This window comes from Nonomuraea sp. NPDC048826 (assembly GCF_043198225.1).
Taxonomy (GTDB): domain Bacteria; phylum Actinomycetota; class Actinomycetes; order Streptosporangiales; family Streptosporangiaceae; genus Nonomuraea.
Map to the genome: position 1 here is coordinate 95249 of NZ_JBICUQ010000001.1, position 53993 is coordinate 149241.

At 71.8% G+C, this 53993-nt stretch carries 59 protein-coding genes and 2 tRNA genes (2 of these 61 running past the window's edge); 35 read left to right on the forward strand and 26 right to left on the reverse strand.

The window, feature by feature from the left end; translation table 11 throughout:
* The 3 genes in view from ACGFI7_RS00510 to ACGFI7_RS00520 are tightly spaced (at most 13 nt apart) and all read right to left on the reverse strand, a layout consistent with a single transcriptional unit that may run on beyond the window.
* Positions 1-150 carry the beginning of an NUDIX hydrolase gene (locus ACGFI7_RS00510; protein WP_393397513.1) on the reverse strand. Its footprint begins 363 nt before the window's first position, so only the first 150 of its 513 coding nucleotides appear in the window; it begins with the start codon at positions 148-150; its stop codon lies beyond the left edge, outside the window.
* A 13-nt stretch (positions 151-163) separates the two neighbouring features.
* Positions 164-907, reverse strand: coding sequence for an ABC transporter permease (locus ACGFI7_RS00515; RefSeq protein ID WP_393397515.1), 744 nt, complete (start codon positions 905-907; stop codon positions 164-166).
* Entirely contained in the window at positions 888-1832 is a 945-nt protein-coding gene (locus tag ACGFI7_RS00520) for an ATP-binding cassette domain-containing protein (protein WP_393397517.1), read from the reverse strand. The genes ACGFI7_RS00515 and ACGFI7_RS00520 overlap by 20 nt, the downstream gene beginning before the upstream one ends.
* A 227-nt stretch (positions 1833-2059) precedes the next feature.
* Here ACGFI7_RS00520 and ACGFI7_RS00525 point away from each other — a divergent pair, with 227 nt between their 5' ends.
* The 11 genes from ACGFI7_RS00525 (at position 2060) to ACGFI7_RS00575 (ending at position 8522) form a co-directional block, all read left to right on the forward strand.
* Positions 2060-3073 (forward strand): GH25 family lysozyme, encoded by a 1014-nt coding sequence (locus ACGFI7_RS00525; RefSeq protein WP_393397519.1) that lies wholly within the window; start codon positions 2060-2062, stop codon positions 3071-3073.
* A 45-nt stretch (positions 3074-3118) separates the two neighbouring features.
* Complete coding sequence (locus ACGFI7_RS00530) at positions 3119-3646, forward strand: C40 family peptidase (RefSeq protein WP_393397521.1); 528 nt, start codon at positions 3119-3121, stop codon at positions 3644-3646.
* Between the two features lie 58 nt (positions 3647-3704).
* Positions 3705-3935 (forward strand): transposase, encoded by a 231-nt coding sequence (locus ACGFI7_RS00535; RefSeq protein ID WP_393397523.1) that lies wholly within the window; start codon positions 3705-3707, stop codon positions 3933-3935.
* 39 nt (positions 3936-3974) lie between these two features.
* Positions 3975-4050, forward strand: a tRNA-Thr gene (locus tag ACGFI7_RS00540).
* A 151-nt stretch (positions 4051-4201) separates the two neighbouring features.
* Positions 4202-4275 (forward strand) — tRNA-Met (locus ACGFI7_RS00545).
* Positions 4276-4345: 70 nt separating this feature from the next.
* Entirely contained in the window at positions 4346-4510 is a 165-nt protein-coding gene (gene rpmG / locus ACGFI7_RS00550) for a 50S ribosomal protein L33 (RefSeq protein WP_019632658.1), read from the forward strand.
* A 177-nt stretch (positions 4511-4687) separates the two neighbouring features.
* On the forward strand, positions 4688-5137 hold the full coding sequence (locus ACGFI7_RS00555; protein ID WP_270156964.1) for a MaoC family dehydratase N-terminal domain-containing protein: 450 nt from the start codon (positions 4688-4690) through the stop codon (positions 5135-5137).
* A gap of 1 nt (position 5138) precedes the next feature.
* Positions 5139-5567 carry a MaoC family dehydratase gene (locus ACGFI7_RS00560; protein ID WP_393397525.1) on the forward strand — a complete coding sequence of 143 codons (429 nt, stop codon included), beginning with the start codon at positions 5139-5141 and terminating at the stop codon, positions 5565-5567.
* Positions 5568-5611: 44 nt separating this feature from the next.
* A complete protein-coding gene (locus ACGFI7_RS00565; RefSeq protein ID WP_393397527.1) occupies positions 5612-6670 on the forward strand; it encodes a hypothetical protein in 1059 nt (352 codons plus the stop codon).
* 17 nt (positions 6671-6687) lie between these two features.
* Positions 6688-7713, forward strand: a complete 1026-nt coding sequence (locus tag ACGFI7_RS00570) for a UDP-N-acetylmuramate dehydrogenase (RefSeq protein WP_393399559.1) — start codon at positions 6688-6690, stop codon at positions 7711-7713.
* Positions 7714-7946: 233 nt separating this feature from the next.
* Positions 7947-8522 (forward strand): TMEM165/GDT1 family protein, encoded by a 576-nt coding sequence (locus ACGFI7_RS00575; RefSeq protein WP_393397529.1) that lies wholly within the window; start codon positions 7947-7949, stop codon positions 8520-8522.
* Positions 8523-8526: 4 nt separating this feature from the next.
* On the opposite strand, the gene ACGFI7_RS00580 is transcribed toward ACGFI7_RS00575, so the two are convergent.
* Together ACGFI7_RS00580 and ACGFI7_RS00585 are read right to left on the reverse strand one after the other, a co-directional pair.
* Entirely contained in the window at positions 8527-11382 is a 2856-nt protein-coding gene (locus tag ACGFI7_RS00580; RefSeq protein ID WP_393397531.1) for an AAA family ATPase, read from the reverse strand.
* A gap of 101 nt (positions 11383-11483) precedes the next feature.
* Complete coding sequence (locus ACGFI7_RS00585) at positions 11484-11630, reverse strand: hypothetical protein (protein ID WP_393397533.1); 147 nt, start codon at positions 11628-11630, stop codon at positions 11484-11486.
* 175 nt (positions 11631-11805) lie between these two features.
* Between ACGFI7_RS00585 and deoC the strand changes: the two genes are divergently transcribed.
* The 5 genes from deoC to ACGFI7_RS00610 are packed head-to-tail and all read left to right on the forward strand — an operon-like array spanning position 11806 to position 16553.
* On the forward strand, positions 11806-12735 hold the full coding sequence (gene deoC / locus ACGFI7_RS00590) for a deoxyribose-phosphate aldolase (RefSeq protein WP_393397535.1): 930 nt from the start codon (positions 11806-11808) through the stop codon (positions 12733-12735).
* Complete coding sequence (locus ACGFI7_RS00595) at positions 12735-14171, forward strand: aldehyde dehydrogenase family protein (protein WP_393397537.1); 1437 nt, start codon at positions 12735-12737, stop codon at positions 14169-14171. Before deoC ends, ACGFI7_RS00595 begins: the two co-directional genes overlap by 1 nt.
* Positions 14161-14358, forward strand: coding sequence for a hypothetical protein (locus ACGFI7_RS00600; RefSeq protein WP_393397539.1), 198 nt, complete (start codon positions 14161-14163; stop codon positions 14356-14358). Before ACGFI7_RS00595 ends, ACGFI7_RS00600 begins: the two co-directional genes overlap by 11 nt.
* Entirely contained in the window at positions 14351-15202 is an 852-nt protein-coding gene (locus tag ACGFI7_RS00605) for an aldehyde dehydrogenase family protein (protein WP_393397541.1), read from the forward strand. Before ACGFI7_RS00600 ends, ACGFI7_RS00605 begins: the two co-directional genes overlap by 8 nt.
* Positions 15203-15221: 19 nt before the next feature.
* Complete coding sequence (locus ACGFI7_RS00610) at positions 15222-16553, forward strand: FG-GAP and VCBS repeat-containing protein (RefSeq protein WP_393397543.1); 1332 nt, start codon at positions 15222-15224, stop codon at positions 16551-16553.
* A gap of 12 nt (positions 16554-16565) precedes the next feature.
* Here ACGFI7_RS00610 and ACGFI7_RS00615 read toward each other — a convergent pair whose 3' ends face one another.
* From ACGFI7_RS00615 to ACGFI7_RS00625, 3 genes are read right to left on the reverse strand one after another with little or no spacing between them, the layout of a single operon-like run.
* Complete coding sequence (locus ACGFI7_RS00615) at positions 16566-18008, reverse strand: amidase (RefSeq protein WP_393397545.1); 1443 nt, start codon at positions 18006-18008, stop codon at positions 16566-16568.
* A gap of 19 nt (positions 18009-18027) precedes the next feature.
* Positions 18028-18207, reverse strand: coding sequence for a hypothetical protein (locus ACGFI7_RS00620; RefSeq protein WP_393397547.1), 180 nt, complete (start codon positions 18205-18207; stop codon positions 18028-18030).
* Complete coding sequence (locus ACGFI7_RS00625) at positions 18200-19048, reverse strand: SPFH domain-containing protein (protein WP_393397549.1); 849 nt, start codon at positions 19046-19048, stop codon at positions 18200-18202. The genes ACGFI7_RS00620 and ACGFI7_RS00625 overlap by 8 nt, the downstream gene beginning before the upstream one ends.
* Positions 19049-19105: 57 nt before the next feature.
* Between ACGFI7_RS00625 and ACGFI7_RS00630 the strand changes: the two genes are divergently transcribed.
* Positions 19106-20290: a pyridoxal-phosphate dependent enzyme gene (locus ACGFI7_RS00630; RefSeq protein WP_393397551.1), complete on the forward strand. Its 1185-nt coding sequence runs from the start codon at positions 19106-19108 to the stop codon at positions 20288-20290.
* Here the strand turns inward: ACGFI7_RS00630 and ACGFI7_RS00635 are convergent.
* From ACGFI7_RS00635 to ACGFI7_RS00645, 3 genes are read right to left on the reverse strand one after another with little or no spacing between them, the layout of a single operon-like run.
* Positions 20280-20915, reverse strand: a complete 636-nt coding sequence (locus tag ACGFI7_RS00635; RefSeq protein ID WP_393397553.1) for a hypothetical protein — start codon at positions 20913-20915, stop codon at positions 20280-20282. The two genes, ACGFI7_RS00630 and ACGFI7_RS00635, sit on opposite strands and share 11 nt — an antisense overlap.
* Positions 20912-23404, reverse strand: a complete 2493-nt coding sequence (gene hrpB, locus ACGFI7_RS00640; RefSeq protein WP_393397555.1) for an ATP-dependent helicase HrpB — start codon at positions 23402-23404, stop codon at positions 20912-20914. Before hrpB ends, ACGFI7_RS00635 begins: the two co-directional genes overlap by 4 nt.
* Positions 23391-23708 (reverse strand): ArsR/SmtB family transcription factor, encoded by a 318-nt coding sequence (locus ACGFI7_RS00645; RefSeq protein WP_393397557.1) that lies wholly within the window; start codon positions 23706-23708, stop codon positions 23391-23393. Before ACGFI7_RS00645 ends, hrpB begins: the two co-directional genes overlap by 14 nt.
* 87 nt (positions 23709-23795) lie before the next feature.
* Here ACGFI7_RS00645 and ACGFI7_RS00650 point away from each other — a divergent pair, with 87 nt between their 5' ends.
* From ACGFI7_RS00650 to ACGFI7_RS00660, 3 genes are all read left to right on the forward strand, one after another.
* The gene (locus ACGFI7_RS00650; RefSeq protein WP_393397558.1) at positions 23796-24938 is read left to right on the forward strand and encodes an MFS transporter; all 1143 of its coding nucleotides are present in this window, start codon (positions 23796-23798) and stop codon (positions 24936-24938) included.
* 152 nt (positions 24939-25090) lie between these two features.
* On the forward strand, positions 25091-25672 hold the full coding sequence (locus ACGFI7_RS00655; RefSeq protein ID WP_393397560.1) for an RNA polymerase sigma factor: 582 nt from the start codon (positions 25091-25093) through the stop codon (positions 25670-25672).
* The gene (locus ACGFI7_RS00660; RefSeq protein WP_393397562.1) at positions 25665-26405 is read left to right on the forward strand and encodes a hypothetical protein; all 741 of its coding nucleotides are present in this window, start codon (positions 25665-25667) and stop codon (positions 26403-26405) included. The genes ACGFI7_RS00655 and ACGFI7_RS00660 overlap by 8 nt, the downstream gene beginning before the upstream one ends.
* Here ACGFI7_RS00660 and ACGFI7_RS00665 read toward each other — a convergent pair.
* A complete protein-coding gene (locus ACGFI7_RS00665; protein WP_393397564.1) occupies positions 26362-27192 on the reverse strand; it encodes an undecaprenyl-diphosphate phosphatase in 831 nt (276 codons plus the stop codon). The genes ACGFI7_RS00660 and ACGFI7_RS00665 overlap by 44 nt on opposite strands.
* A gap of 100 nt (positions 27193-27292) precedes the next feature.
* Positions 27293-28108, reverse strand: a complete 816-nt coding sequence (locus ACGFI7_RS00670; protein ID WP_393397566.1) for an NAD(P)H-binding protein — start codon at positions 28106-28108, stop codon at positions 27293-27295.
* Positions 28109-28182: 74 nt separating this feature from the next.
* Between ACGFI7_RS00670 and ACGFI7_RS00675 the strand changes: the two genes are divergently transcribed.
* From ACGFI7_RS00675 to lipB, 4 genes are read left to right on the forward strand one after another with little or no spacing between them, the layout of a single operon-like run.
* The gene (locus ACGFI7_RS00675; RefSeq protein WP_393397568.1) at positions 28183-29121 is read left to right on the forward strand and encodes an AraC family transcriptional regulator; all 939 of its coding nucleotides are present in this window, start codon (positions 28183-28185) and stop codon (positions 29119-29121) included.
* Positions 29118-29642, forward strand: coding sequence for an HAD domain-containing protein (locus tag ACGFI7_RS00680; protein WP_393397570.1), 525 nt, complete (start codon positions 29118-29120; stop codon positions 29640-29642). Before ACGFI7_RS00675 ends, ACGFI7_RS00680 begins: the two co-directional genes overlap by 4 nt.
* Positions 29643-29693: 51 nt before the next feature.
* Complete coding sequence (locus ACGFI7_RS00685; RefSeq protein ID WP_393397572.1) at positions 29694-29876, forward strand: PspC domain-containing protein; 183 nt, start codon at positions 29694-29696, stop codon at positions 29874-29876.
* Between the two features lie 17 nt (positions 29877-29893).
* On the forward strand, positions 29894-30529 hold the full coding sequence (gene lipB / locus ACGFI7_RS00690) for a lipoyl(octanoyl) transferase LipB (RefSeq protein WP_393397574.1): 636 nt from the start codon (positions 29894-29896) through the stop codon (positions 30527-30529).
* Positions 30530-30584: 55 nt separating this feature from the next.
* Here lipB and ACGFI7_RS00695 read toward each other — a convergent pair whose 3' ends face one another.
* From ACGFI7_RS00695 to ACGFI7_RS00705, 3 genes are all read right to left on the reverse strand, one after another.
* The gene (locus ACGFI7_RS00695; protein WP_393397576.1) at positions 30585-32117 is read right to left on the reverse strand and encodes an amino acid permease; all 1533 of its coding nucleotides are present in this window, start codon (positions 32115-32117) and stop codon (positions 30585-30587) included.
* Between the two features lie 162 nt (positions 32118-32279).
* Positions 32280-32825 (reverse strand): type 1 glutamine amidotransferase domain-containing protein, encoded by a 546-nt coding sequence (locus ACGFI7_RS00700; protein WP_393397578.1) that lies wholly within the window; start codon positions 32823-32825, stop codon positions 32280-32282.
* Positions 32826-32858: 33 nt separating this feature from the next.
* On the reverse strand, positions 32859-33215 hold the full coding sequence (locus ACGFI7_RS00705) for a DUF2809 domain-containing protein (protein ID WP_393397580.1): 357 nt from the start codon (positions 33213-33215) through the stop codon (positions 32859-32861).
* A gap of 28 nt (positions 33216-33243) precedes the next feature.
* Here ACGFI7_RS00705 and ACGFI7_RS00710 point away from each other — a divergent pair, with 28 nt between their 5' ends.
* The 6 genes from ACGFI7_RS00710 to ACGFI7_RS00735 all read left to right on the forward strand — a co-directional run bounded on the left by ACGFI7_RS00710 (position 33244) and on the right by ACGFI7_RS00735 (position 40706).
* Positions 33244-34869, forward strand: a complete 1626-nt coding sequence (locus ACGFI7_RS00710) for an ABC-F family ATP-binding cassette domain-containing protein (RefSeq protein ID WP_393397582.1) — start codon at positions 33244-33246, stop codon at positions 34867-34869.
* 120 nt (positions 34870-34989) lie between these two features.
* Positions 34990-36795 (forward strand): ABC transporter substrate-binding protein, encoded by a 1806-nt coding sequence (locus ACGFI7_RS00715; RefSeq protein WP_393397584.1) that lies wholly within the window; start codon positions 34990-34992, stop codon positions 36793-36795.
* Complete coding sequence (locus tag ACGFI7_RS00720) at positions 36792-37838, forward strand: ABC transporter permease (protein ID WP_393397586.1); 1047 nt, start codon at positions 36792-36794, stop codon at positions 37836-37838. The genes ACGFI7_RS00715 and ACGFI7_RS00720 overlap by 4 nt, the downstream gene beginning before the upstream one ends.
* A complete protein-coding gene (locus ACGFI7_RS00725; RefSeq protein WP_393397588.1) occupies positions 37835-38719 on the forward strand; it encodes an ABC transporter permease in 885 nt (294 codons plus the stop codon). The genes ACGFI7_RS00720 and ACGFI7_RS00725 overlap by 4 nt, the downstream gene beginning before the upstream one ends.
* Entirely contained in the window at positions 38716-39705 is a 990-nt protein-coding gene (locus tag ACGFI7_RS00730; RefSeq protein WP_393397590.1) for an ABC transporter ATP-binding protein, read from the forward strand. The genes ACGFI7_RS00725 and ACGFI7_RS00730 overlap by 4 nt, the downstream gene beginning before the upstream one ends.
* Positions 39702-40706, forward strand: coding sequence for an ABC transporter ATP-binding protein (locus tag ACGFI7_RS00735; protein ID WP_393397592.1), 1005 nt, complete (start codon positions 39702-39704; stop codon positions 40704-40706). Before ACGFI7_RS00730 ends, ACGFI7_RS00735 begins: the two co-directional genes overlap by 4 nt.
* Before the next feature lie 2 nt (positions 40707-40708).
* Here ACGFI7_RS00735 and ACGFI7_RS00740 read toward each other — a convergent pair whose 3' ends face one another.
* Positions 40709-41350 (reverse strand): maleylpyruvate isomerase N-terminal domain-containing protein, encoded by a 642-nt coding sequence (locus tag ACGFI7_RS00740; protein WP_393397594.1) that lies wholly within the window; start codon positions 41348-41350, stop codon positions 40709-40711.
* 157 nt (positions 41351-41507) lie between these two features.
* Here ACGFI7_RS00740 and ACGFI7_RS00745 point away from each other — a divergent pair, with 157 nt between their 5' ends.
* Positions 41508-42278 carry an SDR family oxidoreductase gene (locus tag ACGFI7_RS00745; protein ID WP_393397596.1) on the forward strand — a complete coding sequence of 257 codons (771 nt, stop codon included), beginning with the start codon at positions 41508-41510 and terminating at the stop codon, positions 42276-42278.
* Here ACGFI7_RS00745 and ACGFI7_RS00750 read toward each other — a convergent pair whose 3' ends face one another.
* Together ACGFI7_RS00750 and ACGFI7_RS00755 are read right to left on the reverse strand one after the other, a co-directional pair.
* A complete protein-coding gene (locus ACGFI7_RS00750) occupies positions 42279-42821 on the reverse strand; it encodes a GNAT family N-acetyltransferase (RefSeq protein ID WP_393397598.1) in 543 nt (180 codons plus the stop codon).
* Positions 42818-43447, reverse strand: a complete 630-nt coding sequence (locus tag ACGFI7_RS00755) for an HAD family hydrolase (protein ID WP_393397600.1) — start codon at positions 43445-43447, stop codon at positions 42818-42820. The genes ACGFI7_RS00750 and ACGFI7_RS00755 overlap by 4 nt, the downstream gene beginning before the upstream one ends.
* 91 nt (positions 43448-43538) lie before the next feature.
* On the opposite strand from ACGFI7_RS00755, the gene ACGFI7_RS00760 reads away from it, so the two are divergent.
* Positions 43539-44396, forward strand: coding sequence for a hypothetical protein (locus ACGFI7_RS00760; protein WP_393397602.1), 858 nt, complete (start codon positions 43539-43541; stop codon positions 44394-44396).
* Positions 44397-44414: 18 nt separating this feature from the next.
* Here ACGFI7_RS00760 and ACGFI7_RS00765 read toward each other — a convergent pair whose 3' ends face one another.
* Positions 44415-45143, reverse strand: a complete 729-nt coding sequence (locus tag ACGFI7_RS00765) for a nucleotidyltransferase domain-containing protein (protein ID WP_393397604.1) — start codon at positions 45141-45143, stop codon at positions 44415-44417.
* Between the two features lie 40 nt (positions 45144-45183).
* A complete protein-coding gene (locus ACGFI7_RS00770; protein WP_393397606.1) occupies positions 45184-46122 on the reverse strand; it encodes a ribose-phosphate diphosphokinase in 939 nt (312 codons plus the stop codon).
* A gap of 177 nt (positions 46123-46299) precedes the next feature.
* Between ACGFI7_RS00770 and ACGFI7_RS00775 the strand changes: the two genes are divergently transcribed.
* Entirely contained in the window at positions 46300-48018 is a 1719-nt protein-coding gene (locus ACGFI7_RS00775; protein WP_393397608.1) for an alkyl/aryl-sulfatase, read from the forward strand.
* On the opposite strand, the gene ACGFI7_RS00780 is transcribed toward ACGFI7_RS00775, so the two are convergent.
* The 3 genes from ACGFI7_RS00780 to ACGFI7_RS00790 all read right to left on the reverse strand — a co-directional run bounded on the left by ACGFI7_RS00780 (position 47957) and on the right by ACGFI7_RS00790 (position 50183).
* Positions 47957-48295, reverse strand: coding sequence for a hypothetical protein (locus ACGFI7_RS00780; protein WP_393397610.1), 339 nt, complete (start codon positions 48293-48295; stop codon positions 47957-47959). The genes ACGFI7_RS00775 and ACGFI7_RS00780 overlap by 62 nt on opposite strands.
* A 25-nt stretch (positions 48296-48320) precedes the next feature.
* On the reverse strand, positions 48321-49724 hold the full coding sequence (locus ACGFI7_RS00785; protein WP_393397612.1) for a purine-cytosine permease family protein: 1404 nt from the start codon (positions 49722-49724) through the stop codon (positions 48321-48323).
* A 72-nt stretch (positions 49725-49796) separates the two neighbouring features.
* Positions 49797-50183, reverse strand: coding sequence for a VOC family protein (locus ACGFI7_RS00790; protein WP_393397614.1), 387 nt, complete (start codon positions 50181-50183; stop codon positions 49797-49799).
* 61 nt (positions 50184-50244) lie between these two features.
* On the opposite strand from ACGFI7_RS00790, the gene ACGFI7_RS00795 reads away from it, so the two are divergent.
* A complete protein-coding gene (locus ACGFI7_RS00795; RefSeq protein WP_393397616.1) occupies positions 50245-50874 on the forward strand; it encodes a TetR/AcrR family transcriptional regulator in 630 nt (209 codons plus the stop codon).
* An 18-nt stretch (positions 50875-50892) separates the two neighbouring features.
* Complete coding sequence (locus ACGFI7_RS00800) at positions 50893-52287, forward strand: MFS transporter (RefSeq protein ID WP_393397618.1); 1395 nt, start codon at positions 50893-50895, stop codon at positions 52285-52287.
* A 45-nt stretch (positions 52288-52332) separates the two neighbouring features.
* Here ACGFI7_RS00800 and ACGFI7_RS00805 read toward each other — a convergent pair whose 3' ends face one another.
* Together ACGFI7_RS00805 and ACGFI7_RS00810 are read right to left on the reverse strand one after the other, a co-directional pair.
* Complete coding sequence (locus tag ACGFI7_RS00805; RefSeq protein WP_393397620.1) at positions 52333-53310, reverse strand: NAD-dependent epimerase/dehydratase family protein; 978 nt, start codon at positions 53308-53310, stop codon at positions 52333-52335.
* Positions 53311-53556: 246 nt separating this feature from the next.
* Positions 53557-53993 carry the 3' portion of a bifunctional metallophosphatase/5'-nucleotidase gene (locus ACGFI7_RS00810; protein WP_393397622.1) on the reverse strand. The gene runs 1351 nt beyond the window's last position, so the window shows 437 of its 1788 coding nt (coding positions 1352-1788); its start codon lies beyond the right edge, outside the window; the stop codon is at positions 53557-53559.

Sequence of the window (53993 nt, forward strand, 5' to 3'; positions counted from 1 at the left end):
GGTGAGCAGCGTGCGGTCGTCCGCGTCGAGGACGAACGCGAAGGCCGAGGTGACCGCGCCCCCGGCCGGCAGGCGGTCGCCGAGCACGACGTCGAAGCGGTGCGGGACCGGGACCCACGGCACCTGCCGGCTTTCCAGGAGGCGTTCCACGACGGACAGGGTCTCAGACTCCCCGGCGCATGGCACGGGTGCCGAGGAACAACCCGATCGCGGCCACCGCCGCCGCGGCGACGCTTCCGTACAGGACCGGAAGGGACAGCACCTGGCCGGAGAAGAGCGCGCGCTCGGCGTGCACGATGTGGGTGACCGGGTTGAGGCCGCCGGCCACCCGCAGCCAGCCGGGGCCGGTGTCGAGCGGGAGCAGCACCCCCGACAGCAGCAGCAGCGGGAACAGCAGCATCTGCGAGACCGTGTAGAACAGGGTGCCGTCGGGAGCCGACCTCAGTGCGAGGACGAACGAGAACGCGCCCAGCCCCACCCCGAACACCATCAGCAGGAGCAGCCCGGCGACCACGCCCGCCAGGTGGAGCTCGAACCCGAGCGGCACGGCCAGCACGATGATCAGAACCGACTGGGCGAACAGCACGGCCATCGCCTTCATCGCCATGCCGACCAGCATCGCGGTCCGGTTGAGCGGCGTGACCATCATCCGCTCCGTCGAGCCGCCGATCAGCTCCACCAGCAGGTAGTAACCGGCGGACATCGGCCCGGTCAGGCACATCATCACCAGGATGCCCGGCACGAACCACTGCCAGGAGGAGCCCACGGCCCCGTCCAGCAGCGTCCCGAACAGGAACAGGAACAACAGCGGCTGCCCCATCTCGAAGAGCAGTCCCACCGGCTCACGCAGCGAGGGGGTGATCTCGCGGCGGAAGACGGTCACGGTGTCACGCAGGAAGGTCGTCATCGCTGAGGCTTCTCCCGGTCAGGCTGAGGAACACGTCGTCGAGGGTGGGGCGGTGGGTCTCGGCGGCGGCGACCTTGACGCCGGCCGCCTCCAGCGTGCGCAGGTGCTCGGGCAGGGCCGCGGTGGCGGAGGCCGCGCGCAGCCGCACGGTCACGCCCTCGGCGGTGCCGCCGAGGAGCGCGGCGGCCCGCCCGGCGTCCTCGGCGGTGTGGGCGGTGAGCGTGATGCGGTCGCCGGCCAGGTCGTTCTTGAGCTGGTCGGCCGTGCCGTCGGCGATGATCCGGCCGTCGTCGATGATGATCACCCGTTCGGCCATGGTGTCGGCCTCTTCGAGGTAGTGGGTGGTGAGGAAGAGCGTGGTGCCGTACGTCTCGCGCAGGCGCAGGATGTGCGTCCAGATGTCGGCGCGGCTCTTGGGGTCGAGCCCGGTCGAGGGCTCGTCCAGGAAGAGCAGGCTCGGCCGGTGCACGAGGCCGAGCGCGATGTCGAGGCGGCGACGCTGGCCGCCGGAGAGCGTGCCGGGCTTGCGGGTGGCGAGCGGCGTCAGGTCGAGCAGCTCCAGCATCTCGCCGGCGCGCCGGCGGGCCTCGGCGGTGGTCAGGCCGTAGCAGCGGCCCTGGGTGACGAGTTCGTCGGCGACGCGGAAGCTCTCGCCGGCGCTGTTCTTCTGGCCGACGTAGCCGATCCTGGCGCGCACCGCGCCGGGGGCGCGCGCGACGTCGTGGCCGGCGACGACGGCGGTGCCGGCGGTCGGCGGAAGCAGCGTGGTGAGCATCCGCAGCGTGGTGGACTTGCCGGCGCCGTTCGGGCCGAGGAAGGCGACGAGCTGTCCGGGCTCGACGTCCAGGTCGATGCCGCGTACGGCGTCGACGGTCTGTTTCTTCTTGAGGGAGAACGTTCGGGTCAGACCCCGGGCGTGGATCATCTGGCTGCCTCCGGGCATGGCGAAGAAACCCCTGGTCGGGGGGCGGTCGGGAGCGGGTCAAGTGTCAGCCCGGGGGCGCGACCTTGGCAAACGCGAATGTCACGTTTACATACGGCTCTGACCTGCGAAAACGCCATGTTGCGAAGAAGGTCATGATGAATAACTTTTCGGCCTCTGACGTGCGGTTTTCTCCTGTTGTGTAAAGAAATTCTGCGACTATCACCTCCGTGAAGCGTCGACTGTTACTCATCGCGGTGGTGGCGGCCGTCGGGCTGGGCGCGCAGAGCGCTCAGGCCGCTGACGGGGTGGCGGGGGTGGACGTCAGCAACTGGACCGGAGACGTCGACTGGGCCGCGGCGGCGTCGGGCGGCGCCAGGTTCGCCTTCGTGCACGCCACCGAGGGCCACGACTACGTCAACCCGCGCTTCGCCGCGCAGTTCGACGGGGCGGCGGCGGCCGGGCTGGTCCGCGGGGCCTACCACTTCGCGCAGCCGCACGAGTCGGGCGGGGCCGTCCAGGCCGAGCACTTCCTGCGGAACGGCGGCGCCTGGCGCACCGACGGGCGGACGCTGCCCGGGGTGCTCGACCTCGAGGACAACCCGTACCAGGACAGGAACGGCAAGAACGCCTGCTACGGCCTCTCCACCGAGGACATGGTCGCCTGGATCAAGGACTTCACCGGGACCTACCGCGCCAGGACCGGGCTGCGGGCGATCATCTACACGACCACGAGCTGGTGGAAGACGTGCACCGGCGACAGCACCGCGGCCGGGTCCAGCCCGCTTTGGCTCGCCCGCTGGGGCGCTGACCCGGGCGAGCTGCCGAAGGCGTGGCAGCGCCACACGTTCTGGCAGTCGGCCGACAAGGGCACGCTGCCCGGCGGGCAGAACGCCTTTAACGGCTCGGAGGACGAGCTGAAGGCGATGGCCAACCCGCCGGCCGAGGTGACCGTCTCCGGCAAGGCGCGCAGCCGCACGACCTACCGGCTGACCGTGGCCAACACCGGGCCGCATCCGCTCACGGACATCAAGGTCTCCGGGCGGGCGTTCGGCGGGCAGCGGGTGGTCAAGGCATCCTCGGGCTGCAAATTCAGCGGCACGGCGGTCCGCTGCTCGATCAAGAGGCTGGGGATCGGGCAGAAGAAGACCTTCGGCTTCGTCACCAAGCCCCGCAAGAAGAAGGGCACCGTCGGCATCCGGTTCACCGTCGGGAGCGCGGTGGTCAAGCTAAGCGCCAAATAACCCCATAAGGCAGGATGGAACCCGCATCGCGAGGGAGGTGCGGGGGTGTCGGGGAGGCGTGGAGCTCTGCTCGCCATGGCCCTCGTCCTGCTCGTCGTCACGGCCTCCGCGCCGATCAAGCGGTACGTCTTACCCCGGATCGTCGCGATCGCGTACGAGATCGAGCAGCGCGGCATCGTCTACTCGTGGGGCGGCGGCCACGCCGAGCGGCCCGGCCCGTCCACGGGGACGTGCGTGGGGTACACGGGCCGGATCAAGCCCTGTCCCGCCACCAGGACGCGGGGGCTCGACTGCTCCGGGTTCACCCGGTGGGTGTACGCGCTCGCCCACGGCGCCGACGTGCTCGGCCCGGGGAACACCGACGACCACGTGCGGCTGATGCGGAAGGTCCGGTCTCCGATACCCGGCGATCTCGTCTATTTCGGCAAACGCACCAAGAAGCGCCTCAAGACACGGCATGTCGGCATCTATCTGGGCAACGGGCGGATGATGAACGCCCCCGAGACCGGCGCGATCGTCCGGGTGGACGACATCGCGCGGGTACGCGGCTTCCTGGGGTTCTACCGCTACTGACCAGTGACGCCTGTGGTCTCACGGAAATTGAGAGACCCGAAGGCTAATGTGTGCCGCTATGGACAGGCGATGGGTCGGGAGCGACGGGTACGAGATCGTGCTCGGCATGCGGGCCGGGCGTCAGGTGCTGAGGGTGCGTCGCCACGGCCTTCTGGTCGCCGACTGCGCCTCGGTCGCCGAGGTCGCGCGGCACGTCGATCTGGCCGACCTGTGCGAGGTCGTCACCCTGCCCGCGAGGTCCCGCGGGACCGCGCGACCGGCCGCCCGAACCAGTTCGCATCATCGCTGAGCGCCGTGTATGGTTACACCTGTCCGCAGCGCCGGACAGGCCCCTATAGCTCAGTCGGCAGAGCGTCTCCATGGTAAGGAGAAGGTCAACGGTTCGATTCCGTTTGGGGGCTCCACCAGCGACAGACCCCACCACGGTGGGGTTTTGTTTTGTGTCGCCGGGGGTGCCTTTGGCATACTGGTAACACCCAGCCCGATCAGGCGAATGACGTAGACGCTCCCCGGGTCGGGTATCCTCTACGGGGCCGGATCCTTTCCGGCTTGCAAGGCGGAGTAGCTCAGTCAGGCAGAGCAAACGGCTCATAATCGTTGTGTCGCCGGTTCAAGTCCGGCCTCCGCTACTGCCCTCACCCAGGTCACCCGACCTGGGTCGGGCGTGTCCATGTCCCGAACGTAGAAAGGCACTCCCAAGTGGCTGCCACCGACGTTAGGCCGAAGATCACGCTGGCCTGCCAGGAGTGCAAGCACCGCAACTACATCACGCGGAAGAACCGGCGCAACGACCCGGATCGGCTTGAGCTGAAGAAGTACTGCCCCAACTGCCGCTGCCACCGCGCGCACCGCGAGACCCGCTAGTTCTCGCCAGGGCGGTCACTCCGGCCTTCACAGCGCACAACCGGCGTCCCGTCACGGGCGCCGGTTCGTCATGTCCGGGGCCGGTAAAAAGCAGGCCATGACGGCGACAGCCGAACCTTGTTCTGTTACCTTCAGCTCAACGACGCGGCGCCGGTTGAGACATGCGAGGGAGCAGTGATGGCCTTGAACCGTGACTTCGTGGGACGCAGCTACGCGTCCAGCACCCCTTACGAGGTCAGCCGGGTGAAGATCCGCGAGTTCGCGGCGGCGATCGGCGACGACAACCCGATCTACCACGACAAGGCCGCCGCCCAGGCGGCCGGCCACCCCGACGTGGTGGCCCCGCCCACCTTCCCCATCGTGTTCAGCCTGCGGAGCGGCGGCGAGGCGCTCGCCGACCCCGACCTGGGGCTCAACTTCGCCATGGTGGTCCACGGCGAGCAGCGCTTCGAGTACGCCCGCCCCGTCTACGCCGGTGACGAGCTGGTCACCACGGCGACCATCACCGACATCCGCACCGCCGGGCGCAACGAGCTGCTGACGGTCAGGAGCGACGTCACCACGGTGGCCGGCGAGCCGGTCTGCACCACGTACAACACGATCGTCGAGCGCGGAGGGGCGGCCTGACATGGCGGCGACGCTGAAGTACGACGAGATCGAGGTCGGCCAGGAGATCCCGCCGGTCGACTATCCCGTGCGCCGGGTCAACCTGGTCATGTACGCCGGGGCCTCCGGCGACTTCAACCAGATCCACTGGAACGAGCGGTTCGCCAAGATGGTGGGCCTGCCGGACGTCATCGCGCACGGCATGTTCACGATGGCGCAGGCGGGCCGGTTCGTCACCGACTGGGCCGGCGACCCGGGCGCGGTCGTCGACTACGGGGTGCGCTTCTCGTCGATGGTGGTCGTGCCCGACGACGACCAGGGCGCCACGATCACCGTGAGCGGCGTGGTGGAGGAGAAGCTCGACGACGGCAAGGTCGTGGTGGGGCTGACCGCCAGGTCCGGCGACGCGCGGGTGCTGTCGAAGGCCAGGGCCGTGGTGCGGCTCGCCTAGCCGCCGATGATAGGGCGGGCGGCTCCCGGGTACCCGTGACGGTCATGAGTGAGAACGCATGGCCCACCGTGGAGTCGATCCCCGTCTCGGCCGTCACCGACGACCGCCCGCCCGGCCGGCTGCGGCCACCCAAGCCCCAGGAGATCGCCGGCACGGTCGGCACCGGCCGTGACACCGCGGGCGGCGCCGCGTCCGAGGCGGCGCGCGCCACCGGCGTGGGCACGGCCGGCACCAAGCGCCGCTCGGGCGCCCGCGGCAACCCGGCCGGCGAGCTGGGCTTCTCCGGCGACCCCGGTCAGCACGGCGACCCGGGCGACGACATGTTGCACGCCCAGCGGGTGTGGGACGGCACGCTGGCCACCAACCGGATGGACGACCTGGGCGTCAACGCCGAGCGGCAGCGCATGGAGACCAAGGACGTGACGGCGTCGGTCGGCCTGCTGGTGGACGGCTGGCCGGACGACGTGCGCACGTGCGTGACGTCGGTGCTGGCCCACACGGGCTGCACGGTGCTGGCGCTGGACCTGGGCGACGTGGAGGGCGCCGGGAGCGTCCTGGACGAGCTGGCCGCGCGCGAGCCGGACCGGGTGCGGGTGTGGCACGTCGCCGAGACGCCGCACTGGCTGGGCGGCACGGCGACCTGGGGCGCGGCCAGGGCCAAGCTGCTCCAGCTGGACACGGCCGAGGTGCACGTGTTCATGGACACCTCGCTGGTCCTCGAAGGCGACGCGCTGACGCCGCTGATCGCCGCCGTGCAGGAAGGCGCGGTGGCCGCCGGTTGGAAGGGCCGCAAGCCGCCGGGGGCCGAGAGGCCGGGCAGCGGCGCCGAATGGCTGGAGGCCGGGCCCGGCAAGGTGCCCGCGCTGACCGGCGACCTGATGGCGGTGCGCCGCTCGGCCGCCGTCGCCGCCCTGCCCGACCAGGCACGCTACGGCGTCGACGCCGACCTGGAGCTGTCTCTGCGCCTGCGCGGCGAGCTGGTGGTGCCGCGCACGCGGCTGCCGGTGCGACAGGTGCGCGAACACGCCGTGGCCGACGACTACAGGCTCGAAGAGTCACGCCGGAACCACGGCAGGGTGCTCGGCATGCTGGAACCCTCCTAAGCTAGACCCCTATGGAGATGCTCGCGCCGTACACCACGCTGGGGCTGGGCGGTCCCGCCCTCGACTTCGTCCGAGCCGACACGGCCGAGCAACTGGTCTCTTCGGTGGCCGAGGCCGACCACGCCGCGCGGCCGACGCTGCTGCTCGGCGGCGGCAGCAACCTGGTGGTGTCCGACGCCGGGTTCGACGGGCTGGTCGTCCAGGTGGCCACCAGGGGCGTCGCCGTGTCCCGCGACGGCGAGCAGGTGCTCGTGACGGTCGAGGCGGGCGAAGACTGGGACCCGCTGGTGGCCCGTGCGGTCGCCGAGGGCTGGTCCGGCGTCGAGTGCATGTCCGGCATCCCCGGCCTGGTGGGCTCCACGCCGATCCAGAACGTCGGCGCCTACGGCCAGGAGGTCGCGCAGACCGTCCGGTGCGTGCGCGCCTACGACCGCCGCACCCGCCACGTGGTCGACCTGGAGGCCCGCCAGTGCGGGTTCGCCTACCGCACGAGCATGTTCAAGCGCGACCTGTCCCGCTACGTCGTGCTGTCGGTGACGTACGCGCTGGAGCTCGCCGAGCTGTCCGGGCCGGTGGCCTACCAGGAGCTGGCCGGCCGGCTGGGCGTCGGGCCCGGCGACCGCGTGCCGCTGGCCGACGCCCGCGAGGCGGTGCTGGAGCTGCGCCGGGGCAAGGGCATGGTGCTCGACCCCGACGACCCCGACACCCGCAGCGCCGGCTCGTTCTTCACCAACCCTGTCCTCACCGCGGAGCAGGCGGCGGAGCTGGCCGCCCGCGCGCCCGGCCACCCGCACTGGGAGCTTCCCGACGGCCTGATCAAGGTGCCGGCGGCGTGGCTGATCGAGCAGGCGGGCTTCCCCAAGGGCTACGGTCGCGGCCCGGTCCGCATCTCCACCAAGCACACCCTCGCGCTGACCAACCCCGAGGGCGCGGGCACCACCGCCGACCTGCTGGCCCTGGCCAGGGAGGTGCGCGACGGGGTGCGCGAGAAGTTCGGCGTCACGCTGGTCAACGAGCCGGTGATGGTCGGCTGCGCGCTCTGACCGGGGGAATACCTCCGGCGGGGGTTGCTGTTAAGGTTGGTTGAAACACCGAAGGGGAGTAGTCCCAATCGTGTGATCGACACACTGGCGCGTTCACGCGCCCGGTCACACGGGCCTCATGGGCGGACGAGACCTTCGGCCTGGCAGTCGTGTACGAAGACGCTGCCGGGCCGAAGCCGTGCCCGAAATCCCCTGGGTGCGACGCCTACGGTCCGGTCGCGCGGGAGAGGACCGTGGAAGCTTTCTGGATCAGCCTGGGCGCCATTTTCCTGGCCGAGCTGGGCGACAAGAGTCAGCTCATGGCGATGACCTTCGCCGCCCGTTACAAAGCCTGGGTGGTGCTGACCGGCATCACCGTCGCCACCACCGTCGTCCACCTGTTGAGCGTGGCCATCGGCGGGCTCATCGGGGACGCGCTGCCGACCACCGCCATCACCGTCGTCGCCGGTCTGGCCTTCATCGGCTTCGCCCTCTGGACGTTGCGCGGCGACGAGCTCACCGAGGAGGAGTCGCGCAAGGCCCAGCGCGCCACCCGCAGCGCGCTGATCGCCGTGACGGTGGCGTTCTTCCTCAGCGAGCTGGGCGACAAGACCATGCTGGCCACCATCACGCTCGCGACCTCGTACGGCTGGGTCGGCACCTGGATCGGCTCCACCGTCGGCATGGTCGCCGCGGATGCCCTGGCCATCCTGGTGGGCCGTCTGCTGGGCAGGAACCTCCCGGAGAAGGCCGTCCGCTACGGCGCCGCAGCGGCGTTCGCCGTCTTCGGCGTCGTGATGCTGGTGGACGCGCTCGTCCTGGCGCGGTGACGGGTCAGCGGGACAGGAGCGAGAGGCGGTGCGCGGCCGCGGCCGCCTCGCCCCGGGTGGTGACGCCGAGCTTGGCCAGGATGTTGGAGACGTGCACGCTGACCGTCTTGGCGGAGATGAACAGCTGCTGGGCGATGTCCCGGTTCGTCCGGCCCAGCGCGACCAGGCGGAGCACCTCCAGCTCGCGCGGGGTGAGCAGCTCCGAAGGCTCCTGCTGACGCTGCGCGCCGACGCGCCGGGAGAGCGCCTCGATCTCGGCCACGAGCGGGGCCGCGCGCAACGCGGTGGCGTGCGGCAGCGCGGTCGCCAGCCGGGTAGCCGCGCCGTCCCTGTCGCCCGCCCTGGCCGCCACGGTGGCGGCCCGGACCAGGGCCTTGGCCTGGTTGTGCGGCCGGTTGAGCCGCTCCCACGCGACGGCCGAGGCGTCGAAGTCGCCCGAGTACGTCAGCCGGTAGGCCTCGGCGACCGGGCCCGTCACCGACAGATGGGCGGCCACGTCCGCGGCCTGCTCGCGCAGCGCCCGGGTGCGCTCCGGCTCGATGTCGGCGGCGGCGTCGCAGACGGTGCGCAGCAGGGCGAGCAGCCGCCAGCCGAGCATGGCCTTGCTGGACTGCGCCTGCCCGGCCAGCATCCGCTCGGCCACGGTCAGCGCGTGGCCCGGCTCGCCGCGCAGGACGTGCCAGCCGATGCGCAGCCGGGTGCTGTTGGTGGCGTCCTGGACGAAGTCCTCCGGGCGATCCTTGAGCACGCCGATCTCCGACAGGATGCTCTCCACCAGCTCCACCTCGCCCCGCGCGAGAGCGATGTCGGCGCGTACTCGCATGAGGTGGTGGCGGGTGCGCAGGGACGGCCCGAAGCTGAGCGCGCGCTCGACCGTCTCGACGGCCTCGTCCCAGCGCCCGATGCTCTCCAGCGCCTCGGCCTTGTTGTTGAGGATGAACAGGCCGCCGGCGCGCAGCCTGCCGTACTTCTTGGCCTCACGCCAGCCCTCGTCGGACAGCTTCAGCGCCTGCTCCCAGCCGCCGGTGTCCTGCAGCGAGTCGACCATGTTGGCGATCGCCCGGGTGATGATGCGGCCGGACTTCGCCTGCCTGCCGAGGTCGAGCGCCCGCTGGATGGTGGCGATCGTGGCCTCGATGTCTCCCGCGATCGAGTGGCCGAGCGCCCGGTTGAGCAGCAGGTCGGCCTCCAGGCACCGGTCGCCCAGCTCCCCGGCCAGCCGCAGCCCCTCCTCCACGTACCCGACGCCCTCGGCGTCCTCGCCGCGCAGCATGAGGTGCTGGCTCATCCGTACCAGTACCTCGGCCCTGGCCTCGCCGGGCTCGGGCACCAGCTTGAGCGCGTGCCGCAGGTCGTCCACCACGCCCATCTGGCCTTTGGAGACCTTCAGGTGGGATCTGCGGACGATGAGCCCGGCCACCCGGCCCGGCTCCTGTGACTCGTCCAGCTCCGCCAGGGCGGCTTTGACGAACTTCACGGCCCGGTCCACGTCGCCGCCCTCCTGCGCGGCCGCGGCCGCCTTCTCCAGCACGGCGGTGTGGTCGGCGCCGATCCGCTCGGCGGCGTCGGGCACCCGGTCCCAGAGCATGAGGACGCGTTCGAGCAGCGGCACGGCCTCGGTGTAGGCGAAGGCCTTGAACGACTTCTTGGCGGCCCACCAGGCGGCCGTCAGCGCGTGCACGTCGTCGCGCGCCCCGTACCAGTGGTGGGCCAGCTCCACGTAGGCGCGGCCGGGCGGGACCAGCTGGTGGTCCTTGGAGATCTCCTCGGCGTAGCGGGCGTGCAGGCGCTGGTGCTCGCCGGGCAGCAGCTCCTCGTGGACGGCCTCGCGGATCAGCGAGTGGCGGAAGACGTAGGCGCGGTTGTCGGCGATCTGCAGCACGTTGCGGGCGATGGCGGGCCGCAGCGCGGCCTCCAGCTCCGGCTCGGCCAGGCCGCTCACGGCCGACAGCAGGGCGTGGCCGACGCGGGTGCCGCCCGCGGCGGCGACCCGCAGCACCCGCTGGGTCTCCTCGGGCAGCCGCTCGACCGCGTTCAGGATGAGGTCCTGCATCGACTCGGGGAAGGCCGTGCAGACGTCGCCGCCCTCCAGCATGGCCTCGACGAAGAGCGGGATGCCCTCGCTGCGCTGGTAGACCTTCTCCACCTTGGGGTAGTCGGGGGCGCTGCCGAGGATGCCGGCCATCTGCTCGGCGACCTCGCCCTGCGACAGCCGGGGGAGGTCGAGCCTGAGCACGCCGTTGACCCGGCCCAGCTCGGCCAGCACCGGCCGGAGCGGGTGCTGGCGGTGCAGGTCGTCGGAGCGGTACGTCATGACGAGCAGCGCCTGCGGGACGCGCAGGTTGCGGCTGAGGAAGGCGATCAGGTCGCGGCTGGACCGGTCGGCCCAGTGGATGTCCTCGATGACCAGAAGGGTGGGCGCGGTGTCGGCGAGCCGTTCCACCAGCGTGAGTATCTGCTCGAACAGCCTGGCCCGGCCGGCCTCGGTCTCGCCGTCGCCGCTCGGCTCGCCGAACTCGGGCAGGAGGCGCGCCAGGTCGCGCTCGGCGCCGTCGGGCAGCAGCCCGGCGACCCCTTCTGTGCCCTGCTCCCGGACGAGCTGCCTGAGCACGGCGGTGAAGGGCGCGTACGCCAGGCCCTCGGTGGACAGCTCCACGCAGCCGCCGGCCAGCACCCGGGCGCCGTCGAGTGCGGCGTGCTCGGCGAAGCACTGGACCATCCGGGTCTTCCCGACCCCGGCCTCACCGCCCAGCAGCACGGCCGTGGCGTTGCCCGCGCGGGCCTCGGCGAAGGCGTCGGTCAGCGCGGCCATCTCGTCCCGCCGCCCTACGAAGACGGGGCTCACCGAGCGTCCCAGCATGTCGTTCAGCATGTCACGCCTTATCCGATGCAATCGACGCATTTAGGGGGGATGCGAGGCCCGGCCGCGAGTGAGCGCGCGGCCGGGCTGTCGTGCGGGGGTCATGACGAGCGGCGCTTGCCGAAGACCGAGCGGCGCTCGGACTTGTTGACCTGCTGGGCCTCGCGTACCCGGCGGTGCCTGTCGGCGGCCGCGCGCAGCTCGTTCGTGTGGCTCTTCATCAGCTCGTACTCGATCTCGGCGTTCATCACGCGATCTCCTTGAAAGTGCTTCTTCCTGACACCTTCAAGAATCCGCCTAAGGCCCACCCCCGCACATCGGGTGGATGCCTTATCTCCGCCTCGAACCCCATGCCTAGACCGGGTCACGGGCTCCGGTTTGGACGTAGGGACACCGGTCGGCGATGCTGTGAGGGTGTCAATTGTGACGACCTCGCTCGCGGACGTCGCCTCCTCCGGGGCCACCCTGCGAGCATTCCTGCACGGCTTGCCCGGTGTCGACCGGGTCGGCGCCGACCAGCGGGCGGCGATGCTCGGCACCCGTTCCATCAAGACCACGGCCAAGGCCCAGGCCATCGACCTGGCGATCTCCATGGTGGACCTCACCACCCTGGAGGGCGCCGACACCCCGGGCAAGGTGCGCGCGCTCTGCACCAAGGCGCTGCACCCCGGTGAGGGAGCGCCCCGGGTGGCCGCCGTCTGCGTCTACCCCGACCTGGTGCCCGTCGCCGCCGAGACGCTGGCCGGCTCGGGGGTGAAGGTGGCCTCGGTGGCCACCGCGTTCCCCAGCGGCCGGTCCTCGCTGGAGGTGAAGGTGAGCGAGACGAAGCTCGCCGTCGCCGCCGGCGCCGACGAGATCGACATGGTGATCGACCGCGGCGCGTTCCTCGCCGGCGACTACCTCAAGGTCCACGAGGAGATCGTCGCGGTGAAGGCCGCCTGCGGCGACGCCCACCTGAAGGTCATCCTGGAGACCGGCGAGCTCGCCACCTACGACAACGTACGCCGCGCGTCCTGGCTGGCCATGCTGGCCGGCGGCGACTTCATCAAGACGTCCACCGGCAAGGTGTCCCCGGCGGCCACGCTCCCCGTGACGCTGATCATGCTGGAGGCCGTGCGCGACTTCCGCGACGCGACCGGGCGGCAGGTGGGCGTCAAGCCCGCCGGCGGCATCCGCACCACCAAGGACGCGATCAAGAACCTCGTCCTGGTCAACGAGACCGCGGGCGACGACTGGCTGAGCCCCGACTGGTTCAGGCTCGGCGCGTCCTCCCTGCTGAACGACCTGCTCATGCAGCGTCAGAAGCTCGCCACCGGCCGCTACGCGGGCCCCGACTACTTCACCCTGGACTGATGGCGATGTCGATATTCGAGTACGCCCCTGCGCCCGAGTCGCGCGACGTCGTCGACATCAAGCCGTCCTACGGCCTGTTCATCGGCGGCGAGTTCGTCGACGGCTCCGGCCCGTCCTTCAAGACCGTCAACCCCGCCACCGAGGAGACCCTCGCCGAGGTCGCCACCGCGTCCTCCGACGACGTCGACCGCGCCGTCCAGGCCGCGCGCAAGGCGTTCGACACCTGGAGCGGGATGCCCGGCAGCGAGCGGGCCAAGTATCTGTTCCGGATCGCCCGCATCGTCCAGGAGCGCGCCAGGGAGCTGGCCGTGCTGGAGTCGCTCGACAACGGCAAGCCGATCCGCGAGTCGCGCGACGTGGACGTGCCGCTGGTCGCCGCCCACTTCTTCTACTACGCGGGCTGGGCCGACAAGCTCTCCTACGCCGGTCTCGGGACCGACCCTCGGCCGCTGGGCGTGGCCGGCCAGGTCATCCCGTGGAACTTCCCGCTCCTCATGCTCGCCTGGAAGGTCGCGCCCGCGCTGGCGTGCGGCAACACGGTGGTGCTCAAGCCCGCCGAGACGACGCCGCTGACCGCGCTGCTGTTCGCGGAGATCTGCCGGCAGGCCGAGCTGCCGCCCGGCGTGGTCAACATCGTCACCGGCGCGGGCGAGACCGGCGCGGCGGTGGTCGCCCACCCCGACGTCGACAAGGTGGCCTTCACCGGATCCACCGAGGTCGGGCGGATCATCGCCCGCACGGTCGCCGGCTCCGGCAAGAAGCTCACCCTGGAGCTGGGCGGCAAGGCCGCCAACATCGTGTTCGAGGACGCCGCGCTCGACCAGGCGGTCGAGGGCATCGTCAACGGCATCTTCTTCAACCAGGGCCACGTGTGCTGCGCGGGCTCGCGGCTGCTGGTGCAGGAGTCGATCGCCGACGAGCTGCTGACGGCGCTCAAGCGCAGGCTCGCCACGCTGCGGCTGGGCGACCCGCTCGACAAGAACACCGACATCGGCGCGATCAACTCGGCCGAGCAGCTCGCCAAGATCCGGCAGCTCTCCGACGCCGGCGAGTCGGAGGGCGCCGCCCGCTGGTCGCCCGCCTGCGAGCTGCCCGAGCGCGGCTACTGGTTCCCGCCCACCCTGTTCACCGGGGTGGCGCAGTCCCACCGCATCGCCCGGGAGGAGATCTTCGGGCCGGTGCTGTCGGTCCTCACCTTCCGGACCCCCGCCGAGGCCGTCGAGAAGGCCAACAACACCCCCTACGGCCTGTCGGCGGGCATCTGGACCGAGAAGGGCTCGCGCATCCTCTGGATGGCAGACAAGCTCAGGGCCGGCGTCGTGTGGGCCAACACGTTCAACCGGTTCGACCCGGCCTCGCCGTTCGGCGGCTACAAGGAGTCCGGGTACGGGCGCGAGGGCGGTCTCCGCGGGCTGGAGGCCTACCTTGACGTGTGACCACCGCCGCGGGCGCCGGCGCAGGACCCGCGCCCTGGCCACCCGCGGCCACGCCTTCGCCCGCGCCGGCCGGCCCGTCCGCACCGGCTGGTACGCCCACCGCTGCGGCGTGAGCCGGTGCGGCCAGGTGTTCGTGCCGGTCGAGACCGCTCAGGAGATCACGTGGAGGGGACGCGGCGATGAGTAGGCTGGCCGTCCGCAAGACCTACAAGCTGTTCATCGGCGGGGCGTTCCCGCGCTCGGAGAGTGGGAGGTCCTATCCCGTGACCTCACCTAAGGGCGACTTCCTCGCCAACGCCTCCCGGGCCTCGCGCAAGGACGCGCGAGACGCGGTGTCCGCCGCACGCAAGGCGTTCCCCGGCTGGTCCGGCGCCACCGCCTACAACCGCGGCCAGATCCTCTACCGGATCGCCGAGATGCTGGAGGGCCGCCGCGCCCAGTTCGCCGACGAGCTCGGGCCGGGCAAGAAGGCCGCGCTGGAGTCGGTGGACGCGGCGGTCGACCGGCTGGTCTGGTACGCCGGCTGGTCCGACAAGATCGCGTCCGTGCGCGGCACCGCCAACCCGGTGGCGGGCCCGTACTTCAACCTGTCCACGCCCGAGCCGACGGGCGTGGTCGCCGTGGCGGCGCCCGCCGACCCGCTGCTCGGGCTGGTCTCGGTGGTGGCCCCGGTGATCGTCACGGGCAACACGTGCGTGGTGATCGCCGCCGAGCGGACCCCGCTCCCGGCGATCACGCTGGCCGAGGTGCTGGCCACGTCCGACCTGCCGGGCGGCGTGGTCAACATCCTCACCGGCCACCAGGCGGAGCTGGCGCCCTGGCTGGCGGCGCACATGGACGTCAACGCGCTCGACCTGACCGGCGTGACGGACGCCGACCTGGCGCTGCGTTGCGAGCAGGACGCGGCGGAGAACCTCAAGCGGGTGCTCCGCCCGTCCGGCTCCGGTGACGACTGGACGGCCGACCCCGGCACCGGACGCCTGACCGCCTTTTTGGAGACGAAGACGGTCTGGCACCCGATGGGGGTCTGAGAGGGCTAAGGTCTGTCCTGTGCCGCGACGGGTGACGATCTGGCTGGCGACGTGTCTCCTGGTCGCGGGGTGCGGCGGCGGTCCCCGCCCCGCCCCCCGCGCCGACACCCCGTCCCCGTCACCCGCGTCCTCGTCACCCGCGTCCTCGTCACCCGCGTCCGCCACGCCCGCGTCCCCGGTCGGCTCGCCCACCGCGCTCCCGAGCGTCGAGCCGCGGCGCGGCCAGGGAGGCCGCCGCGCCGACGACGTCGACGGCGACGGGCGGGCGGACCTGGCGGTCGAGGTCCGCACCCGCGACGGTCAGCTGGCCCGCACGGTCTTCCTCGGCTCGCCCGGCGGCCTCGGCCAGGGCAAGCGGCTGAGCGTCACGTCGTCGGCGTCGTGCGACACGCGGTTGCTGCACGACAACTGGGTGGCCGACTTCGACGGCGACGGCCACGGCGACATCCTCGGCAGTTCAGGCGGCCCCGGCGGTCGCCCGTGCGTCTTCTGGGGGCCGCGCCCCCTCACGGCCCGGCAGGCCCCCGTCCGGGTGGCGGTGCCGGAGGGGAAGGACATCAACGCCTATTCCGTGGTCGCCGGTGACTTCGACGGCGACGGCGCCGCCGACCTGGCCATGCCGAGCTCGACCCCGGGCGAGTTCCTCGAGACGGATCTGGTGGTCCTCTACGGTCCGTTCAGCCGTGACGGGAAACCGGCCCGGCGGACCGTCCGGCCGGCGCCGTCCCGCGGGGAGTTCCGGCGGCTGGGCGTCGACCTGATCGACGGCCGTCGCGCGACGGGGCTGGTCGTGTACGAGCCGGACGACGGCGAGCAGACCGCCGTCTGGCTGTTCCGGGGCGGGCCCGGCGGGCTGGAGAAGTCCGGGCACAAGCTCAACGACGGCGGGTCGGTCGCGTTCGGCGACTTCGACGGCGACGGCACCCGTGACGTCGCCGTCGGTGACAGCGGCAGCCGCAACAACGAGCCCGGCTACGAGACCGAACCGCCCTCCGTCCACAGGGTGCTGACCGTTTACTACGGTGACGGCCGGACCGCCACGTTCACCGGCACCGCGGGCCCGATCGCCGCCGGTGACTTCGACGGCGACGGGCGCGACGACCTGGCCTTCGGCGGCGGGCACGAGTACGAGGAGGCTCAGCCGGTCCTGGTCTTCCGCGGCGGCCCCGACGGGCTCGGCCAGGGCGTTCCGCTCGACGGCGTGAGCCCCGCCCGGCCGTGGGCGGCGGGCGACTTCGACGGCGACGGGGATGACGAGCTCGTCCTCGCCGAAGCCCGCGCGGAGATCTCGGCGATCGTCGTGACGGACGGGGCGAAGGTGCTCACCCGCTTCGACGTGCCGGCCGGCTGAGGCCCCCGCGGGTCAGGTGGAGAAGCCCGGCGGGCGGAGCGGCGGGTGGGCGTTCTGGAGCTGGGCGGCCAGGCCGAGCAGGTGGGGTTCGCCGCCCGGCGGCGCGATGAGCTGCACGGCGATCGGCAGGCCGCTGGAGTGGGTGGCGACCGGCACCGCCATGGCCGGCCAGCCGCACATGTTCCAGGCGCCGGTCGCGGACGCGTACCGGATGTTGACCAGGGCGTTGCGGGTGAGGCCGCGCTCGCCCCAGCGCTCGGCCTTCGGCGGGATCGCGGCCAGCGCGGGCGTGATGAGCACGTCTGCGTCGCCGAACCACTGGTCGGCGCCGTAGTCGCGCCACCGGTCGCGGCCGCGGTCGCCGTTCGCGCGCGTCCGGTTGAGCACCCGTCCGGCCCTGGCCAGCGCGCGGCTGCGGCGCTCCAGCGCCTGCGCGTCGTGCGGGGCGGCCGACTCGGCGGCCCTGGCCAGCCAGGCGGCGACCGTGGCGGCGGCGAGCCAGGCGGGGAACCGGTCCGTCCTCTCGACCACCGTGTGCCCGGCCCGCCGGAGCGTCTCCGCGGCCCCGCGCACGGCCGACCGGAACTCGCCGTCCATCGGCGCGCCCACGGGCAACGGCTGCGGCGCGTACGCCACCCGCAGGTCGAACGGCTCGGGCCCGTTCCTCGGGGGAGGCGGCTCCCACACGGCCTCGTCGTCCGCCCACACCGACCGGAGCGGCGGCCGGCTGGGCTCGGTGCGCCGGCCGGACCGCCACGCCTCGGCCAGCGACGGGTCGGCGGCCAGCACGGACAGCATCAGCGCCAGGTCGGGGACGTTCGCGGCGATCGGCCCGTTCTCTGACAACCCCCGCCAGTCGTCCGTCGGGGCGGGCACCAGGCCGGCGCCCGGCTTGAGCGCCAGCACCCCGCAGCACGCCCCGGGGATGCGCAATGAGCCCATGCCGTCGTTGCCGAGCGCGAGCGGCACCATGCCCGCCGACACGGCGGCGGCGCTGCCGGACGACGACCCGCCCGCCGTGCGCGCGGTGTCCCAGGGGTTGCGCACGGTGCCGTACACGCTGTCGCCGAACCCGACCAGGGTCAGCTCCGGCACGTTCGTCAGCCCGATCACCACCGCGCCGGCCGCCCGCAGCCGCGCCACCGTCTCATGATCGGCGCTCTGGGGGGCGTCGGAGGTGGCCGCCGAGCCGAGCCGCATGGACTCGCCGGCGACCTCCACGTTGTCCTTGACCGCGACGGGGACCCCGGCCAGCGGCAGCTCCGACAGGTCGCGCCGGTGCTGCACGTCCTCCGCTTCCTTGAGCGCGCGCTCGCGCACGACGCGGAACGCGCCGACGCGCGGATCCCGTTCCGCGACCGCGCGCATATGATCTTCGGCCACCGCCGCGGCAGCCACCTTGCCCTGACGTACGGCCGCCGCGATCTCCGTGGCGGACCTGCCTGCCCACGACATGCCTAGAGTGTGCAGGTTTCTACTCTTCCGCGCGAGGTTCTTTCCGCGGCTTCTGCTCCCTGCCCGCGTGTTTGAGCGCGAGCCGCAACGCGTACTCGATCTGTGCGTTGACGCTGCGCAGGTCGTCGGCCGCCCACTTCGCGATCGCGTCGTAGACGGCCGGGTCCAGGCGTAGCAGGAGCTTCTTCCGCTCAGGCATACAAACTGCCGGCGTTCACCACCGGCTGGGTCGCCCGGTCGCCGCACAGGACGACCAGGAGGTTGGACACCATCTGCGCCCGCCGCTCCTCGTCGAGGTCGACCACGCCTTCGGCGGCGAGCCTGTTGAGCGCGAGCTGGACCATGCCGACCGCGCCCTCGACGATCCGCGCGCGGGCCGCGACCACCTGGCCGGCCTGCTGGCGGACCAGCATGGCCTGGGCGATCTCGGGGGCGTAGGCGAGGTGGGTGATGCGCGCCTCGAGGACCTCGATGCCGGCCAGCTCGGTGCGGTCGCGCAGCTCGGCGGTCAGCTCGGTGGCCACCTCGGCGCCGTCGCGCAGGCTGGTGCGCTCCGGGTCGTGGGAGTCGTACGGGTGAGTGGTGGCGAGATGACGGACGGCCGCCTCGGACTGGATCGCGACATACTCCTCGTAGTCGTCGACCGAGAACACGGCCTTGGCGCTGTCGACCACCTTGTAGACCACGACCGCGGCGATCTCGACCGGGCTGCCGTCGGCGTCGTTGACCTTGAGCTTGGCCGTCTCGAAGTTGCGCACCCGCAGCGTGACCTTGAGCTTGGTGGTGAACGGCAGCACCCACTGGAACCCCGCGTCGGACACCGAGCCCACGTAGCGGCCGAGGAACTGCACGACCTTGGCCTCGTTCGGGTTGACGATCGTGAAGCCGCTGGCGACCAGCAGCACCAGCACGCCCCAGACCGAGCCGAGCGCGACCAGCAGCATCGGTGAGCCCAGGCCACCGAGCAGTGCCGCGCCTCCCAGCACGAGCAGGACGAGCAGCACCACGAACCCGTTGACCCTGTACGCACGTCGTTCCATCGCGCCTCCCTGCTATCGAAGTGATATCACCATGATATCTCATCTAGGCTCGTGCGCGTGCTTCAGGAACTCGTCTCGCTCGCCACCGGCCAGCGTTCGCTCGGAGACCCCGACCTCACGTATCCCCTCCGGCCGCCGCTCACCCGCGGCTGCCCGCGCACCAGCACCGCCGCGATCGCCTATCCCGTCGGCGTCGACTACGCCTACGACCGGGTGCCCGCCGGCCTGTTCGACCAGCCCGCCGGCCCCGACATCGCGCGCTGGGCGCCGCTGCTGCCACCCCTGCCCGCGCCCACCCTCGGCGAGGGCGGCACACCCCTGCTGGAGGCGTGCGGCGTGTACGTCAAGGACGAATCACGCAACCCGACCTGGTCGCACAAGGACCGGCTCAACCGGGTCACGGTCAGCGCCGCGGTCACCGAGGGCGCGCCGGGCGTCGTCGTCGCCTCGTCCGGCAACCACGGCGCCTCGGCCGCCGCCTACGCCGCCCGCGCCGGGCTGCCCGCGATCGTGCTCGCCTCCGCCGGATCGCCGCCCGCCGCGCAGTCCTTCGTCCGGGCGTACGGGGCCGCCGTGTTCAGCGTGCCGACCGAACGGCGCTGGCCGCTGCTGCGGGAGATCGTGGACCGGCTCGGCTACCACCCGGTCAGCAACCAGACGGTCACCCACACCGGCCATCCGTACGGGCCCGAGGGCTACAAGACGATCGCGTACGAGATCTTCGTCCAGCTCGGCCGGCCGCCCGCCGCCGTGTTCGCCCCGACCGGATACGCGGAGCTGCTGTACGGGATGTGGAAGGGCTTCGCCGAGCTGCGGCGGCTCGGGGTCGCCGAGACCGCGCCCCGGATGTTCTCCTGCGAGCCGGCCACCGGCGGGCCGCACGCGCGGGCCGTCAACGCGGGCGTCCCGGCCGCGATCGTCGACCTCGCGCCGACGGACGCGTACGGGATTGCCTGCACGGTCGGCGGTCACCGGGGCGTGCGCGCGGTCCGCGAGAGCGGCGGCGACGCGATCCTGGTCACCGACGAGGAGATGCGCGCGGCCCAGCGCGACCTCGGGCGCGCGGGGCTCTGGCAGGAGCTGTCCGGCGCGGCCGGGCTCGCGGGCCGCCGGAAGCTGGGGGCGGACTTCGACGGGCCGGTGGTGTGCGTCGGCACGTCCAGCGGGTTCAAGGACGTCGGCGTGGGCTCCGCGAAGATCGTCGAGGCGACGACCTTCGACGAGGTGCTGGCTAACCTCTGAGCCACACCCGCAGCTGGCCGATCGGGGCGAATTCGTGCTCGACCGCAGGGCCGGGGTCGGTCTCGTAGCCGACCAGGTCACGGCCGGGGAAGAGCGCGGCCGCCTGGGCGACGGCGCCGGGCCAGGGGTCGTCGCCGAACACGTTCGAGATCCCCACGGTCCGGCCGCCCGGCGTCTCGTTGAGCACGCACCCGCCGTCCGGGCCGGCCAGGATCCTGACCGACGGGTCGGCGAGCAGCGCCGCGGGGAACAGGCCCGGCTGCTCGCCCCACGCCCGCTCCCAGGCCCGCAGCGACTCCTCCGCGCGCACCACCTCCCACCCGGCGGCGCGTCCCGCAGGGAGGGCGCCCGGGCGGTGCAGCCAGGTCGCCTCGAAGAGGAGCTCGAAGCCCGGCAGGGTGAGCGCGGCGAAGCTGTCCTTGACGGAGGCGCCCCCGGTCGCGTCGATGCGGGGCAGCACGTCGGCCGCCGTCGCGTCGGGGGAGAGGGTGACCGCGTCGGGGTAGTAGGGCGGAGTGCGGCGCGGGTTCGTCCAGGCCCGGCGGGTGAAGACGCCGGGGAGGCCGTGCGCCCGGCACAGGGCGTCGCACCAGGCGGCGTTGTTGAGCGCCGCTTCCCCGATCACTTGGCCCTCCGCGTGGGGGTGGCGGTCAGCGGGTCCTCCGGCCAGGGATGCTTAGGGTAGCGGCCGCGCATCTCGGCACGCACCGCGCGGTAGCCGTCACGCCAGAACGACGCGAGGTCCGCCGTGACCGCCAGCGGCCGGCCCGCCGGCGAGAGAAGGTGGATCAGCAGCGGCACGCCCGCGATCCGGGGCGCCTCCTGCCAGCCGAACAGCTCCTGCAGCTTCACCGCCAGCACCGGCTGCTCCGCCGCGTAGTCGATCCGGATCCGCGACCCCGTGGGCACCTCGATCCGCTCCGGCGCCACCGCCTCCAGCCGCTCGCTCCAGGGAACCAGGCGGCGCAGCGCGGCGGCCACGTCGATCCGCTCCAGGTCGGCCCGGCGGCGCGCCCGGGACAGCTCCGGCTCCAGCCACCGGTCGGCCAGGGCCACCAGGTCGCGCACGTCGGGCCACGGCTCGCCCACCGCGCGGTGACAGAACGCCAGCCGGTCCCTGACCGCGCGGGCCTCCTTCGTCCAGGTCAGCACGTCCTCGGTGCGCAGCCCGTGGAGCAGGGCCTGGCGCACGTCGGCGTCGGGCAGCGGGGTGGCGGACAGCTCGATCGCGCCCAGCCGCTCGACCAGGCGGGCCGTCACGTCGCCCCGCCTCGACCCCGGCGGGGCCTTCCAGGCGACCTCCTCCTCGACCGTCACCGGGAATGCGAGCCTGGCGATCTCCTCGTCGATCACCACGGCCTGGCGGATCCTGGCCGACGCCGACCCGGTGGGGCGGTCGGCCACCGCGACGGCCAGCCACCGCGCGGACGCCAGCTTGGAACCCTCGGCGAGCTGGGCCTCGGTGCCGGACGCCATGAGATAGCCGCCGCCCCGCCGCCGCGCCACCCGCTCGGGGAACGCCAGCGCGACCGCCAGCCCGGCCACCTCGTCCTGCGTCCGCGCCGAGGTCGCGGCCACCTCGTCCCGCTTACGCGCCGACACCGGCCCGGCGGCCGTCGTGGCCACCGGCCCCGCCCCCTTGTCCTGTTCGAGCACCGCAGTTCCGGCAGCCGGGGACAGGGTGGTGGTGCGGGTGAGGCGGCGGGTCTCGGCGCGCCAGCGGGCGGTGAAGGCGTCGCGGCCGCGACGGGCCGCGCGCCAGACCTCCACCAGGTCGTCCCCGGCGTCGCGGGGGAGCTGCTCGGACAGCAGGGCGATCACCTCGGCGGCGTCGGGACCCACGTCGAGGAGGGCGCGGGCCAGCCGGGGGTGCACTCCCGCGAGCGCCATCCGCCGCCCCCGCGCCGTCACCCGCACCTGCCCGGCGCTCGTCCGTACCGGCTGCACCGCGCCCAGAGCCTCCAGCGTGGCGTGCGCGGCGGCCAGGGCGGCGGGCGGGGGCGGGTCGAGCAGCGCCAGGCCGTCGGCGTCGGAGCCCCAGCAGGCCGCCTGGAGGGCGAACGAGGTGAGGTCGGCGAGCGCGATCTCCGGGCTGGGCTGGTCGGGCAGCCGGTCGTGGTCGGCGGCGGACCAGCAGCGGTAGACGGCGCCCGGCGCCTCCCGCCCCGCGCGGCCGGCCCGCTGGCCGGCCGCGGACTTGGACACCCGGACCGTGGTGAGGGAGCCGAGGCCGCGGGCGTGGTCGGTGCGCGGCTCGCGGGCCAGGCCCGAGTCGACCACGACCCGCACGCCGGGCACGGTCAGGCTCGACTCCGCCACCGAGGTGGCGAGCACCACGCGCCGGGAGCCGCCGGGCGCGAGCACGGCGTCCTGGACGTGGGCCGGGGCCTGGCCGTGCACCTGGAGGACCTCGACGCCGTCGAGCATCGCCGCCACCCTCGCGATCTCGCCGACGCCGGGCAGGAAACAGAGCACGTCGCCGTCCCGTTCGGCGAGCGCGCGCCGGACGACCTGGGCGACGTGCGCCAGCAGGGCAGGGTCGACGCGCAGCCCGTGCGGCGGGGCGACCGGGCGCGGCGGCGGCGCCCACACGGTCTCGACGGGATGCGCGACGGCGGACGCGGCCACCACCGGGCCGTCCAGCAGCCGTGCCCAGGGTGCGGTGTCGGCGGTCGCGGAGGTGGCGATCAGCCGCAGGTCGGGCCGGAGCGCCGCGCGCACGTCCAGCAGGAACGCCAGCGCGGTGTCCGCGTCCAGGTGGCGTTCGTGGCATTCGTCCAGCATGACCGCGTCGACGCCGGTCAGCTCCTGGTCGCGCTGGAGCCGCTGGAGCAGCACGCCGGTGGTGACGACCTCGACCCTCGGGTCGGCGCCGGTGTGGCGCTCGCCGCGGATCGTGTAGCTGACCCCCATCCGCCGGGCCGCCGCGCGCACCGCGAGCCGCCTGGGCTCGGCCACCACCACCCGCAGGCCGGACTCGGCCAGGGCGAGCGGCACGACCGTGGTCTTGCCCGTACCCGGCGGGGCGGTCAGCACGGCGCAGCCGCGGTCGTCGAGCGCGGCCAGCAACTCGGGCAGGACCCGCCGGATCGGCAGCGTGTCAGACCTTGGCATGGGCGGCGGAGAGCACCGAGTCCAGCAGGCCGGGGAAGCGGGCGTCGAGGTCGTCGCGGCGCAGGCGGATGAACTTCTGCCGGCCCTCCTGCCGGGTGATGACCAGGCCCGACTCGCGGAGGGTGCGGAAGTGGTGGGAGGCGGTGGATTTGTGCACGCTCAGCTCGCCGCCCAGACCGCCGCAGGTCAGCTCGCCCGCCGCGGCCAGCAGGGTGACGGCCTCCAGCCGCACGGGGTCGGCCAGCGCTCGCAGCACCTCGGTCAGCTCCAGGTCCTCGACGGCGGGGTGGGGCAGGACGCGCATGTCACCACCCTACCGGGTTTTATTGTTTGACAACCATCCAACAATGCGTCAGTTTGATGGGCGTCCACCTGATCGACCGGAGGTCCCGTGAATCGCCGGCTCTACCCGCTCGCCGCCGGAAACTTCGCCGCCGGCACCGGCATGTTCGTCATCGCCGGATTACTCGACCCGATCGCGGCCGACCTCGACGTGTCCGTGTCCGCCGCCGGTCAGCTGATGACCGTGTTCGCGCTAGCGTACGCCGTCCTGTCGCCGCTGCTCGCCGCCGTGACCGCGGCGATGCCCAGACGGACGCTGCTGCTCGTCGGGCTCGGCCTGTTCGTGCTGGGCAACGCGCTGACCGCCGTGGTGTCCGGATACCCCCTGGTGGTGGCGACACGGGTGCTCGCCGCGGCCGGGGCGGCCATGTTCACGCCGACCGCCTCCGGCGTGGCGACCGCGCTGGCCGGACCGGAGCGCCGGGGCCGGGCGCTGGCGCTGGTCATGGGCGGCCTGAGCGTGGCCACGGCCATCGGCGTGCCGCTCGGCACGTGGGTGGGCGCGGCGTACGGCTGGCGGGCCACGATGTGGCTGGTGACGGGGCTGGCGGTGATCGGCTTCGTGGGGATCGCGGCCCTGGTGCCCGACGTGCGGATCGCGGTGTCCGACCGGCTGGGCGAGCGGTTCGCGCCGCTGGCCGACCGGGGCGTGCTCGCGGTGCTGGCCACGCAGCTGCTGATGTTCGCCTCGGCCTTCGCCGCCTACACCTACATCGGCTCGCTCTTCGACCAGCCGCTGGCCGCCGTGCTGTGGGCCTGGGGCGTGGGCGCCGTCGTCGGCAACCAGGTGGGCGGGCGGCTCACCGACGCCTACGGGCCGCGCCGCATGGTGCTGACGGGGCTGATCACGGCCACGCTGCTCATGGCCCTGATCCCGGTCGCGAACCTGGCCCTGCCCGCCGCCCTGATCTGGGCGTTCCTGTGGGGCGCGGTCGGCTGGCTGGTGGCTCCCGCGCAGCAGTATCGCGTGGTCGCGGTGCTGCCCGGCAACGTGCCGGTCGGTCTCGGCCTGCTGTCGTCGGCCCAGTACGCGGGGCTCATGCTGGCGGGCGTCACCGGCGGGCTGGTCCTCGACGGGTACGGGCGAGCGGGCGTCATCGTGCTGGCCGTCGGCCTCGGGGTGATGACGACGGTGTTCACCCTCGCGACGTACCGTCCCGCGGCGGTCCGGCAGGAAGTGCCGGCCGGATAGCGGATTCTCCTCCGGAGGATGGCTTTTCTGGCATCAGGAGGAACTCTCGCCCCACCGGCCCACGTATGCGTCTTTCCCGATCATGCCCCCGTATCGCCACTCTTCTCTGTCCAATAACCACATGGGGCGAGAAGGGGGCACGGATGCAGGCGATGGACGATGACTCCCCCCGGAGCAAGCCATCCCTCACGGCCACCGAGATCCGGTTGCAGGCCACGCAGGCCGCGTTCGTGGACTGGTTCCGTCAGGAGTTACCCTCCGTGGTCGGCGACATGATGCGGCGCGGGGCCTCCCTCCAGGACGCCCAGGACGCCGCGCAGGAGGCTTTCCTGGAGGCGTGGCGCCTGTGCGCCGGCGAACCCGACGTCTGGCGCCGGGTCGAGCACCCGCGCGGTTGGGTGCGCAAGGTGGCCGAACGGGCGTGGAGCCGGCCACCCGGCGAGCGCCGCCGGCAGGTGCCGGCGACCCCGTTCGCCGTCGTGCCCGACCATGTGCCGTACGGCGAGGACCCCGCCGACCTCGCCGGCCCGCACGTCGATCTGATCAGGGAGCTGAAGAGGCTGCCGCCGGTCCAGCGGCAGGCGATGCACTACCGGCTGGACCGCCTGCCGTACGCGTTCATCGCGCGCGAGCTCGGCGTGTCCGAGCAGCGGGCCCGCGACATCGTGAAGAAGGCGCGGCTCGAACTGGCCGCGCGGCTCAACACGTACCGGGGAGGACGGCCGGATGAGTGACGAAGCCTTCGGCGGCCCTCCTGAGGACGAGCTGGACCTGCTGCTCGCCCGGTGTGACGCGGGCCTCGAGGCCCACGCCCGCGCGCACACGGACGTGGAGTCGTACGTCACGGCGATGATGAGCCTGTTCGCCGTCCCGCAGCCGACGACGGTCAGCCTCTTCCGGGCCCGTCTGCGGTTGCGCGAGGTCGAGCAGGCCCTCGCCCGCGCCGCGTCCTGCGCGAATCGTCTCGCCGTCTCGCGGCCGGGCGAGCGTACGGAGGAGTTGAGGCAGGCCGTGGGGCGCGCGCTCGCCGTCGCGGGCGACCTCGGCGGGACCACAGATCTGCTGCGGGCGCTCAACGTGGCGCTGGCCCGTGCGCTGGCCGTCGCGCTCTTCCATCGTTATCCGACGACGGGGGAGGAGGACGTGCCGCTGCCCGAACTCATCATCGAAGTGTCGCGGGCCCTGGCCGACGCCGGTGACCTCACCGCCGACCTGACCGAGGTGGAGGACCGTTCGGCCCCGATGAACGTCGCCGGCGTGGACCTGTCGGACGTCCGGCTCCCGTCGCTGACCGCGATCCACGGCGTCGTGTGGGACGAGCGCACCGTGTGGCCACCCGGCATGGCGGAGTTCGTCGGCGTGGTCTCGGAGGAGATCGAGCCCGGGACCTTCCGGGTGGACTACGCGCCCGACGTGGAGGACGTCACCCCAGGGCGGGGATCCAGCCCAGCGTCACCGCGAGGATGACGACGAAGCCCAGGGCCATGCGGTAGATCACGAAGCCGGTGAAGCTGTGGGTGCTGATGTAGCGCAGGAACCAGGCCACGGCGGCGTAGCCCACCACGAAGGAGATCACCGTGGCCAGGATCGTCGGGCCCCAGTCGGGGGCCTTGGCGCCGCCGATCTCCGACAGCTCGTACAGCCCCGAGGCGAGGACGGCCGGGATGGCCAGCAGGAACGAGTAGCGGGCGGCCTCCTCGCGCCGGTAGTCGAGCAGCAGGCCGGCCGTGATGGTGCCGCCCGAGCGGGAGACGCCGGGGATGAGGGCGAGCGCCTGGGCGCACCCGTACACCACGGAGTGCGGCACGTTGAGGTGCTTGGCCAGCGTGAGCTTGTTGCGCGCGGTGCGGTCGGCGAACCACAGGATGAGCCCGAACAGGATCAGCGTGGTGCCGACCAGCCGCAGGTCGCGGAAGACGCCCTCGATCTGGTCCTTGAGCAGCAGGCCGAGCAGGCCGATCGGGATGCTGCCGAGGATCACGTACCAGCCCATCCGGGCGGCGATGTGGCCACGCAGGGCGGGGGTCCACAGGGAGCGGGTCCAGGTGGAGATGATCTCCCAGATGTCTTTCCTGAAGTAGATCAGCACCGCCGTCTCGGTGCCGAGCTGGATGACCGCGGTGAACGCCGCGCCGGGGTCGTCCCACTCGAAGAACGCCGAGACGACCCTGATGTGCGCGCTGGACGAGATCGGAAGGAACTCCGTCAGCCCTTGCAGCACCCCCAGCACCACGGCTTCGAACCAGCCGATCACGCCTGCACCTTCCCCCCGGTAGAAGCGCACGATGTACCGAGGCGAGGCTAGCGGAAACCGGGGACCCGGCAGGCCCGATCACGGCCGGGTCCCGCCGATGTCATTCGTTGTTCACCCAGACCGCGGCGTTGTCCCGCGCGAAGTCGGCGAAGTCCCTGGCCGGGCGGCCCAGCGCCGCGCGCACGCCGTCGGCGACGTAGGCGTTGCGGCCGTCGAGGGTGTCCGTGAACAGCCCGATCAGCATCCCGATCTCGTCCTCGGGCACCCCGTGCTCGACGGCGCCCGCCGCGTACTGGTCGGGCGTGATCGGCACGTACACGATGTCGCGGCCGGTGGCCTTGGACAGCTCGGCCGCCACGTCGGCGAAGGTGAGCAGCCGGGGCCCGGTCAGCTCGTACACCCGGCCCGCGTGCCCGTCACCGACGAGCGCGGCCACGGCGACGTCGGCGATGTCGTCCACGTCCACGAACGGCTCCGGCGTGTCCCCCGCGGGCAGCGCGATGACCCCGTCGAGCACCGGTTCCAGCAGGTAGCCCTCGGAGAGGTTCTGCATGAACCAGCCGCAGCGCACGATCGTCCAGGCGACTCCCGACTCCCGCATCACCTGCTCGGCGGCCTCGGCGAGCTCCTCGCCCCGGCCCGACAGCAGCACCAGGTGTTCGACGCCCGCCCGGACCGCCTGCTCGGTGAACGCCCGCACGTCGTCGAGCGCGCCGGGGAAGGTCAGGTCGGGATAGTAGGAGATGTAGACGGCCCGCGCCCCCTCCAGGGCGGGGCCCCAGGTGCCGCGGTCCGCCCAGTCGAAGGGCGGGGTGCCGTTGCGGGAGCCGACCCGGACGGCGTGGCCGAGCGTGTCGAGCCGGTCTGCGATCCGGCGGCCGGTCTTGCCGGTGCCGCCCGTTACCAGGATTGTCATGCCTCCAAGTAAGCCGGAGACCGCTGAGACTCTCCATGGTTGAGAAGCGCCAGAGCATATGCGATCGTCTCAGCATGGATCATTTGGCGGCGCTGCTCGACGGTCCGCGTGCGCGCGGCGCGTTCATGCTCCGGGTCGTCCTCGATCCGCCCTGGTCGATGCGGGTGCAGGACGAGGCTCCGCTCACGTTGTTGGCGATGGTGAGCGGCGAGGCGTGGATCGTCCGCGACGGGGTGACGCGGGTCCTGCCGGGCGAGGTCGCCGTGGTGCGCGGGCCGGAGCCGTACGTGGTCGCCGACCGGCCGGACACCCCGCCGCAGATCGTCATCCACCCCGGCGAGGATTGCACCACGCTCGACGGCGTCTCGCTGTACGAGAAGATGCAGCTGGGCGTGCGCACCTGGGGCAACGGCCGCGACGGCGCTGACAACATGATCGTCGGCACCTACCTGATGGCCGGGGAGGTCAGCAAGCGGCTGCTGCGGGCGTTGCCGCCGATGCTCGTCCGGCCCGGCGGGCCGCTCATCGAGATGCTGGGCGAGGAGGTGGGCAAGAACGAGCCCGGGCAGGACGCGGTGCTCGACCGGATGCTCGACCTGCTGCTCATCGCCACCCTGCGCGGATGGTTCGCCACCGAGGACGCGCCGACCTGGTACCGCGCGCTGAGCGACCCGGTCGTGGGCAAGGCCATGCGGCTCATGCAGAACAACCCCGCCCACTCGTGGACGGTCGCCGCGCTGGCCGCCGAGTCGGGGGTCTCACGGGCGTCGCTGGCCCGCCGGTTCACCGAGCTGGTGGGCGAGCCGCCGATGGCCTTCCTCACCCGCTGGCGGCTGGATCTCGCCGCCGACCTGCTGCGCGAGCCCGACGCGACCATCACCTCGGTCGCCAGGAAGGTCGGCTACGGCAGCCCGTTCGCGCTCAGCGCCGCCTTCAAACGGACCCACGGCGTCAGCCCCCAGGAGCACCGGGCGGGCGGCACGCACGTGCTCGCGAACGAGGCCGTACGGTGAAGCCGCTGCTGCTCCTGGACGTCGACGGGGTGCTCAACCCCACCGGCCACCCGACTCCCGACTTCCGCCGTTACCGGTGCACGATCGGCAGCTCCGTCTACACCGTCCACCTCAACCAGCGGCACGGCCCCCGGCTGCTGGAGCTGGCGCTGGAGACCGGGGCCGAGCTGGTGTGGGCGACGACCTGGGAGCAGCACGCCAACGAGTGGATCGCGCCCCGGATCGGCCTGCCGTCGCTGCCGGTCATCGGGATGCGGCCGGACGACCGGATCGGCGGCGAGCACGGCGAGATGTTCAAGACCCGCCGCGTGGCCGAGTACGTCGGCGGCCGGCCCTTCGTCTGGTTCGACGACCAGGTCTACCAGGAGGACGAGAACTACCTCAGGGCCCGTCAGGGTACGGGAGAATTCCTGCTCATCCATGTGCCCGCCAGGCAGGGTCTGACCAGCCAACACCTGGCCGTCGCGCGTGAGTGGCTGACCCTTACAGGGTTTTCTCAGGGTCCCTCGTGGGAGAAGTAGGCGGGGTTCGCGCGTTCGAACCAGTAGAACGTCGTCACACGGAGGGACATCATGTACCGCTCACGAGAGCACCGGATGCTCGCCGGGGTCTGCGGAGGCCTCGCTGACAGGTTCGGCCTGTCGCCCACCCTCGTCCGCGTCCTCTGGCTGATCCTCTCGCTCTTCCCCGGTCCGATGTGGGTCGTCTACATCGTCATGTGGATCCTCGTCCCGGAGGAGCCCAAGAAGTACTGAGGCTTATCCTCTGAAGCATGAGGGCAAGGCCGCTGACACTGATCCAGGACGAACTGGTCGACTACGACAAGGCGATGGAGCGGATGGCCGAGCTGGTCACCGAGCGCCAGGGCGACACCAGGCCCGACACGCTCTGGCTGCTCAGCCACCCGCAGGTCTACACCGTCGGCCGGCGAACCCCGCTGTCCCACCTGCCCGACCCGTCGCGCGGCATCCCGGTCGTGGAGACGGGGCGGGGCGGGCAGCTCACCTACCACGGCCCCGGCCAGCTCGTCGGCTATCTGATCGTCAAGCTGGGCGAGGACGAGGGCATCGTCGACTACGTGCGCGAGGTCGAGCTGCGCCTGGTCGACGCCCTCGGCCGGCTCGGCCTGCCCGCCGAGCGGCGCGACACCCCGCCGGGCTCCGAGCTGCTCACCGGCGTGTGGACCTCCGGGACCGGCCGCAAGATCGTCTCCATCGGGATGCGGCAGAGCCGGGGCGTCACCAGCCACGGCTTCGCACTCAACGTCGAGGGCGACCTGATGCCGTGGGACTGGGCGGTGGCCTGCGGCATGCCGGACGTCGACATGACCTCGCTCAAGCGAGAGTTGGGCGAGGCGTCGCTGGACGACGTCCGCCCGGTCGTGGCGTCCGCCTTCGAGGCGTCCTGACCCGGCCTGGGCGAACACGTCCGCGCCCCGGGCACGCGGCCCGGGGCGCAGGCCGTCAGACGTCCAGAGGGACCTCGTCGATGGTGCGGCGGGGGCCGGTGAACCAGTGGCGGGCCGACAGCCACCACCAGAGACCGATGCCGATCAGCACCACGCCGACCGCGATCGGCGCGTAGTTGACCGACGTCCAGGCGAACTCCTCGTCGCCGGGCACCCCGGAGGGCGAGAACGGCATGATGAAGTAGACGCAGACGATCGCGATCTCGATCACCGCGATCCAGCCGAGCACCTTGTACTTGCGGCCGAGCGTCCACGGGCCGGGTTCGAAGCGGTCGCCCATCCGCAGCCGGAGCCAGATCGGGATGAGGAACGCGAGATAGAGCCCGATGACGGCGATCGACACCACGGCGAAGAACGCCACCGGGGTGGTCAGGCCGGGAGGGGCGTAGAGGGCGGGCAGGGTGATGAGGGCGGCGACCCCGCAGCCGGCCAGGATGGCGTTGACCGGGGTGCGGTTGCGGTCGACCCGTGACCAGAGCCGCCAGCCGGGCACCGCGCCGTCGCGGGCGAACGCGTACGTCATCCGCGACATCGAGGTCACGCAGCTCATGCCGCAGAAGAACTGGCCGATGGTGGAGATCGCGAAGATCGCGGTGGCCAGCGGCGAGCTGAGCGCGGTCTCGAAGATGGCGCCGACGAAACCGCCCTGTTTGTTGATCTCGTCCACGTTCGTGGCCGCGAACAGGAACGCCAGCAGGACGATCCAGCCGCCGATCGCCGAGTAGAAGATCGACTGCCACAGGCCGCGGGCGGCGGCCTTGGAGGCGCCCTGGGTCTCCTCCGACACGTGCGCGCACGCGTCGAAGCCGGTGATCGTGTACTGGGTGAGCAGGAAGCCGAGCGGCAGCACGTACAGCCAGAACGTCAGCCCGTTGGAGCCGTCGCCGAAGCCGGAGTTGTTGATCGTCTCGGTGAACACGAAGCCCACCGACTGGTGCTCGGACGGCCCGAAGACCAGGATCGCGACCACGATGGCCGCGCCGAGGACGTGCCACCAGACGGAGACGTTCTGCAGCAGCGAGATGAGCCGGTGGCTGAAGATGTTGATCAGGGCGTGCAGCACGAGCACGATCACGAACAGCAGGAACGCCTGCGTGAGCGTGCCCTCCCAGGCGCCGCCGGTGAGCCGGGTGAGGGTGATGTTGAGGAAGGTGGCGCAGCCGTAGTCGACGGACGCGGTGACCGCGATGAGGCCGATCAGGTTGAGCCAGCCGGTGAACCAGCCGTGGATCGGCTTGCCCATCTTGGCGGCCCACCAGTAGATGCCGCCGGCGGTCGGGTAGGCGGAGACCAGCTCCGACATGCAGAAGCCGATGATCAGGATGAAGAGGGAGATCAGCGGCCAGCCCCAGGATATGGCGATGGGGCCGCCGTTGTTCCAGGCCTGTCCGAAGGTGGTGAAGCAGCCGGCGAGGATCGAGATGATGGAGAACGAGATGGCGAAGTTGGAGAATCCGCTCCAGGTCCGGGCCAGCTCCTGCTTGTAGCCGAGCTCGGCGAGTCGCCTGGAATCCTCTTCTGTGCTCATGAGGTCTCCCTGGGGGGCGCGGAGGACGCTCTTTATGGTCTACATCTAGACCATTCTTTGGTATACGTCTAGACCATTTCCGGCGCGCGAGCAAGGAGTAACAGGCGAGTTTCGTTCAGGCGCGAAAAAGGGCGGACCGGTACGGTCCGCCCCTTGATCGTGTCAGCCGCCGAACACGTCGACCGTGGCCTGGCAGAACGCCTTGAGGTCGTCCGGCTTGCGGCTGGTGACCAGCTTGTTCGGCCCGCCGTCGCAGATCACGACCTCCTCGTCGACCCAGTTGGCGCCGGCGTTGCGCAGGTCGGTCTGCAGGCTCGGCCAGGACGTCATCAGCCGGCCCCGGACGGCGCCGGCCTCGATCAGAGTCCACGGCGCGTGGCAGATCGCCGCCACCGGCTTGCCGTCCTGGAAGAAGCCCTGGATGAACCGCACCGCGTTCTCGTCGGTACGCAGGAAGTCGGGGTTGGCGACGCCGCCGGGCAGCACGAGCCCGTCGAAGTCGGTCGCCGACACCTCCTCCGCCGTGGCGTCCACGGCGAACTTCTCGGCCTTGTCGAGGTGGTTGAACGCCTGGACCTGGCCGGACTTGGTGGAGATCAGCCTCGGCGTGCCGCCGGCCTGCTTGACCGCCTTCCACGGCTCGGTGAGCTCGACCTGCTCGACGCCTTCGGGCGCGACCAGGAAAGCGATGGTCTTGTCCTGCAGCATGATGGCTCCCGTAGTCCGATGGTTTCCCACCCCCTATCCGGGAGATCCCGATCTATACGCGAGCCACGCGTGGGCGGCCCACGCCGTCGCGGCGCCGGCCGCGTACCAGAAGAGGTCGGGCGGGTTGAACGTGCTGCCGAGCAGCGGGCGGAGCGCCGAGGGGATCTCGCCGAGCTGGGCGAACTCGATCGCCCAGCTCAGCCCGGCCGAGGCGAGCGCCGCCGCCCACGGGCGCACGCGCGGCCACGCGAGCACGATCAGCAGGTAGATCAGCACTGTGTAGAGCGCGTCGCCGGCGTACTTGGGGACCGGGCCGTCCCACAGCAGCCGGACGCCGAGTCCGAGGACGATCGTGGCCAGGGCCGCCAGCGCAACCGGCAAACGGGACATCCGGCTCACCCTAGTAGCATCGCCGTACATGAGTGCGACCATGGTGGTGCGAGGGCTGGCCGCCGGTCACGGGGAGCGGATGCTGTTCTCGGGGCTGGATCTGGTGGTGAGCCCGGGTGACGTGATCGGGCTGGTGGGGGCCAACGGCGCGGGCAAGTCGACCCTGCTGCGCATGCTGGCCGGCCTCGACCGGCCGGAGGAGGGCGAGATCCGGCTCAGCCCGGCCACCGCCACCGTCGGCTACCTGCCGCAGGAGCCCGACCGCAGGCCGGGCGAGACCGTCATGGAGTTCCTGGCCCGCCGCACCGGCGTCGCGCGGGCGCAGCGCGACCTCGACGCCACCGCGCAGGCGCTGGCCGACCAGACGCCCGGCGCCGACGACGCCTACAGCGTCGCGCTGGAGCGCTGGCTCGCGCTGGGCGGCGCCGACCTGGACGAGCGCGCGGAGGCGATCGGCCTGCCGGTGGCGCTGGACCAGCCGATGACCTCGCTGTCGGGCGGTCAGGCGGCCCGCGCCGGGCTGGCCTCGCTGCTGCTCAGCCGGTACGACCTGTTCCTGCTCGACGAGCCCACCAACGACCTGGACCTCGACGGGCTCGACCGGCTGGAGTCCTTCGTCAAGGGGCTGCGGCCCGGCACCGTCGTGGTCAGCCACGACCGCGAGTTCCTGGCCAGGACCGTCACCGACGTCCTGGAGCTCGACCTGGCCCAGCAGCGCATCCAGCTGTTCGGCGGCGGCTACCAGGCGTACCTGGAGGAGCGCGAGGTCGCCAGGCGGCACGCCAGGGAGCGCTACGAGGAGTACGCCGACACCCGGGCGGAGCTGGAGGCCCGCGCCCGCAGGCAGCGGGCGTGGATGGAGAAGGGCGTCAAGAACGCCCGCCGCAAGATGTCCGACAACGACAAGATCGGGCGCAACGCCCGGGTCGAGGCCACCGAGAAGCAGGCCGCCAAGGCCCGGCAGTCGGAGAAGCTGCTGGAGCGGCTGGAGGAGGTCGAGGAGCCGCGCAAGGAGTGGGAGCTGCGGCTGGAGATCGCCGTGGCGCCCCGGTCCGGCGCGGTGGTGGCGACGCTGCGCGGCGCGGTCGTCAGGCGGGGCGGCTTCACGCTCGGGCCGGTCGACCTGGAGATCGGCTGGGCCGAGCGGGTGGCGATCACCGGGGCCAACGGTGCGGGCAAGACGACGCTGCTCGGCGTGCTGCTCGGGCGGATCCGGCCGGACGAGGGCCACGCCACGCTGGGCTCCGGCGTCGTGGTGGGCGAGGTCGACCAGGCGCGCGGGCTGTTCGAGGGCGAGGAGACGCTGCTCGACGCGTTCACCGCGCACGCCGACCTGCCGCCCGGGGAGGGGCGCACGCTGCTGGCCAAGTTCGGCATGAAGGCGCACCACGTGCTGCGGCCCGCCTCGACGCTCTCGCCCGGCGAGCGCACCCGGGCCGCGCTGGCGTTGCTGCAGGCCAAGGGCGTCAACCTGCTGGTGCTCGACGAGCCGACCAACCACCTCGACCTGCCCGCGATCGAGCAGCTGGAGTCGGCGCTGGCGAGCTATCCCGGCACGCTCCTGCTCGTCACGCACGACCGCCGCATGCTGGAGGCGGTCAGCGTCGACCGCAGGCTCGTGGTTGACAAGGGACGCGTGTCCGACTCCCACTGAAAATTTACACCGCACAAAGAAACGAAGATGAAACAATTCTCCGCAACTCGTTGACATGCGACGTTCCTATGGTGTGCCGTGCTCTACACAGATAACCCCCCGCCTGAAGGTGAGGCACACATGAGGAAATGGCTCGCACGCCTGGCAGTGCTGGGCGTCGCGCTTTTGGTGGTAAGCCAGGGGCAGGTGGCGCTGGCGCAAGATCCCGCGGCGGGGAAGAAGGTCGTCCGCGTGGGCGCGACCCAGGCCGTTGACTCCATGAACCCGTTCCTCGCCGTCCGCTTGGTGTCGACCTCGATCCACCGCTGGATGTACGGCTTCCTGACGGTCCCCGACAGCAAGACGCTGAAGCCCAGCCCCGACCTGGCGGAGTCGTGGAGCAGCTCCGAGGACGGCCTCACCTGGACCTTCAAGATCCGCTCGGCCAAGTGGTCCGACGGCCAGCCGATCACGGCCGAGGACGCCGCCTGGACCTTCAACAAGATCATGACCGATGACGCGGCGAAGACCGCGAACGGCCCGGCGGCGGAGAACTTCGAGAGCGTCACCGCCAACGGCCAGGACTTGATCATCAAGCTGAAGAACCCGCAGGCGTCCATCCTGGAGAACCCGATCCCGATCATGCCCAAGCATGTCTGGGAGAAGGTCACCAACATCGCGGACTTCTCCGGCGACGAGTACCCCGCCGTGACCAGCGGCCCGTACATCGCCGTCGAACACAAGAAGGACCAGTACGTCAAGCTGCAGGCCAACCCGAACTACTGGCGCGGCGCCCCCAAGATCGACGAGCTTCAGGTCGTCTTCTACGAGAACCCGGCCGCGTCCATCATCGGACTGAAGAACGGCGAGATCGACCTGATCGGCCGGCTCAACCCGCCGGAGTTCGAGTCGCTCAAGGGCGACCCCAACATCGTGCAGTGGAACCAGCAGGGCCGCCGCGCCGCCTACCTGCAGATCAACCACGGCGCCACGACCACCGACGACAAGGAGGTCGGCGACGGGCACCCGGCGCTGAAGGACCAGAAGGTCCGCCAGGCGCTGCACCTGGCCATCGACAAGGACAAGCTCGTCGCCGAGGTGCAGAACGGCCTGGCCAAGCCGGCGCACGGCTCGATCGTGCCGCCCATGTACACCGACTTCTTCTGGGAGGCCACCGGCGACACCAAGGTCTCCTACGACCCGGCCAAGGCCAACCAGATCCTCGACGAGGCGGGCTACAAGAAGGGCGCCGACGGCGTCCGCACGATGCCCGACGGTGACCGCAAGCTGGAGTTCCGCTTCAGCATCCACACCGACACCCCGATCGAGGACAAGCTCGCCGAGTACCTCACCGGCTTCTTCAAGGAGATCGGCGTCACGCTGACCACCAAGAAGCTCGACTCCAGCAAGTTCTCCGAGGAGACCGGCGTCACCGGCCTGTTCGACATCGCGATCTCCGGCTGGTCGGTCAACCCCGACCCGGAGGAGGTCCTGGCGACGCACCTGTGCAGCCGGCGGCCGACCCCGTCCGGCGAGGGCGGCGGCACCGAGTCGTTCTACTGCGACGAGACCTTCGAGAAGCTCTACCAGGACCAGCTCAAGGAGCTCGACCGGCCCAAGCGGGCCGACCTCATCAAGCAGATGCAGGAGCGCCTCTACACCGACGCCCCGGTCATCGCGATCTACTACACCAACGACCTCGAGGGCTACCGCAAGGACCGGATCAAGAGCATCACGTCCGTGCCCGAGCAGGACGGCATCCTGTACGGCGCGAGCAGCTTCTGGCCGTTCTACTCGCTGGAGGCCGTCGAGTCCGCCGCGGCCTCCGAGGAAGGCGGCTCCAACACCGGCCTGATCGCCGGCGTGGTCGGCGCCGTGATCGTCATCGGCCTCGGCGCGTTCTTCCTGACCAGGCGGCGCAAGTCCGTGGCGGACGACCGCGAATGACCGCACCGCTCGAAGCAGCAGAGCCCGCCGCCGCGCAGGCGGCGGGCCCCGCTGACGACCACCGCCCCGCCCGCCACGGCGTGCTGCGCTACGCGCTCACCAAGGCGGGCGGGGCGTTGCTCAGCATCGCGATGGTGATCATCGCGACGTTCTTCCTGTTCCGCCTCCTCCCCGGAGATCCGGTACGGAACCTCGCCCAGGGCCGCAACATGACCCCGGCGCAACTCGACCTGGAGCGGCACCGGCTCGGTCTGGACAAGCCGCTGGCCGACCAGTTCTTCGACTTCGTCGGCCAGACGCTCCGCCTGGACCTGGGCGCCTCCTACGAGTACAAGCGGCCGGTGCTGGAGCTCATCGGCGAGCGCCTCGGGCCGACGCTGCTGCTCGCCGGGGTGGGCCTGGTCATCGCCGTCAGCCTCGGGCTGTGGCAGGGCACCCGCGCCGGATGGCGGCCGGGCAGCCGGTTCGACCGGTTCTCCACGGCCACCTCGCTGGTGCTGTGGTCGGTGCCGACGTTCTGGCTCGGCCTGCTGCTGCTCATGGTGTTCGGCGCCTGGCTCAAGATCTTCCCGTCGCGGGGCATCGAGAGCGTCGACGCGCCCGACGGGTTCGGCTACATCCTGGACGTGGCGTGGCACATGGTGCTGCCCTGCCTCACCCTGGTCGGCGTGGTGTACGCGCAGTACCTGCTGGTCATGCGCTCGTCCCTGCTCGACGAGGTGGGCCAGGACTACATCACCACGGCCCGGGCCAAGGGCATGCGCGACGACGAGGTGCGCCGCAGGCACGCGGTGCCCAACGCGCTGCTGCCCACGGTGACGCTGGTGTTCATGCGCATCGGCTTCGTCGTCGGCGGCGCGGTCACGGTCGAGACCGTCTTCAGCTGGCCGGGGCTCGGCAAGCTGTTCTACGACGCGATCCAGGTGCCCGACTTCACGCTCATGCAGGGGACGTTCATGCTCATCACGGTCGCGGTGATCGTCATGAACACGCTGGCCGACGTCGTCTACCACTTCCTCGACCCGAGGGTGAGGTCCGCATGACCGCCATCGCGTGGACCCGCAGAAGGCGGGCGTTCGGCCGGTTCTGGGACGGCTTCCGCCGCCAGCGGGCGGGGGTCGTCGGGCTGGTCATCCTCGTCGTGGCCGTGGCGCTCGCGCTCGTCGCGCCGCTTTTCATCGACCAGAGCGTCACCAGCGTGATCGAGAACACCGGCGACCGCTTCATGCCGCCGAGCCTGGAGTTCCCGTTCGGCACCGACGAGTCCGGCCGCTCGATCCTGCTCATGGTGTGGTGGGGCGCGCGCACGTCCCTGCTCATCGGCTTCCTGGCCGCCCTGGTCAGCGTCGCCATCGGCACCGTCTTCGGCATCGCCGCCGGCCACTTCCGCGGCTGGATCGGGGCCGTCATCATGCGGGTGACCGACTGGTTCCTGGTGCTGCCCTCGCTGATCACGGCGCTGGTGCTGGCGGCCATCCTGGGCGGCAGCACGTTCACCATCATCATGGCGATCGGCGTCACCTCCTGGCCGTCGACCGCCCGCCTGATCAGGGCCCAGACGCTCGCCGTGGAGGCCCGGCCGTACATCGAGCGCTCCAAGGCGCTCGGCGGCGGCCACTGGCACATCACCACCCGCCACGTGCTGCCGAACGTCGCCCCGCTGCTGCTGGCCAGCACCACGCTGGAGGTCGCCAGCGCCATCGTCACCGAGTCGACGCTGGCCTTCCTGGGCGTCACCGCGAACAAGACCTCGTGGGGCACCATGCTGCGCGGCTCCTACGACTGGAACGCGGCCAGCTCCGGCGCCTGGTGGTACATCCTCATCCCCGGCCTGTGCATCCTCGCGGTCGTCATGGCGTTCACCCTCTGCGGGCGGGCGCTGGAGACCGTGCTCAACCCGCGACTCCGGGGGGCGAAGGCATGAGCCTGCTAGAACTGGACGACGTCTCGGTCACCTACCGCATCGCCGAGGGCGAGGTGCCCGCCGTGCGCGGCGTGTCGCTCACGCTCGGCGGCGGTGAGGCTCTCGGGGTCGCCGGCGAGTCGGGATCCGGCAAGTCGACGCTGGCCATGGCGTTGTTGCGGCTGCTGCCGCGCGACGCCCGCGTCACCGGCCGGATCCTGCTCGACGGCGAGGACGTCCTCACCATGAAGTGGGGCCGCCTGCGCGCGGTCCGCTGGGCCGAGGCGTCGATCGTGTTCCAGGGGGCCCAGCACGGGCTCAACGCGGTGCACCGGATCGGCGACCAGATCGCCGAGCCGCTCCTCGTGCACGGCATGGCCAAGCCGGGCCAGGCCGGCAAGCGGGTGGCGGAGCTGCTGGAGCAGGTGGGCCTGCCCGCCTGGCGGGCCCGCAGCTACCCGCACGAGCTGTCGGGCGGCCAGCGCCAGCGCGTGATGATCGCGATGGCGCTCGCCTGCTCGCCCCGGCTCATCATCGCCGACGAGCCCACGACGGCGCTCGACGTGATGGTGCAGGCCCAGGTCCTCACGCTGATCAAGGAGCTGGTCGCCGACCACGACATCTCCCTGATCATGATCTCGCACGACCTCTCGGTGCTCGCCGACGTCTGCGACCGGCTCGCGGTCATGTACGCGGGCCGCGTGGTCGAGCAGGGCCCGTCCCACCAGGTGTTCCACGATCCCAAGCACCCCTACAGCCAGGCCCTGGCCGCCGCCTTCCCGACGGTCGGCGACCCGGCGTCGCGGCTGGCGCCCCGGGGTCTCGGCGGCGACCCGCCGGACCCGATGGACCTGCCCACGGGCTGCTCGTTCCACCCGCGCTGCCCGGTCGCGCTGGAGGAGTGTCCGACACTGGACGTCGAGCTGTGGCCCGCCGGCGACCGCCGTGCCGCCGCCTGCGTCCACGTGCGGGACCATGGGCGGGACCGCGTACAGGAGGACGCATGACTGAGACGCAAGCCCCGGCCGAGGAGGTCACCACGGCCCGCCGCACCCTCCTGGAGGCCCGCGACCTGCACGTGGAGTTCACCTCGCGCGGGCGGCGCGCCCGCGCGGTCGACGGCGTCAACCTCGCGATCGGCGAGGGCGAGATCGTGGCGCTGGTCGGCGAGTCCGGGTGCGGCAAGACCACGCTCGCGCGCACCCTGCTCGGCCTGGAGAAGCCCACGTCCGGCACGGTCCGGTACGGGGGAGAGCCGCTGCGCTACTCCTCCGGGGCGCTCAAGGAGTACCGCAAGCAGGTGCAGCTCGTGCTGCAGGATCCGATGGGCTCGCTGAACCCCCGCCAGACCGTCTACGAGGCGGTCGCCGAGGGCCCGCGCATCCACGGGCTCGCCGACGAGGCGGACGTGGTCAACACCGCCCTGGCCAAGGCCGGGCTGCGGCCGCCCGAGCGGTTCCTGCTGCGCTACCCGCACGAGCTGTCCGGCGGGCAGCGGCAGCGCGTGGTGATCGCCGGGGCGCTGGCGCTGGACCCGAAGGTGCTGATCGCCGACGAGCCGGTGGCCTCGCTCGACGCGTCGGTGCGCGGTGAGATCCTCGCGCTCCTGCTCAGGCTCCGCGACGAGCTGGGGCTCTCGGCGCTGGTCGTCACGCACGACCTCGGGCTGGCGTGGAACATCGCCGACCGGGTGGCGGTGATGTACCTGGGCCGGATCGTCGAGTCCGGGCCGGTCGAGCAGGTGCTGACCGCGCCGCGTCACCCGTACACGCAGGCCCTGCTGTCGGTGCTGCCCGAGTCGCCCGAACGGGTGGTGCTGACCGGCGAGCCGCCGGACCCGACCAAGATCCCGGGCGGCTGCCGCTTCCACGCCCGCTGCCAGGTGCTCGCCTCCGGCAAGGCCGCCGAGGCGGGCGTGGACGCCCGGTGCCGAGGCGAGCTGCTCGACATCCTGCCGGCCTCGGCCGGGGCGCAGGCGGCCTGCTACTACGCGGAGGCCACCGGCTGACCTCAGAGGGCGCTGATCGTGGCCGGCGCCCGCTCGGTCCGGCTCAGCGCGCGGATCACCGCCGTGGCGCCGTGGCGGTGCACCGCGAGCCGAGCCAGCAGGTCCACCACCGGGTCGATGACCTCCGTGGGCAGCTCCGGCGTCTCCACGCCGACGCTGGCCGCCAGGTCGTCGGAGTGCACGACGAGCTCCATCAGCCGGGTGAGCAGGAAGTCGTCCAGCGTCAGCGACCAGCCCGTCCACGGCAGGGCGACCACCCGATCGGCCGGCTGCGCCGGAACCGCCCGCCGCTGGTCCTCCAGCAGCTCCGCCGCGCGGGCCGCGAGCGCGGCAGGGCCGTCGGCGGCCACCTGTTCGCCGCCGCGCCGGACGCTCACGTTGCTCTCGTGGTCGAGGCCCGCCTGCACCCACGGAGAGCGCGTGTAGTGCTCCAGCAGGGTGGCCGGCTCCCCGGCCGCGCCGTCCGCCGGTTCCAGGAGGCCGCTCACCCTGACGAGCTGGTGCGCCAGGTGGCCGGCCAGCCCTCCGACGCTGAACTCGGTCAGCGCGCTCGGCTTGCCCCAGGCCGCCGCGACCGCGGGGTCGTGCAGGAGAACCACGGCCGACTCCGCCGCCGTGAGGTACGACTGTCTGATATCCGTCATGTCCGCCCTTCCGGTACGTCGCAGCCACCTTAGCCGGGACCCGCCGGGCAGTATCGGGCAGAGAGGTGTGCACGATCTCCACTCCCTCTCGCCAAGGTTCCGTGACAAGCGGCCAAATCCGTTGCCCCGGACCGCTCGCTCAGGGACGATCTTTTGGATGAGCGTGGAGCAGAGTGCGCGACCCGTGGCGCTGGTCACCGGCGTGGGCAGGACCGTGGGCATCGGGGCCGCGATCGCGACCCGGCTGGCCGCCTCCGGATGGGACGTCGGGTTCACGTACTGGACGCCCTACGACGAGCGGATGACGTGGGGCGCCGAGGAAGGCGCCGTCGAGACGATCAGGAAAGCCCTGGTCGGTGAGGGCGCGGCCGCCGCGGCGGTGGAGGCCGACCTGGTCGAGACCGAGGCGCCGGCCCGCATCTTCGACGAGGTGGAGAGCCGGCTGGGGCCCGTCGCCGCGCTGGTGATGTGCCACTGCGAGTCCGTCGACTCCGGGCTGCTCGACACCACCGTGGCCAGCTTCGACCGCCACTTCGCCGTCAACGCCCGCGCGAGCTGGCTGCTGATCCGCGAGTTCGGCCGCCGGTTCAGGGGCGCCCACGGCACCGGCCGGATCATCGCGCTCACCAGCGACCACGTCGTCGGCAACCTCCCGTACGGGGCGAGCAAGGGCGCGCTGGACCGGATCACCCTGGCCGCCGCCCGCGAGCTGGCCCACCTCGGCGTCACCGCGAACGTGATCAACCCCGGCCCGATCGACACCGGCTGGATGTCCGACGAGCTGAAGGACGCCATGACCGGCCACACCCCGCTGGGCCGCCTCGGCACCACCCGCGACACCGCCGACCTGGTGGAGTTCCTGTGCTCGCCACGCGGCAAGTGGATCAACGGCCAGCTGCTGAAGAGCGACGGCGGCATCTCCGCCTGATCACCCGGACGGGGGAGGGTCGCCGCGCAGCCTGCTGTAGACCAGGCCGTCACGCCACCGGCCGGCCCGGAACTCGACCGAGCGCAGCGTGCCCTCATGCGTGAACCCGGCCTTCTCCAGGGCTTTCCGCTCGGCGATGTTCTCCGGATGCGTGCCCGCCTCGATCCTCTCGACCGGCGTGTGCGCGAACAGGTAGTCGCACAGCATCGCCTGCGCGCGCCCACCGATGCCGCGGCCGCGCCACTCGGGCAGCAGGGCGATCCCGATCTCCCAGTATCTCGACACGTCGCCGCCCCTGGCCCGCCAGTCGACGAAGCCCGCCACCACGTCCTGGTCCACGACGACGACGAGCCGGCTGTGGTCGGGGCCGAGATACCCGTCGGCGGCGAAGCGCCGGGCCGGCGCCTGCGCGTCACGGAACCCGGCCCAGTCGAGCCCGATGAGGCCGGGTTCGGTGGCGAACCGCCGGAACAGGTCCAGGTCGCTCTCGATCACCGGCCGCAGTCGTACCGGGGGATCGCTGACGAGACCTTCCACGGTCACCCGCCGAGGAGGTCGGCGGTGAGCGCGTCCAGGTCGTCGACCACCCGCCAGGCCAGGGCCAGCGCGTCGGGGGCGGGCGGGTAGCGCGGGTGCGGCACGGCGATGACCCGCATCCCCGCCGCGTCCGCCGACCGCAGCCCGTTGCTGGAGTCCTCCACCGCCACGCAGTCCTCCGGGTCCACGCCCAGCCGCCTGGCCGCCTCCAGGTAGCCGTCGGGGGCGGGCTTGCCGCGGGCCACCTCCTCGGTCGAGACGGTCGCGTCGAAGCAGTCGTGCAGGTCGCTCGACGCGAGCACCACGTCGATGAGCTGCCGGGGCGACGAACTCGCCAGGCCGAGCGTGAAACGATCGCCGAGCCGCCGCACGGCCTCGGGCGCGCCCTTCATCAGCGGCAGATGGCTGTGATACCGCTCGGCCATCTGGCCGACGACCTGCCGGGCGATCTCGTCCGGTGGCATCCGCACGCCGAGCTCATGCAGGTAGGCGGCCCACTCGGCGGTGCTCATGCCCATGAGCCGCGCCTGCGTGTCGTCCCGCCAGGCGCCGCCGTGCTCGGCGACGAAGGCGCGACGCACCTCCTCCCACACCGGCTCCGAGTCGACCAGCACCCCGTCAAGATCGAACACACAGGCTTCCACGCCCCCGACCCTACCCACGCCCTCGCCGGACAGGCTCGCCATCGGACTGAGGTAAACGGAGAGTCATTTTTCCATCGCTGTGAGTAATATTCTCGTCATGGTCACAGCTCTACACGAAGGGCTCGTGGGTATCACGACCCTCGATCCTCGGGAGACGGCGCGCATGTTGAGCACGCTGTTCGACTTCCCCATACCTTCGTCCGCATCCGAGGTCATCTCCAATGAGTTGTCGGAGATCAGCCCGTCCGTCTACCGGGCCGACGCCGCGCTCCTTTGCGTCGAAGGAGAGACGAGGCTGGCCGTCATCACCGAGGTCCAGCTTCAGCGTGACGACACCAAGCACCGGACCTGGCTGGCCTATATCGCCAACCTGCGTGTCCGCGACAGCTGCCAGGCGTTGCTGGTCGTCATCTGCCCCAACCGCGCCGTAGCCGCATGGGCGTCCCAGCACATCGAGACCGGCCATCCCGGCCTGGTCCTGCGTCCCCTCGTCATCGGGCCCGACAACACGCCGGTCATCACCGACGTCGCCGAGGCCGTCGGGAACATCGGCCTGGCGGCGATCTCCGCGATCACTCACAGCGAGGATCCGCAGATCAAAGTCGTCCTCGCCACACTGGCGGAAGCCTTGGACCACATCGACCCCGAGAAGGCGGGACGTTACGCTGAGTACGTCACCGTGGCACTGACGGGGGACGCGCAGAAGGAAATGGAGCGGCTCATGGCCACACAGACCTATCTCTACCAGGGTGAATACGCTCAGAGCCTCGTGGCGAAGGGTGAGGCCAAAGGCGTGCTGCTGGTGTTGGAAGCTCGGGGGTTCCGGGTCACGGCGGACGAGCGCGAACGGATCATGACGTGCACCGACACGAAGACGCTGGAGAGGTGGCTGCAACGGGCCGCCCTGGTCGACTCCGTGGGCAAGCTCTTCGAATGATCCCGGTGGGGCGCCGTCTCAGCTGAGCACCTCGGCGATGGTTCGCCGGATGAAGCGGCGGGTCAGGGTGGCTCTGCGGAAGCGGCTCAGGACGGGTGGTGTCGTCCCGTACCGGCGTGCTCTGATCTCGTCCACCACGACCGGCGGCGCGCCCATCTCCACCAGGACGTCGAGCGCCTCCCGCTTGCTGATCAGGCGGCCCTCCCGCAGGGTCACGGCCGCCCGTGCCACCGTGACCATGCCGAGGTCCACCCATTCCTCGCTGAGCCACCGCTTGCGTCCCCGTGTCTTGTCCAGCCAGAAGTCGCGCAGGTCGGCCCGGATGAACGCGGCCAGCTCCGCGTCGGACACCGGCGGGACCAGACCGTCGGGCGCCGGGCCGTACAGCTCCAGCGCCCCCGTGAGCAGTTCCCGTCGCGTGACCGCGGTGACCGGTCGGTCGAACAGCTCGCCCATGGCCCACGTCAGGTGTTCGCGCCGGGGGTCGGCCAGGTGCCCGTCCGGCAGGTAGGAGCAGTGCAGGCGCGCGGCCAGCGGCCCGTCCAGCTCCCGGTGCAGCCGTTCGACAGCCTCGCGCCGCTCGCCCTCCAGCGGCTCCCTGACCACGGCGATCAGGTCGAGGTCGCTCTGCCCCTGCTGGTAGTCGCCCTTCGCCAGCGACCCGTGCGCCCACAGCGCCACGAGCGGGACGGCGGGCTCGACCTTCGCGAGGAACCGGGTCAGCAAGATCTCGGTAGCGGTGTGCATGATTCTTACTGTCCCCGGCCGTGGCTTCTGGTCAAGCCGGTCATGGAGGGCTGAACAGGGCGCTGACCGACTCGCCGTAGTGGATGCGGCGCATCGCCTCGGCGAGGGCCGGGGCGATGGACAGGACCGTGAGCTTGTCGCGGGGCTTGGGCGGGGGGACGGTGTTGGTGCAGACGATCTCCTGGACCTCCGGCAGCGCGCTGAGCCGCTCGATCGCGCCGTCGGAGAACAGGCCGTGGGTGCAGGCGATGCGGACGGAGCGGACGTGGCGCTCGCGGAGGCGTTCGAGGAGCTCGATGACGGTGCTGCCCTTGGCGATCTCGTCGTCCAGGATGATCACGTCCTTGCCCTCGACGTCGCCGATCACCGAGCTGATCACCACCCGGTCGTCGCTGAAGCGCTGCTTGGCGCCCATGGCCACGTCGGCCCCGATCAGGCGGGCGAAGTGGGCGGCCTCCTTGGCGTTGCCCAGGTCGGGGGAGACCACGACGGTGTCGGACAGGTCGTGGCGGGCGAAGTGGGCCGCCAGCTCGCGGAGCGCGTGCAGGTGGTCGACGGGGACGCTGAAGAAGCCGTGGACCTGCGGTGAATGGAGGGTCATGGCCAGCACCCGGCCGGCCCCGGCCGCCACCATCAGGTCGGCCACCAGGCGGGCGCCGATCGAGATGCGCGGGGCGTCCTTCTTGTCGGAGCGGGCGTAGGCGTAGTGGGGCATCACGACGGTGATGCGGGCCGCCGAGGCGCCGCGGGCGGCGTCGAGCATGAGCAGGAGCTCCACCAGGTGCTCCTGGGTGGGCGGCACCAGCGGCTGGATCAGGAAGACGTCACGCTCGCGGCAGTTGGCCTGGAGCTGGACCTCGACGACGTCGTTGGCGAAGCGGGAGACGCGTACCGGATGGAGGGGGACGCCCAGGTGGGAGCAGATCTCTTCGGCCAGCTCGGGGTGGGCGCTGCCGCTGAAAACCGTGATGTCTCGCACGATTCCCAAAGAGTAGCGGATCACCGGTCGAGGCCGATCGGAGGTGCGCGCGTCCAGGCCGAACACGGTCTGTTGCCAGATGTCCACTATTTCCCCATAAGTCAAGCCAAGGGAGGTTCATGGTGTTTCGTACGTACGTTGACTGTGTTGATAGCCCTTTGCGGGCACTTCTCTTGCATGGCGGAGCTTCCATACGAGCCCGACGACGGTGAGGGCGCGGGGTTCGTCGCGCCGCTCGCCCCCACCGTGGTCAGGGACGGCGACGGCAAGGTGGTGTGGGACGCGGAGACGTCCGTCCACCCTGACGGGGAGTGCCCGGCCACCGCGCACCCCAGCCTGTGGCGGCAGGCCGCGCTGCGCGCCCGGCACGGCCTGTACGAGGTGACCGAGGGCGTCTACCAGGTGCGCGGGCTCGACCTGGCCCACCTGACCCTTGTGGAGGGCGAGGCCGGGGTCGTCGTCGTGGATCCGCTGGGCTCCACCGAGTGCGCGGCCGCCGGGCTGCGGATGTACCGGCGGCACCGCGGCGAGCGCCCGGTCACCGGCGTGGTCTACACGTGCGCGCGGGCCGACCGGTTCGGCGGCGCGCGCGGCGTCACCTCCGGTGGCGTGCCCGTGCTCGGGCCCGCCGGCTTCCTGGACCGCGCCGCCGAGGAGTTCCTGTACGCCGCCCCGGCCGCCGCCCGCCGGGCCGCCTACACGTACGGACCGGCGTTGCCCGCGGGACCCGAGGGACGGCTCGGCCCGGCCCGCTCGGCCGGCACGGTCACCCTGCTCCCGCCCACCAAGAGCGTCGGGCGGACCGGCCAGGAGGAGACGCTCGACGGGGTGCGGTTCGTCTTCCAGCCCGTGCCAGGCGCGGCGCTCGCCTTCCTGCTGCCCGAGCGGCGGGCCCTCTGCCTGGCCGGGAACGCCGGAGACCCGCCCGACGCGGGCGACCCGCGGCTGTGGACGCGCTGCCTGGCGGAGGCCGTCACGCTCTTCGCCGGCCGCGCGGACGTGGCCTTCGCCGCGCATCACGGCACCGTGCGCGGCGGCGAGGAGGTCACCCGCCTGCTGGAGCGCCACCGGGACCTGCACGCCTACCTGCACGACCAGGCCGTGCGCCTGATGAACAAGGGCCTGACCGCCCAGGAGATCGCCGAATACCTGCAGCCGCCGCCCGCCCTCGCCGCCCTGCCGGGCGCGATCAGCGTGATCAGGGCCGTCCACCAGCACTACCTGGGCTGGTTCGACGGCAACCCGGCCCACCTGTGGGAGCACCCGCCCCGGCAGAGCGCGATCCGCTACGTGGAGTGCCTGGGCGGCGGCGCGGCCGTGGTGGCGCTGGCCGAGCGGTACGCCGCCGGGGGCGACCTGCGCTTCGCCGCCCAGCTGCTCAACCACGCGGTCTTCGCGGACGAGGGCAACAAGCGGGCCCGCGACCTGCTGGCCGAGGTGTACACCCGGCTCGGCCACGGGGCCCGCGACGCCGCCTGGCGCAACGCGTACCTGATGGGGGCGCTGGAGCTGACCGACGGGATCGCGTCCCCTGGCGGCGGGACCGTCGCGCCCGGCGCGCTCGCCACGCTCAGCCCCGAGCGGCTCTTCGACGCGCTCGCCGTGCGGGTGGACGGCCCGAAGGCGTGGCACGAAAGCCTCGCCATCGATTGGCACCTGACCGACCTGGGCCTGCGCTACCGCACCGTCCTGTCGAACGGGGCGCTCATCCGGCAGGCGGACCCGCCGGAGGGGCCGGTGGATCTCACACTCCGGCTCACCCGGGCCCAGCTCGTCGCCCTGCTCGCGGGCCGGGGCGTCGGCGGGGTGTCCAAGGAGGGCGACCTCCAGGCGCTCAAGCGCCTGATCGCCGCGCTGGACGACCCCGTCCCGGGCTTCGCGGTCGTGACACCCTGACCGGGCGCGTCCACAGCAGCGTGGCCGCCACCGCCAGCAGGATCGGCCCGAGCACCACAGGGACCGACGGCCCGCCCGCGTGCCAGCTCCCCATCGCGACGCTCACGCAGGTCAGCACCGTCACGCCGCACGTCGCCGCCCACAGCGGCAGCACGTACAGGAAGCCGAAGAACAGCGGGAACACCAGCCAGACCAGCGGCGCCGCCAGCAGCGCGAGCACCGCCCACGCCAGCGTGCCCGCCACCAGCCAGAGCTGCTCTTGAGCGTCACGACTCACCCACGCAGCGTAACCGCGCGATCGGTCACCGGCGCCGCGACGCCACGCTCGTGAACGCGAAGTACAGCACTCCGGCCAGCACCAGCGCGACCACCACGCCGATGTTCGCCGAGGCGAACGTGCCCGACTTCAGCTCGTCGGTCATCAGGAACCCGACCACGTCGGCGAGGTTCGGGTCGGCCGAGGCGATCAGCCCGATGCCGACGACGGACGCCGTCACCAGCGACACCAGCCCCGGCCAGTTCACCGCCGGCGCCCCGGGTCGTAGCAGCCGCTCCTCGTAGGAGCGGCCGCCGCCCCGCAGCCGCCACATGTCGACCAGGAACACCGCGACCCAGGCCGCCATGACCACGCCGATGATCGCCAGGAACGCCTGGAAGGTCGCCAGGAAGCTGGTCGAGACGAACAGCAGGTAGTAACCGCCGAGCACCATGAGCAGCCCGTCGACGAGCACCGCGTAGTGACGCTTGATCGGCACCCCGAGCGCCAGCATGGACAGCCCCGACGAGTAGATGTCCATGATCGCGCCGGCCAGGAAGCCGCCGATGGCGGTCAGCAGGTAGGCCAGCAGGAACCAGGTCGGCAGCGCCGAGGCCAGCGCCCCCACCGGGTCGGCCGCCGCCGCCTCCGCCAGCGCCGGATCGCCGCCGGTCAGCAGCACGCCGAAGACCAGCAGCACCATCGGCGGCACCGCCCCGCCCAGCGCCGTCCACGTCGCCACCCGCGACGGCCGCGACGAGGAGGGCAGGTAACGCGAGTAGTCGGCGCCGCAGTTGACCCAGCCCAGCCCGAGCAGCGTCATCGCGAAGATGACGCCGCCCACCCAGACCCCCGGCCCGGCCGTGGTCTCCAGCGAGGTGCCCAGCCGGGGCGCCATGAGGATCATGTAGACGACGGTCAGCACGATGAACGCGTACGTCAGGTACCGCTGCACCACCATGATCATCGCGTGCCCGTACACGCCGACGGCGATCGTCACCAGCGCCGCCACCGCGAAGCACGCCGCCGTGGCGGTCGTCGCCGGGATGCCCGGCGCGAGCCGGGTCAGGATGGCCGCGCCGCCCTGCGCCGCGAGCGTGACGAGCACGGTCTCCCAGCCCACGTTCGACACGTACGAGAGCAGCGTCGGCAGCTTGTTGCCCTGGTAGCCGAAGGCGGCCCGGCCCAGCGTCATCGTCGGCACGCCGGACCGGGCGCCCGCGATGGCCACCAGCCCCACCAGCGCGAACGAGAGCGCGTACCCGATCGCGCCGGTCACGATCGCCGGGAAGACCCCCAGCCCGAGGCCCACGACGTAGACGCCGAACGCCACCCCGAACAGCGACAGGTTGGACCCCGCCCAGGGCCAGAACAGGTCGGACGGTTTGCCCCGCCGCTCCGACTCGGGAACCGCGTTGATGCCGTTCTGCTCGACCGCCGTCGTCGTCATGATCGGAAGGTAAACCCGGCCCCCCGCCCGTGTCGAGCGCCCCGCCCCCCTCGAGCAGGGCGTTCGACGCGGTCAGCTCCCGTCGTCCTCCGTGTAGATGCGGATCTCGATGCCGTCGGGGTCGTGCAGGCCGACGAGGACATGGCCGTAGTAGGCGTGGTGCACGCCGCCGTGCGACTCGCCGAGCCGGTCGAGCCGCCGGCACCAGGCCTCCAGAGCGCCCCGGGTGGCGGCGTTCAGCGACACGGGCGCGAACCCCTTGAGCGCGGCAGCCCGCTCCGGCTCACGGCGCAGGCCGACGCAGACGGTGCCGCCCGCGTCGCGCAAGGTGACGCCCATGAGCTCGTCGCCTTCGACGAACTCCAGATCACGCCGGAGCCCCAGCACGCGTTCGTACCACTCCCGGCTGCGTTCGACGTCGGACACCGGCACCTTCACGTGGTGGAACCCGCTCAGCATGGCGCCTCCAACGGCTAGAGTCCGCTCTAGCGAATCGGGGATCCAGAGTACGCTCAGGCGTGTGGACCGCGTCAAGGGCCGGCGGGCCGAGCAACGCAGAGCCACCCGGCGCCGGATCGTCGAGGAGGCGCTACGCCTGTTCACCTGCCAGGGTTACGCCGCCACGACGCTGGAGGAGATCGCCGACCGGGCGGGGGTGGCGGTTCAGACGGTCTACTTCCACTTCGGCAGCAAGCGCGGCGTCCTCGCCGAGGGCCTGGACGTGCTCGTGGCCGGCGACGACGAGCCGGTGCCGCTGATCGAACGGCCGTGGGCCCGGCAGGCCACCGAGGCGCCCGACCCGGCCGGGTCGCTGCGGATCTGGCTGAGCAACGCGCGGGCGATCCTCGAACGGGCGGCGCCGCTGATGCGGGTCGTGCGCGACGCGGCCGGCGCCGACCCCGAGATGGCCGCCGCCCTGGAGATCAGCCAGCGGCAGCGCTACGCCGACCACCGCGCGCTGGTCGGCCATCTGGCGGAGATCGGCGGGTTGAGGGATGGTCTTTGCCCTGACAGGGCAGGAGATCTGGTCTACGCGCTGGTGAGCCCGGAGATGTACCAGTTGCTGACCGAGCAGCGAAGCTGGTCGCCGGCCGAGTGGGAGTCATGGGCGTACGACACGCTCGCCCGCTCGCTGCTCCGGGGCTGCTGACCTGACCGGGGGGAGTACGTGGCGGACACCCGCAAGCACGCGCTGGCCGTCTGCCTGACCGCCGCCTTCATGTCCGGGCTCGACGTGAGCATCGTCAACGTCGCGCTGCCCTCGATCAAGGAAGGCCTGCACGCCGCCTCCGAGGCCGGGCTGCAGTGGATCCTGTCGGGATACGCGCTCACCTTCGGCCTGTCCCTGGTGCCGGGGGGCCGGCTGGGCGACGCGCGCAGCCGGCGCGCCGTGTTCATGTGGGGAGTCGGGCTGTTCACCCTGGCCAGCGCCGCCTGCGGGCTCGCCCCCAGCATGCCGGTGCTGATCGTGGCCCGGCTGCTGCAGGGCCTGGCCGCCGGGATGATCAACCCACAGGTGTCGGGCCTCATCCAGCAGATGTTCCGGGGCGCGGAGCGGGGCCGGGCGTTCGGCGCGCTCGGCGCCACCATCGGGGTGTCCACCGCGGCCGGGCCGCTGATCGGCGGCGCGCTGGTATCCGCCTTCGGCGTCGACCACGGCTGGCGGCTGGTGTTCCTGGTGAACGTGCCGATCGGGCTCGTCCTGGTGCCGCTGGCCCACCGGCTGCTGCCGCCACCCGAGCGGGCCGATGGCCGCGCCGAGAGCATGGACCCGGTCGGGGTGCTGCTGCTCGGCGTGGGCGTCAGCGTGCTGCTGCTGCCGTTCATCCAGCAGCAGCAGTGGCCTGGCGCCGGCAAGTGGCTGCTGGTGCCCGCCTCACTGGCGCTGCTGGTGGGCTTCGTGGCCTGGGAACGGCGCTACCGCCGGGAGCCGCTGGTCGACCTGACGTTGTTCCGGCTGCGCTCGTACGGCCTCGGCACCGCCATCGCGCTGCTCTACTTCGCCGGCTTCACCGGCATCTTCTTCATCTTCACCCTCTACCTGCAGTCGGGCCTGCACTACAGCCCGCTGCTGGCCGGTCTGTCGATCACGCCGTTCGCGGTCGGCTCGGCCGGGGCGGCGCTGGTCGGCGGGCGGCTGGTGAGCCGCGCCGGCCGGCGCGTGGTGGTGATCGGCCTGGTGACGGTGGTCGCCGGCCTGCTGGCCACGATGGCCGCCACCCTGCTCATGCCCGGCCCGCACGTGGCGCTGGCGACCGCGCTGCCGCTGCTCGTGGCCGGCATCGGCAGCGGCCTGACCATCGCGCCCAACCAGGCGGTCACCCTGTCGGAGGTGCCGCCCGCGGGCGGCGGGAGCGCGGCGGGCGTGCTGCAGACCGGCCAGCGGCTCGGCTCGTCCATCGGCATCGCCGCCGCCGGCTCGCTCTTCTTCGGCGCGCTCGGCGAGGGCTGGGCGGTCGCCTTCAGGCACGGTCTCATGGTCGTCGTGCTGTTCGTCTGCGCGGCGCTCGCCGCCGCACTCTACGACCTGCTCAGGCCGTACATGAAGCGTGACCGTTCATGAAACGCAGCCGTTCATGACGCGCGGTCGTTCATGACGCGCGGTCGTTCATGACAGCAGCGCGGCCTCCGTCGTCGGGTCGAGGCCGACGGCGGGGCGGTCGGGGCGCATGGGCGCCTGCCCGCCGATGCTCCGCAGCCAGGCCCAGGTGTCGGCCACGGTCTCCTCGACCGGCCGGCAGCGCAGGCCGGCCGCCACCGCCCTGGACACGTCGCCGCCGTGCATGAACGCGTGGTCGTCGCCGGTCAGCCAGATGGGCAGGTCGGTCCACGGCTGGACGCCCGCCGCCAGGATCGCCTCCTCGCTCGTCCAGCGCAGCTCGGCGTCGGACCCGGTGACCCGCACGCACGCCTCCAGCAGCTCACGCATGGTCGTGAACCCCGGCGGGCTCACCAGGTTGTAGGGACCGCCGAGCCCTTCCAAGGCGGCGTCGAGGCACCACCGGGCGAGGTCGCGGGCGTCGACGTACTGCAGCCCCAGGCCGGCGGGCTCGGGCGCGAGCACCGGCCCGCCCCGCGCGATCCTGCTCAGCCACCAGGGCAGCCGCCCGATGTTCTCGTACGGTCCGAGGATGAGCCCGGCCCTGGCGAGCAGCGCCCGCTTGCCGAACGCGGCGGTCGCGGCGAGCTCGCCGCCCGCCTTCATCTCCGCGTACGTGCCGTCGCCCGCGTCGGGCGACCCCTCGACGAGGGGCGCGCTCTCGTCGGCCCCGTACGGGACGGGATCGGCGTAGACCGACCGGCTCGACACGTACACGTAATGACCGGCCCGGTCGGCCAGCATCGTGGCCGCGTCGCGCACCGCGGACGGCGCCCACGACCAGGTGTCGGCGACCACGTCCCACTCGCCGCCGGCCAGCGCGTCGAGCCCGCCGGGCCGGGTCCGGTCGCCGCTCAGGGCGGTCACCCCGGCGGGCGGTTCGTGCGTGCCCCGGTTGAACACCGTCACGTCATGGCCGAGGGCCAGCGCCTCCGTCACGAACGCCCGGCCCACGAACTCGGTCCCGCCCAGCACCAGAAGTCTCATCCGACCACTGTCCCGCCCCCCACCGGCCTGCGGAACCCTCCATAGCCCACAGCGGAATCGCTCAGAGCGGAACCGGTGGATTAAGCCCCGGATCGTCGGGCAGAGGCGGGTCGGAGGTTGTCGCGCAAAGGGACGAGGGCCCGCTTCCCGTGGGTTTCAGGGGCGTCAGTTACGGGAGGCGGGCCCTTCTTGCGTGTCCTTCTTACTGTCCTTCCTGCGGCCTTGCTTACTGTCCTTCCTGCGGCGTCAGCCGGTCACGGTGATCCGGTTCGTGGCCGGAGGCGCGATCGGGTTGTTCTGCCCGAGATACGCGACGAACGCGTCGATGTCGAGCGGGCCGCTCCACAGGTCCGTGCCCTCGGTGAAGACCGGGAACGCGTCACCGCCGCCGACCAGGAAGTTGTTGATCGCCACCCGGATCGTCTGGGTGTCGGTCACCGGCTGGCCGTCGATCATGAGGTTCGAGACCTTGCTTCCCCACGCGGCGCTCTGGCTCCAGGTGTAGGTCAGGTTCGCCGACGGCTGCAGGATCCGGTTGAACGGCTGGTTGTTCGGGCCGCCGGTGAACTGCTGCTCCAGCGCCGTCTTCAGCTGCGCCCCGGTCAGCGTCACCACCTGCACCAGGTTGTTGAACGGCTGCACGGTGAAGGCCTCGCCGTAGGTGACGACGCCGTCGCCCTCAC

Excerpts from the sequence above, each read along its gene's own strand:
- ACGFI7_RS00515 (WP_393397515.1), bottom strand. The coding sequence starts at position 907 with ATGACGACCTTCCTGCGTGACACCGTGACCGTCTTCCGCCGCGAGATC.
- ACGFI7_RS00520 (WP_393397517.1), bottom strand. The coding sequence starts at position 1,832 with ATGATCCACGCCCGGGGTCTGACCCGAACGTTCTCCCTCAAGAAGAAA.
- ACGFI7_RS00535 (WP_393397523.1), top strand. The coding sequence starts at position 3,705 with ATGGACAGGCGATGGGTCGGGAGCGACGGGTACGAGATCGTGCTCGGC.
- ACGFI7_RS00555 (WP_270156964.1), top strand. The coding sequence starts at position 4,688 with ATGGCCTTGAACCGTGACTTCGTGGGACGCAGCTACGCGTCCAGCACC.
- ACGFI7_RS00560 (WP_393397525.1), top strand. The coding sequence starts at position 5,139 with ATGGCGGCGACGCTGAAGTACGACGAGATCGAGGTCGGCCAGGAGATC.
- ACGFI7_RS00565 (WP_393397527.1), top strand. The coding sequence starts at position 5,612 with ATGAGTGAGAACGCATGGCCCACCGTGGAGTCGATCCCCGTCTCGGCC.
- ACGFI7_RS00570 (WP_393399559.1), top strand. The coding sequence starts at position 6,688 with ATGCTCGCGCCGTACACCACGCTGGGGCTGGGCGGTCCCGCCCTCGAC.
- ACGFI7_RS00580 (WP_393397531.1), bottom strand. The coding sequence starts at position 11,382 with ATGCTGGGACGCTCGGTGAGCCCCGTCTTCGTAGGGCGGCGGGACGAG.
- ACGFI7_RS00585 (WP_393397533.1), bottom strand. The coding sequence starts at position 11,630 with ATGAACGCCGAGATCGAGTACGAGCTGATGAAGAGCCACACGAACGAG.
- ACGFI7_RS00595 (WP_393397537.1), top strand. The coding sequence starts at position 12,735 with ATGGCGATGTCGATATTCGAGTACGCCCCTGCGCCCGAGTCGCGCGAC.
- ACGFI7_RS00605 (WP_393397541.1), top strand. The coding sequence starts at position 14,351 with ATGAGTAGGCTGGCCGTCCGCAAGACCTACAAGCTGTTCATCGGCGGG.
- ACGFI7_RS00615 (WP_393397545.1), bottom strand. The coding sequence starts at position 18,008 with ATGTCGTGGGCAGGCAGGTCCGCCACGGAGATCGCGGCGGCCGTACGT.
- ACGFI7_RS00620 (WP_393397547.1), bottom strand. The coding sequence starts at position 18,207 with ATGCCTGAGCGGAAGAAGCTCCTGCTACGCCTGGACCCGGCCGTCTAC.
- ACGFI7_RS00625 (WP_393397549.1), bottom strand. The coding sequence starts at position 19,048 with ATGGAACGACGTGCGTACAGGGTCAACGGGTTCGTGGTGCTGCTCGTC.
- hrpB (WP_393397555.1), bottom strand. The coding sequence starts at position 23,404 with ATGCCAAGGTCTGACACGCTGCCGATCCGGCGGGTCCTGCCCGAGTTG.
- ACGFI7_RS00645 (WP_393397557.1), bottom strand. The coding sequence starts at position 23,708 with ATGCGCGTCCTGCCCCACCCCGCCGTCGAGGACCTGGAGCTGACCGAG.
- ACGFI7_RS00655 (WP_393397560.1), top strand. The coding sequence starts at position 25,091 with ATGGACGATGACTCCCCCCGGAGCAAGCCATCCCTCACGGCCACCGAG.
- ACGFI7_RS00660 (WP_393397562.1), top strand. The coding sequence starts at position 25,665 with ATGAGTGACGAAGCCTTCGGCGGCCCTCCTGAGGACGAGCTGGACCTG.
- ACGFI7_RS00670 (WP_393397566.1), bottom strand. The coding sequence starts at position 28,108 with ATGACAATCCTGGTAACGGGCGGCACCGGCAAGACCGGCCGCCGGATC.
- ACGFI7_RS00675 (WP_393397568.1), top strand. The coding sequence starts at position 28,183 with ATGGATCATTTGGCGGCGCTGCTCGACGGTCCGCGTGCGCGCGGCGCG.
- ACGFI7_RS00685 (WP_393397572.1), top strand. The coding sequence starts at position 29,694 with ATGTACCGCTCACGAGAGCACCGGATGCTCGCCGGGGTCTGCGGAGGC.
- lipB (WP_393397574.1), top strand. The coding sequence starts at position 29,894 with ATGAGGGCAAGGCCGCTGACACTGATCCAGGACGAACTGGTCGACTAC.
- ACGFI7_RS00695 (WP_393397576.1), bottom strand. The coding sequence starts at position 32,117 with ATGAGCACAGAAGAGGATTCCAGGCGACTCGCCGAGCTCGGCTACAAG.
- ACGFI7_RS00700 (WP_393397578.1), bottom strand. The coding sequence starts at position 32,825 with ATGCTGCAGGACAAGACCATCGCTTTCCTGGTCGCGCCCGAAGGCGTC.
- ACGFI7_RS00705 (WP_393397580.1), bottom strand. The coding sequence starts at position 33,215 with ATGTCCCGTTTGCCGGTTGCGCTGGCGGCCCTGGCCACGATCGTCCTC.
- ACGFI7_RS00710 (WP_393397582.1), top strand. The coding sequence starts at position 33,244 with ATGAGTGCGACCATGGTGGTGCGAGGGCTGGCCGCCGGTCACGGGGAG.
- ACGFI7_RS00715 (WP_393397584.1), top strand. The coding sequence starts at position 34,990 with ATGAGGAAATGGCTCGCACGCCTGGCAGTGCTGGGCGTCGCGCTTTTG.
- ACGFI7_RS00720 (WP_393397586.1), top strand. The coding sequence starts at position 36,792 with ATGACCGCACCGCTCGAAGCAGCAGAGCCCGCCGCCGCGCAGGCGGCG.
- ACGFI7_RS00725 (WP_393397588.1), top strand. The coding sequence starts at position 37,835 with ATGACCGCCATCGCGTGGACCCGCAGAAGGCGGGCGTTCGGCCGGTTC.
- ACGFI7_RS00730 (WP_393397590.1), top strand. The coding sequence starts at position 38,716 with ATGAGCCTGCTAGAACTGGACGACGTCTCGGTCACCTACCGCATCGCC.
- ACGFI7_RS00735 (WP_393397592.1), top strand. The coding sequence starts at position 39,702 with ATGACTGAGACGCAAGCCCCGGCCGAGGAGGTCACCACGGCCCGCCGC.
- ACGFI7_RS00740 (WP_393397594.1), bottom strand. The coding sequence starts at position 41,350 with ATGACGGATATCAGACAGTCGTACCTCACGGCGGCGGAGTCGGCCGTG.
- ACGFI7_RS00745 (WP_393397596.1), top strand. The coding sequence starts at position 41,508 with ATGAGCGTGGAGCAGAGTGCGCGACCCGTGGCGCTGGTCACCGGCGTG.
- ACGFI7_RS00765 (WP_393397604.1), bottom strand. The coding sequence starts at position 45,143 with ATGCACACCGCTACCGAGATCTTGCTGACCCGGTTCCTCGCGAAGGTC.
- ACGFI7_RS00775 (WP_393397608.1), top strand. The coding sequence starts at position 46,300 with ATGGCGGAGCTTCCATACGAGCCCGACGACGGTGAGGGCGCGGGGTTC.
- ACGFI7_RS00785 (WP_393397612.1), bottom strand. The coding sequence starts at position 49,724 with ATGACGACGACGGCGGTCGAGCAGAACGGCATCAACGCGGTTCCCGAG.
- ACGFI7_RS00790 (WP_393397614.1), bottom strand. The coding sequence starts at position 50,183 with ATGCTGAGCGGGTTCCACCACGTGAAGGTGCCGGTGTCCGACGTCGAA.
- ACGFI7_RS00805 (WP_393397620.1), bottom strand. The coding sequence starts at position 53,310 with ATGAGACTTCTGGTGCTGGGCGGGACCGAGTTCGTGGGCCGGGCGTTC.